Source organism: Candidatus Hydrogenedentota bacterium (genome assembly GCA_035416745.1).
In the GTDB taxonomy this organism is placed as follows: Bacteria; Hydrogenedentota; Hydrogenedentia; order Hydrogenedentales; family SLHB01; genus UBA2224.
Genome location: DAOLNV010000020.1, coordinates 13,940 through 71,134 on the forward strand (window position 1 = coordinate 13,940; position 57,195 = coordinate 71,134).

Annotated in this window: 56 protein-coding genes; 41 read left to right on the top strand and 15 right to left on the bottom strand. The window is 59.5% G+C overall.

Features of this window, described 5'->3' with window-relative positions:
• Window positions 1–196: 196 nt before the first annotated feature.
• The 3 genes from PLJ71_08680 (at window position 197) to PLJ71_08690 (ending at window position 2,620) form a co-directional block, all read left to right on the top strand.
• Window positions 197–781, top strand: coding sequence for a superoxide dismutase (locus PLJ71_08680; GenBank protein HQM48750.1), 585 nt, complete (start codon window positions 197–199; stop codon window positions 779–781).
• A gap of 213 nt (window positions 782–994) precedes the next feature.
• Entirely contained in the window at window positions 995–1,756 is a 762-nt protein-coding gene (locus PLJ71_08685; GenBank protein HQM48751.1) for a class I SAM-dependent methyltransferase, read from the top strand.
• Between the two features lie 69 nt (window positions 1,757–1,825).
• Entirely contained in the window at window positions 1,826–2,620 is a 795-nt protein-coding gene (locus PLJ71_08690) for a methyltransferase domain-containing protein (protein ID HQM48752.1), read from the top strand.
• A 200-nt stretch (window positions 2,621–2,820) separates the two neighbouring features.
• Here the strand turns inward: PLJ71_08690 and PLJ71_08695 are convergent, their stop codons facing one another.
• The gene (locus tag PLJ71_08695; GenBank protein ID HQM48753.1) at window positions 2,821–3,606 is read right to left on the bottom strand and encodes a DUF1080 domain-containing protein; all 786 of its coding nucleotides are present in this window, start codon (window positions 3,604–3,606) and stop codon (window positions 2,821–2,823) included.
• Window positions 3,607–4,131: 525 nt separating this feature from the next.
• Here PLJ71_08695 and dtd point away from each other — a divergent pair.
• The 5 genes from dtd to msrB all read left to right on the top strand — a co-directional run bounded on the left by dtd (window position 4,132) and on the right by msrB (window position 7,896).
• Window positions 4,132–4,581, top strand: coding sequence for a D-aminoacyl-tRNA deacylase (dtd, locus tag PLJ71_08700; protein HQM48754.1), 450 nt, complete (start codon window positions 4,132–4,134; stop codon window positions 4,579–4,581).
• A 25-nt stretch (window positions 4,582–4,606) separates the two neighbouring features.
• Window positions 4,607–5,551 (top strand): methionyl-tRNA formyltransferase, encoded by a 945-nt coding sequence (locus PLJ71_08705; protein HQM48755.1) that lies wholly within the window; start codon window positions 4,607–4,609, stop codon window positions 5,549–5,551.
• A 1-nt stretch (window position 5,552) separates the two neighbouring features.
• Window positions 5,553–6,611, top strand: a complete 1,059-nt coding sequence (locus tag PLJ71_08710) for a glycosyltransferase (GenBank protein ID HQM48756.1) — start codon at window positions 5,553–5,555, stop codon at window positions 6,609–6,611.
• Between the two features lie 32 nt (window positions 6,612–6,643).
• Window positions 6,644–7,246, top strand: coding sequence for a GNAT family N-acetyltransferase (locus tag PLJ71_08715; GenBank protein HQM48757.1), 603 nt, complete (start codon window positions 6,644–6,646; stop codon window positions 7,244–7,246).
• Between the two features lie 230 nt (window positions 7,247–7,476).
• On the top strand, window positions 7,477–7,896 hold the full coding sequence (gene msrB, locus PLJ71_08720; GenBank protein HQM48758.1) for a peptide-methionine (R)-S-oxide reductase MsrB: 420 nt from the start codon (window positions 7,477–7,479) through the stop codon (window positions 7,894–7,896).
• A gap of 17 nt (window positions 7,897–7,913) precedes the next feature.
• On the opposite strand, the gene PLJ71_08725 is transcribed toward msrB, so the two are convergent.
• Window positions 7,914–8,468 carry a uroporphyrinogen decarboxylase family protein gene (locus tag PLJ71_08725; GenBank protein HQM48759.1) on the bottom strand — a complete coding sequence of 185 codons (555 nt, stop codon included), beginning with the start codon at window positions 8,466–8,468 and terminating at the stop codon, window positions 7,914–7,916.
• 171 nt (window positions 8,469–8,639) lie between these two features.
• On the opposite strand from PLJ71_08725, the gene PLJ71_08730 reads away from it, so the two are divergent.
• From PLJ71_08730 to PLJ71_08770, 9 genes are all read left to right on the top strand, one after another.
• Window positions 8,640–10,055 carry a hypothetical protein gene (locus PLJ71_08730; protein HQM48760.1) on the top strand — a complete coding sequence of 472 codons (1,416 nt, stop codon included), beginning with the start codon at window positions 8,640–8,642 and terminating at the stop codon, window positions 10,053–10,055.
• A 205-nt stretch (window positions 10,056–10,260) separates the two neighbouring features.
• Window positions 10,261–11,094 carry a polysaccharide deacetylase family protein gene (locus PLJ71_08735; GenBank protein HQM48761.1) on the top strand — a complete coding sequence of 278 codons (834 nt, stop codon included), beginning with the start codon at window positions 10,261–10,263 and terminating at the stop codon, window positions 11,092–11,094.
• Between the two features lie 281 nt (window positions 11,095–11,375).
• Window positions 11,376–12,365, top strand: coding sequence for a flagellar motor switch protein FliM (gene fliM / locus PLJ71_08740; protein HQM48762.1), 990 nt, complete (start codon window positions 11,376–11,378; stop codon window positions 12,363–12,365).
• A gap of 15 nt (window positions 12,366–12,380) precedes the next feature.
• Complete coding sequence (fliN, locus tag PLJ71_08745) at window positions 12,381–13,295, top strand: flagellar motor switch protein FliN (protein ID HQM48763.1); 915 nt, start codon at window positions 12,381–12,383, stop codon at window positions 13,293–13,295.
• On the top strand, window positions 13,292–14,110 hold the full coding sequence (locus PLJ71_08750; protein ID HQM48764.1) for a FliA/WhiG family RNA polymerase sigma factor: 819 nt from the start codon (window positions 13,292–13,294) through the stop codon (window positions 14,108–14,110). Before fliN ends, PLJ71_08750 begins: the two co-directional genes overlap by 4 nt.
• Window positions 14,088–14,390 (top strand): hypothetical protein, encoded by a 303-nt coding sequence (locus PLJ71_08755; GenBank protein HQM48765.1) that lies wholly within the window; start codon window positions 14,088–14,090, stop codon window positions 14,388–14,390. The genes PLJ71_08750 and PLJ71_08755 overlap by 23 nt, the downstream gene beginning before the upstream one ends.
• 97 nt (window positions 14,391–14,487) lie before the next feature.
• Complete coding sequence (locus PLJ71_08760; protein ID HQM48766.1) at window positions 14,488–15,360, top strand: hypothetical protein; 873 nt, start codon at window positions 14,488–14,490, stop codon at window positions 15,358–15,360.
• Between the two features lies 1 nt (window position 15,361).
• Window positions 15,362–16,570, top strand: a complete 1,209-nt coding sequence (locus PLJ71_08765; protein ID HQM48767.1) for a hypothetical protein — start codon at window positions 15,362–15,364, stop codon at window positions 16,568–16,570.
• Window positions 16,571–16,572: 2 nt separating this feature from the next.
• Window positions 16,573–16,851 carry an EscU/YscU/HrcU family type III secretion system export apparatus switch protein gene (locus PLJ71_08770; protein ID HQM48768.1) on the top strand — a complete coding sequence of 93 codons (279 nt, stop codon included), beginning with the start codon at window positions 16,573–16,575 and terminating at the stop codon, window positions 16,849–16,851.
• 36 nt (window positions 16,852–16,887) lie between these two features.
• Here the strand turns inward: PLJ71_08770 and PLJ71_08775 are convergent, their stop codons facing one another.
• The 5 genes from PLJ71_08775 to PLJ71_08795 form a co-directional block, all read right to left on the bottom strand.
• Window positions 16,888–17,406 carry a hypothetical protein gene (locus tag PLJ71_08775; protein ID HQM48769.1) on the bottom strand — a complete coding sequence of 173 codons (519 nt, stop codon included), beginning with the start codon at window positions 17,404–17,406 and terminating at the stop codon, window positions 16,888–16,890.
• Window positions 17,407–17,626: 220 nt separating this feature from the next.
• On the bottom strand, window positions 17,627–19,441 hold the full coding sequence (locus PLJ71_08780) for a hypothetical protein (protein HQM48770.1): 1,815 nt from the start codon (window positions 19,439–19,441) through the stop codon (window positions 17,627–17,629).
• A gap of 376 nt (window positions 19,442–19,817) precedes the next feature.
• Window positions 19,818–21,506 carry a tetratricopeptide repeat protein gene (locus tag PLJ71_08785; GenBank protein HQM48771.1) on the bottom strand — a complete coding sequence of 563 codons (1,689 nt, stop codon included), beginning with the start codon at window positions 21,504–21,506 and terminating at the stop codon, window positions 19,818–19,820.
• Between the two features lie 124 nt (window positions 21,507–21,630).
• Window positions 21,631–22,359 (bottom strand): hypothetical protein, encoded by a 729-nt coding sequence (locus PLJ71_08790; GenBank protein HQM48772.1) that lies wholly within the window; start codon window positions 22,357–22,359, stop codon window positions 21,631–21,633.
• 117 nt (window positions 22,360–22,476) lie between these two features.
• Window positions 22,477–23,268, bottom strand: a complete 792-nt coding sequence (locus PLJ71_08795) for a hypothetical protein (GenBank protein ID HQM48773.1) — start codon at window positions 23,266–23,268, stop codon at window positions 22,477–22,479.
• 122 nt (window positions 23,269–23,390) lie between these two features.
• Between PLJ71_08795 and PLJ71_08800 the strand changes: the two genes are divergently transcribed.
• Entirely contained in the window at window positions 23,391–24,146 is a 756-nt protein-coding gene (locus PLJ71_08800; protein HQM48774.1) for a class I SAM-dependent methyltransferase, read from the top strand.
• A gap of 175 nt (window positions 24,147–24,321) precedes the next feature.
• A complete protein-coding gene (locus tag PLJ71_08805) occupies window positions 24,322–24,768 on the top strand; it encodes a nucleotidyltransferase (protein HQM48775.1) in 447 nt (148 codons plus the stop codon).
• A 94-nt stretch (window positions 24,769–24,862) separates the two neighbouring features.
• Here PLJ71_08805 and PLJ71_08810 read toward each other — a convergent pair whose 3' ends face one another.
• Window positions 24,863–24,991 carry a hypothetical protein gene (locus tag PLJ71_08810; protein ID HQM48776.1) on the bottom strand — a complete coding sequence of 43 codons (129 nt, stop codon included), beginning with the start codon at window positions 24,989–24,991 and terminating at the stop codon, window positions 24,863–24,865.
• A 514-nt stretch (window positions 24,992–25,505) separates the two neighbouring features.
• Between PLJ71_08810 and PLJ71_08815 the strand changes: the two genes are divergently transcribed.
• From PLJ71_08815 to PLJ71_08875, 13 genes are all read left to right on the top strand, one after another.
• Window positions 25,506–26,798 carry a hypothetical protein gene (locus PLJ71_08815; GenBank protein ID HQM48777.1) on the top strand — a complete coding sequence of 431 codons (1,293 nt, stop codon included), beginning with the start codon at window positions 25,506–25,508 and terminating at the stop codon, window positions 26,796–26,798.
• Window positions 26,799–26,821: 23 nt separating this feature from the next.
• Window positions 26,822–28,378 (top strand): glycoside hydrolase family 28 protein, encoded by a 1,557-nt coding sequence (locus PLJ71_08820; GenBank protein HQM48778.1) that lies wholly within the window; start codon window positions 26,822–26,824, stop codon window positions 28,376–28,378.
• A gap of 195 nt (window positions 28,379–28,573) precedes the next feature.
• A complete protein-coding gene (locus PLJ71_08825) occupies window positions 28,574–28,897 on the top strand; it encodes a metalloregulator ArsR/SmtB family transcription factor (protein HQM48779.1) in 324 nt (107 codons plus the stop codon).
• 77 nt (window positions 28,898–28,974) lie between these two features.
• Window positions 28,975–30,282 carry a permease gene (locus tag PLJ71_08830; protein HQM48780.1) on the top strand — a complete coding sequence of 436 codons (1,308 nt, stop codon included), beginning with the start codon at window positions 28,975–28,977 and terminating at the stop codon, window positions 30,280–30,282.
• Between the two features lie 25 nt (window positions 30,283–30,307).
• Entirely contained in the window at window positions 30,308–30,541 is a 234-nt protein-coding gene (locus tag PLJ71_08835; GenBank protein ID HQM48781.1) for a thioredoxin family protein, read from the top strand.
• A gap of 26 nt (window positions 30,542–30,567) precedes the next feature.
• A complete protein-coding gene (locus tag PLJ71_08840) occupies window positions 30,568–30,957 on the top strand; it encodes a putative zinc-binding protein (GenBank protein ID HQM48782.1) in 390 nt (129 codons plus the stop codon).
• Between the two features lie 30 nt (window positions 30,958–30,987).
• The gene (locus tag PLJ71_08845) at window positions 30,988–31,677 is read left to right on the top strand and encodes a flavodoxin family protein (GenBank protein HQM48783.1); all 690 of its coding nucleotides are present in this window, start codon (window positions 30,988–30,990) and stop codon (window positions 31,675–31,677) included.
• Window positions 31,678–31,740: 63 nt separating this feature from the next.
• Window positions 31,741–33,072 carry an organomercurial lyase gene (merB, locus tag PLJ71_08850; protein ID HQM48784.1) on the top strand — a complete coding sequence of 444 codons (1,332 nt, stop codon included), beginning with the start codon at window positions 31,741–31,743 and terminating at the stop codon, window positions 33,070–33,072.
• A 26-nt stretch (window positions 33,073–33,098) separates the two neighbouring features.
• Window positions 33,099–33,800, top strand: a complete 702-nt coding sequence (locus PLJ71_08855; GenBank protein ID HQM48785.1) for a cytochrome c biogenesis protein CcdA — start codon at window positions 33,099–33,101, stop codon at window positions 33,798–33,800.
• 114 nt (window positions 33,801–33,914) lie between these two features.
• Window positions 33,915–34,760, top strand: a complete 846-nt coding sequence (gene arsM, locus PLJ71_08860) for an arsenite methyltransferase (GenBank protein ID HQM48786.1) — start codon at window positions 33,915–33,917, stop codon at window positions 34,758–34,760.
• Between the two features lie 25 nt (window positions 34,761–34,785).
• Window positions 34,786–35,859: an ACR3 family arsenite efflux transporter gene (arsB, locus tag PLJ71_08865; GenBank protein HQM48787.1), complete on the top strand. Its 1,074-nt coding sequence runs from the start codon at window positions 34,786–34,788 to the stop codon at window positions 35,857–35,859.
• Window positions 35,860–36,050: 191 nt separating this feature from the next.
• On the top strand, window positions 36,051–38,321 hold the full coding sequence (locus PLJ71_08870; GenBank protein HQM48788.1) for an alpha-glucuronidase family glycosyl hydrolase: 2,271 nt from the start codon (window positions 36,051–36,053) through the stop codon (window positions 38,319–38,321).
• Between the two features lie 166 nt (window positions 38,322–38,487).
• On the top strand, window positions 38,488–39,402 hold the full coding sequence (locus PLJ71_08875) for a CHAD domain-containing protein (protein HQM48789.1): 915 nt from the start codon (window positions 38,488–38,490) through the stop codon (window positions 39,400–39,402).
• A gap of 38 nt (window positions 39,403–39,440) precedes the next feature.
• Here PLJ71_08875 and glgP read toward each other — a convergent pair whose 3' ends face one another.
• Window positions 39,441–41,588: an alpha-glucan family phosphorylase gene (gene glgP, locus PLJ71_08880; protein ID HQM48790.1), complete on the bottom strand. Its 2,148-nt coding sequence runs from the start codon at window positions 41,586–41,588 to the stop codon at window positions 39,441–39,443.
• Between glgP and PLJ71_08885 the strand changes: the two genes are divergently transcribed.
• Both PLJ71_08885 and PLJ71_08890 read left to right on the top strand, forming a co-directional pair.
• Window positions 41,587–41,877 carry a hypothetical protein gene (locus tag PLJ71_08885; GenBank protein ID HQM48791.1) on the top strand — a complete coding sequence of 97 codons (291 nt, stop codon included), beginning with the start codon at window positions 41,587–41,589 and terminating at the stop codon, window positions 41,875–41,877. The two genes, glgP and PLJ71_08885, sit on opposite strands and share 2 nt — an antisense overlap.
• Before the next feature lie 75 nt (window positions 41,878–41,952).
• Window positions 41,953–43,221, top strand: a complete 1,269-nt coding sequence (locus PLJ71_08890; protein HQM48792.1) for an MgtC/SapB family protein — start codon at window positions 41,953–41,955, stop codon at window positions 43,219–43,221.
• Between the two features lie 9 nt (window positions 43,222–43,230).
• On the opposite strand, the gene PLJ71_08895 is transcribed toward PLJ71_08890, so the two are convergent.
• The 5 genes from PLJ71_08895 to PLJ71_08915 all read right to left on the bottom strand — a co-directional run bounded on the left by PLJ71_08895 (window position 43,231) and on the right by PLJ71_08915 (window position 46,816).
• Complete coding sequence (locus tag PLJ71_08895) at window positions 43,231–44,376, bottom strand: site-2 protease family protein (GenBank protein ID HQM48793.1); 1,146 nt, start codon at window positions 44,374–44,376, stop codon at window positions 43,231–43,233.
• A 184-nt stretch (window positions 44,377–44,560) separates the two neighbouring features.
• Complete coding sequence (locus PLJ71_08900) at window positions 44,561–44,986, bottom strand: OsmC family protein (GenBank protein HQM48794.1); 426 nt, start codon at window positions 44,984–44,986, stop codon at window positions 44,561–44,563.
• Window positions 44,987–45,371: 385 nt separating this feature from the next.
• Window positions 45,372–45,974, bottom strand: a complete 603-nt coding sequence (locus PLJ71_08905) for a hypothetical protein (protein HQM48795.1) — start codon at window positions 45,972–45,974, stop codon at window positions 45,372–45,374.
• A 12-nt stretch (window positions 45,975–45,986) separates the two neighbouring features.
• Window positions 45,987–46,250, bottom strand: coding sequence for a hypothetical protein (locus tag PLJ71_08910; protein HQM48796.1), 264 nt, complete (start codon window positions 46,248–46,250; stop codon window positions 45,987–45,989).
• Between the two features lie 5 nt (window positions 46,251–46,255).
• Window positions 46,256–46,816, bottom strand: coding sequence for an RNA polymerase sigma factor (locus PLJ71_08915; GenBank protein ID HQM48797.1), 561 nt, complete (start codon window positions 46,814–46,816; stop codon window positions 46,256–46,258).
• Between the two features lie 310 nt (window positions 46,817–47,126).
• Here PLJ71_08915 and PLJ71_08920 point away from each other — a divergent pair, with 310 nt between their 5' ends.
• The 7 genes from PLJ71_08920 to PLJ71_08950 all read left to right on the top strand — a co-directional run bounded on the left by PLJ71_08920 (window position 47,127) and on the right by PLJ71_08950 (window position 55,537).
• Window positions 47,127–48,929 carry a TolC family protein gene (locus tag PLJ71_08920; GenBank protein HQM48798.1) on the top strand — a complete coding sequence of 601 codons (1,803 nt, stop codon included), beginning with the start codon at window positions 47,127–47,129 and terminating at the stop codon, window positions 48,927–48,929.
• Window positions 48,926–50,281, top strand: a complete 1,356-nt coding sequence (locus PLJ71_08925) for an efflux RND transporter periplasmic adaptor subunit (GenBank protein HQM48799.1) — start codon at window positions 48,926–48,928, stop codon at window positions 50,279–50,281. Before PLJ71_08920 ends, PLJ71_08925 begins: the two co-directional genes overlap by 4 nt.
• Window positions 50,282–50,289: 8 nt before the next feature.
• Window positions 50,290–50,982 (top strand): ABC transporter ATP-binding protein, encoded by a 693-nt coding sequence (locus PLJ71_08930; GenBank protein ID HQM48800.1) that lies wholly within the window; start codon window positions 50,290–50,292, stop codon window positions 50,980–50,982.
• Between the two features lie 2 nt (window positions 50,983–50,984).
• Complete coding sequence (locus tag PLJ71_08935) at window positions 50,985–52,196, top strand: ABC transporter permease (protein ID HQM48801.1); 1,212 nt, start codon at window positions 50,985–50,987, stop codon at window positions 52,194–52,196.
• Window positions 52,197–52,430: 234 nt separating this feature from the next.
• The gene (gene gdhA / locus PLJ71_08940) at window positions 52,431–53,771 is read left to right on the top strand and encodes an NADP-specific glutamate dehydrogenase (GenBank protein HQM48802.1); all 1,341 of its coding nucleotides are present in this window, start codon (window positions 52,431–52,433) and stop codon (window positions 53,769–53,771) included.
• A gap of 184 nt (window positions 53,772–53,955) precedes the next feature.
• Window positions 53,956–55,329, top strand: a complete 1,374-nt coding sequence (locus tag PLJ71_08945) for a glycoside hydrolase family 32 protein (GenBank protein ID HQM48803.1) — start codon at window positions 53,956–53,958, stop codon at window positions 55,327–55,329.
• Window positions 55,330–55,372: 43 nt separating this feature from the next.
• On the top strand, window positions 55,373–55,537 hold the full coding sequence (locus PLJ71_08950) for a hypothetical protein (GenBank protein HQM48804.1): 165 nt from the start codon (window positions 55,373–55,375) through the stop codon (window positions 55,535–55,537).
• 228 nt (window positions 55,538–55,765) lie between these two features.
• Here PLJ71_08950 and PLJ71_08955 read toward each other — a convergent pair whose 3' ends face one another.
• Window positions 55,766–56,980: a M14 family zinc carboxypeptidase gene (locus PLJ71_08955; GenBank protein ID HQM48805.1), complete on the bottom strand. Its 1,215-nt coding sequence runs from the start codon at window positions 56,978–56,980 to the stop codon at window positions 55,766–55,768.
• Between the last annotated feature and the right edge of the window lie 215 nt (window positions 56,981–57,195).

The window sequence follows — 57,195 nt, forward strand, 5'->3', positions numbered from 1 at the left end:
TGAACAGGGTTGCGAGGCCTGCCCATCGCCGTCTTCTCCTTGACTCCTTCTTTGGAGTACTCTAATGTTGGTTTGCAGAGACTTTTCTGGGCTGAGGCGCACAGGCTCCGCGATTTCCGGGGTTTGGTGCGCCGCGAGCGTGGCGCAGCAGTTTGCGACAACTTCCGGGCGGCGCCCGGTGCAAAAGGAGACAATCATGGCATTTACTCTTCCTTCGCTTCCGTTCGACAAGAGCGCGCTGGAACCGATCATCAGCGCAGAGACCCTCGAATACCACTACGGCAAGCATCACCAGGCCTACGTGAACAACCTGAACGGGCTTGCGGAAGGCAAGCCCGAGGCGAACATGGCTCTCGAGGACATCATCATGAAAGCCGAGGGCGGGGTGTTCAACAATGCGGCCCAAGTGTGGAACCACACGTTCTACTGGAACTGCTTGAAACCCGGCGGAGGGGGGAAACCTTCCGGCAAGGTGGCAAAGGCTATCGACCGGGATTTCGGGTCGTTCGACGCGTTCAAGGAAGAATTCAGCGGGGCGGCGGGCAAGTTGTTCGGATCGGGCTGGGCGTGGCTGGTGATGGACGGCGGCAAGCTCAAGATCGTGCAGACCTCCAATGCGGACCTGCCCATGAAGCACAAGCAGACCGCCCTGTTGACGATCGATGTATGGGAGCACGCCTACTACATCGACTACCGCAATGCGCGGCCCAAGTATATCGCAGCGGTCATCGATAACCTTCTCAACTGGGATTTTGCCGAGCAGAATATGGCCCAATCCTGATTGCGGGCGCTGAAAACGGGGCCATTGCCAAGCGAGTCCGCAAAAGACGGAAGAGCGTGTGGCGTGGCCCCGTTCTTTCCCACGGCACGGACGGGAGCGGCGTTCGGGACAGACCACGCGGTTCTGTTTCGCAAAACGTTGGGCTAGTTCTTGTTTTCGCTTTTCGGCGGAGGGAAGGCCGGGGTCGCCTGGAGGTGAGAGAAGGGGGCCGCCATGGAACTGGGACGTATCGAAGAGTATTACTTTGACGGCCGGCGGTACGACGCGGAGAACGGCGATTACGCGCTGGACATCCCGTTCTATGTCGAGCGTGCGAAGCGTTCCGGCGGACCCGTGCTCGAGATCGGATGCGGTACGGGTCGCGTGACGTTGCCCATTGCGCGCGAGGGGCTCGAGATCGTCGGGCTGGATATTGCGCCGGCTATGCTCGCGCGCCTTGGTGACAAGGCAGCAAAAGAGGGCCTCGAGATTCCCCTCGTCGAGGCCGATTGCCGGCATTTTTCGCTCGATCGCCTGTTCGAGCTGATTATCTGTCCGTTCAGCGCCATGCAACACATGCATGATCGCGCGTCGCTCGAGGCGTTTCTGGACCGTGTGCGCGCTCATCTGACGCCGGGAGCTCCGTTCATTTTTGATGTGTTCAACCCGAACGTGGAAGTTCTTGCGCGGGGGGCGGGCGAGCGCTTCCCCGTTTTCACGTACACCGAAGAAGAGTCCGGCCAGGAAATCTTCGTCGAGGAAGCGACTGATTACGACGATGCGGCGCAGGTATCCCACATCACCTGGTATTGTACGGGCGGCGGCAGTGACGAGGTCCGCGAGGAGGAAATCCATCTGCGGTGTTTCTACCCCCAGGAATTGGACATGCTTCTTTACTATAACCGGTTTGAGATTCTGGTGAAACTGGGCACATTCTCCGGAGAGCCGTTCGCATCCGGACTGGGCAGGCAGATTGTCGTGTGCCGTCCGGTCTGATGCGCCCCGGAATGCGCATACCGCGTTAGAAACGGGGGGGATGAATGTCCTCTAAACGAAGGAGCAGCCATGGATCTTTCTGCAAACGAACTGAAGCCGTTGCTTAAGAACGAGCGTTTTCCTCATTCGGAAGCCTACGACCCGGTCTGGGTATTGGAAAACGAAATGGGTCCCAGCGCCTTGTGGCTGGCGGAGTGGCTCAGCGAGGAGATGACCCTCGAACCCGGGATGCGCGTTCTCGATATGGGATGTGGCAAGGCCCTCTCTTCCGTATTCCTGGCGCGCGAATTCGGCGTGCAGGTCTGGGCAAACGACCTTTGGATACCCGCGGCCGAGAACTGGCAGCGCATACGCGAAGCCGGCGTGGACGACAAAGTCTATCCCATCCACGCGGAAGCGCATGCCCTGCCCTATGCCGAAGACTTCTTCGACGCCATTGTCTCAATCGATGCGTACCATTACTTCGGCACGGATGACGTCTATCTCAGCTATTTCTCGAAATTTCTCCGGTCGGGCGGCCAATTGGGCATCGTGGTTCCGGCGCTGATGAAAGAGTTCAAAAATGGTTTACCTGATTACCTCACGCGCGAGCAGTCCAATGGCAGGCGTTGGTGGAGTCCCGCGGAGTGTTGTTCTTTTCACACTTGCGCCTGGTGGGAGAAACACTGGAAACAGACCGAGCTCGTCGATATCGAGTTGGCCGACACATTGCTGGAGGGCTGGCGCGATTGGCTGCAGTTCGAGGAGGCCAAGAGCGCCGCGGGCATCAACCGCTGGCCCGAAGAAGCGGAAGTCCTGCGCGCCGACGAAGGCCGGTATTTCGGTTTCGTGCGGCTCGTGGCGCGAAAGCGCGAATCCTCCTGAGCATCGCGTTGCAGCGTCAGCTGCGTCGTACGCACGGACTCTTTTGGACGGGGGGAGGAAGTGGGCCCTGTGAGAAGAACATCCGACCGGGTCGTACACTGAAAAACGGGCACCGAAGGGGTCGAACATGCCCGTTCCCCCAGATCCGGAACGGCCCGCTGTCGTCACGCCGGCCGGAAGGAACAGGGCCCGCACTCCCCTCATTCCTGTTTTTGGCGATTGCCGGATTCCGCTTCTTCAGGCGCGGCGGGCCGAATCTTGATGTTGCGGTACTCGATGGCGCCGCCGTAGTCCTGCAACGCAATATGGCCTTTCGGCGCCCGTCCCCAGTTGCCTTGCCCGTAGGCGGTCATGAAAAACCTGCTGGTCTTCACGTGGGCCCGCCAGGTCTCGCTGTCGACCTCGTATTGGAGCAGTTTCTCGCCATTGAGCCAGTGTTCCACGTGCGCGCCCCGCGCAACGATGCGCGTCTGGTTCCACTGACCCAGCGGGCGGGTCGCGTCCCTTGACGGCGCGAATACCGCGTAGCAGGCGCCCGCGGACGCCAGAGGATTCAGCCCGTCCATGTGCCCGGCGTTGTCCAGGACCTGAAACTCCGCGCCGGATTCCCAGACGTTGTCGCAATCCTCGGTAGCGCGGTACATTATCCCGCTGTTGCCCCCCGGAGTCATCTTCCACTCCAGCGACAGCTCGAAGTCGCCGTATTGATTGACGGTGACAATATCGCCCGTAGACTCGCCCTCGCCATGGCGCGACAGAAGCGAACCGTTCTCAACCTTCCAACTGTCGGGCATCGCCGCTGCCTTGAAACCGCGCCATCCCGCCGTGCTATGGCCGTCAAAGAGCAGAATCCACCCCGCATGTTTCTCCTCGGCGGTCAGCGTGTTCGGCTCGTTCGTGGACGCAGTCCCCACTGTACTAAGCGATATCAGGACCCAGGCGCCCAGAAAGACTCGAAACTTTTCCCCACGAAGCTGCTCTATCATCTGGTTTCTCCGCCTCGAGGCGTTGCGCCGCCCCGGCAGTATCCAAAACAGACAACTCGCGAAGAAGAATACCACGAGCGGCGCAGAGCAAGGGATGAGGCACGCTGGCGCGAAGCAGGGGAGTCCGAGGAGCTCTGAAGCGTGCGGTTCTTTGGGAAGCCCGTCAGGGGCGCCAGGGAGCCGCTGTAATCCTCAGTTCACGCGGAGCGGCCCATGCGGGCGAAGGCCGCACTAAAGCGCCTGCACGACAGCGCGCCGATTCTCTTCTCACAAACAGATAGGCATCAACGATGTGTCCTTTTGGTTTCCGGGGCCGTCCGGGTCCTTCCGCTGTGCTCATCTGCCGTACGCACTAGAATAAAGTTCATAGTTATGTCAATTAATTCCTTTTGTTTCGCATCGTCTCTCGGGTCAAACCCGAAACCGCTCCTTTGACGCACCTTCAGCTCCCTGCTAGACTTGCCACGAATCGGGCCAATCGCCGCTCACCCGGTTCTTGTTGGACAACCGGAAAGGAGCCAATCGTTGCGCGCGGTCATTCAACGCGTCTCCGAGGCATTGGTCACGGTCGATGGCCGCGTGACCGGCCAAATCGGCAAAGGGCTTCTTCTGCTGCTTGGCGTGGGCCATGAAGACACGGAGGACGACGCCCGCCTGATGGCCGAAAAGGTCGTGGGCTTGCGCTGTTTTGCTGACGCCGAAAGCAAGTTCAACCTTTCGGTGGTCGAGGTTGGCGGCGCGATTCTCGCCATTTCCCAGTTCACCTTGTTCGGCGACTGCCGCAAGGGCCGGAGGCCCTCGTTTTCCGATGCGGCGCGCCCTGAACCCGCGACCGTACTATACGAAGGGGTGGTCCAACGCCTGCGCGAGAAAGGCCTCACCGTTGAGACCGGGGAATTCGGCGCCCACATGAGCGTCCATCTTGTCAACGACGGCCCGGTAACGCTTCTCATCGATACCAAGAAACTGTTTTGACGGAAGCCATGCTGGAGGGACCCACGTGCGCATCGCCCTGGCAGGAACCGGACCGTTAGGGGCCGCGCTCCTGAGCGCGCTGCTCGATTCGACCCACGAAGTCACGGCCTTGTTGCGCAACGGGCGGGCCGCCACCGCGTTCCAGCGCTTGGTATTGCCTCGTCTTGCCTCGGCATTCGCGCCGGAATCGAGTCTGTTAGGCATGGCGCGCCGCGCGAAGATCCCGTCGTTCTACATAGACGCGATGGACGAGCCCGAACTCGCCCCTTTGCGCCCGCTCGGGCTCGAACTCATCCTTGTCGGCGGATTCAGCGTCATCTTCAAGAAACCCTTGCTGGAACTCCCCGCGATAGGCTGCGTGAACTGCCATTCATCGCTCTTGCCGAAACATCGGGGTCCTAATCCATTCACGGCCGTGCTTCTCGCGGGCGACGCGCATTCCGGCGTGACGTTTCACGTCATGACCGAGGGCATTGATTCGGGCGATATCCTGTTCCAGCAGCCCTTTCCCATCGACGACACCGATACCGGCGGCTCGGTCTACAACAAGGCGTGCGCCACGGCAGGAGCGCTCGTTCTCGACGTGCTGGATGCCATTGAACGCGACGGACTGCGCGGCACGCCCCAGGACGAAAGCCAGGCCACCTACGACAAGCGGCTGCGCAAGGAAGAACTGTATCTTGACTGGACGCGGCCCGCCCGGGAACTCGACCGTCTCGTGCGCGCTTGCATGCCGTTCTCGCTGGCGCGCTTCCCCCATCGCGGACGGACGGTCTATGTCTCGCGCACAAGCTGGGACAATGAGCCCTCCATAGCGCCGCCCGGAACCATTACGCGCGCGGCGCACCCCGTACGGATCGCAACAGGACATGGCCATTTGGTCATCGAGCTCGCCCATACGGCAAACGTATTCGCAGGATTATGGCCAAACCTCTACAAGCGCCCGCGCGCCGGGGAAAGGCTCGCGTGACGTGGCCATCAGACCCATCTCTATCATCGTTCCCGCGTTCAACCAGCTCGAATACTGCCGGCAGTGCATCCAATCGATTCATCTGCACACCGCGCGGCCGTATCGTCTGATCCTCGTTGACAACGGCTCTACCGACGGCGTCTCCGAGTTTTTCGATGGTGTCCCCGGCGCAATGGTGGTCCATTCCAATACCAACCTCGGATTTGCCGGCGGCGTCAATCTGGGACTTGCCCGCGCGGAAGGCGACGTGGTGCTGCTCAACAGCGACACCATCGTTCCAATGGGATGGCTGGCCGTTCTCCGGCGGGCGTTGCTTCGTGACGGCGATATCGGCATGACCGGCCCGATGAGCAACTGCGTTTCGGGTCCGCAACACATTCCAGGACTCGAATTCACCTCTCTCGACGACATCAACGCCTTCGCTGCCACATGCGCGACTCAGAACGCGGGTCAGTACCAGGACGTGGACCGTCTCGTGGGGTTCTGCCTGCTCATCCGGGAGGAGGCCCTCAAGAAGGTAGGTTTGTTTGACGAATCGTTCGGGAGCGGCAATTTCGAAGACGACGATTACTGCCTGCGGGCGCGCCAGGCCGGATACCGGTTGCGCATCGCCCGCGACGCCTTTGTCTTTCACTACGGCAGCCGCACTTTTCTCGGAATGGGCATCGCCGGAGAGCGTTGGAATGAACTGATGACAACCAACCGGCGGAACTTCGTCCGAAAATGGGCTATTGAGCCGCCCGAACGCAGTGACGCGGTGCAACAATCCCAGCGATTGAATGCCCGCGCCCGCGAGGCACTCGAAACCGGTGATTTCGCTGAGGCGCTGGCGTTGCTGCGGCAGGCTATCGAGGTTTGCCCCTGGTGGGAGGTGAACTTCAACGATTTAGGCGTTATGCTGTGGCGGTTGGACCGGCATGAGGACGCGTACGGCCAGTTCGTGCGGGCGGTCCGGCTCAATGCCGCCTTCAACGACGCCAGAGAAAACCTGCGACAGGCCGCCGAATCGCTCGGCAAAATGGGCGAGGCGCGCGCGGTCCTCGGAGAAGCGGACCGTTAACGCGCGTTCTCAGCGGGGAGATACTAGAGGGCATGGAAATCGAAATCCGCGAGTATCGTCCGGAAGACGAGGCGCAGTGGATGCGCGCGCACGCCATTATCATGAGCATCTCGCATGCGTGGAACTACACTATTCAACAACGGCCCGTATACGAACGCCCCTCGACTTGTCTGGTGGCGGTTGCGGGCGAAACCATCGTTGGCCTTACCGATATCGAATACGACACGGAGCCCGGCGAGATCTGCTACCAGAAAGACAGCCTCGGCGGCTATGTCCTCGAGTTCGGACGCCTCCCCGAGTACGCCGGCAACCGGATCGGCACGAAGCTCATCGGCGCGTCCATCGAGGAGTCCAAGAAGAAGGGGATTCACCGCCTCGAATACTGGACCCAGGACCGCAACGCGGCCCGCTATTACGCCCGTATCGGCATGAACGAGATCGGCAGGCATTACCGATTCCGGATGAAGCCGACCGCGGAAATCGAGGACATTCTCGGGAAGAAGTACATCGGCATTGAGTATATCTACGCTTGCTGCCTCGTGGAAGAATGGCCTCTCGTGAAACAGAAGTACGAAATCATCGAGAAACACCCGCTCGAACCGCACCTGTGCATCGGCTACGAGATACGTTTTTGACAGGCCCGTAGAGGAATCTGCGGCGCATAGTCGCTTTCTTGGAATAGGCGCCCGCCCCATGCCGGTTATCTATTGGAAGGCTGTATGTTGAACAGCCGGGAGAACATCCCGTGAGAACGCATCTTGTTATGGTCATGTTGCCGTTGCTGGCGCTCGCCTGCGGGGCGGCCAGAGAGGCACAGCCGCCTGGCGAGACGGCCCATGAATCTGATATCACTGGAGAACAATCCATGAACTCCACTCCTGAAAGCCCCGAGAAGGTCGAGAGATCCGATGACGAATGGCGCGAACAGTTGACGCCGGAGCAATTCTGCGTGGTCCGCCAGAAGGGCACCGAACGAGCGTTTACCGGCGAGTACTGGGACAACAAGAAGGAAGGCGTCTACAGATGCGTGGGTTGCGGCATGCCGCTATTCAGTTCCGACGCCAAATTCGACTCGGGAACAGGCTGGCCGAGCTTCTTCAAGCCCATCGAGGAAACGAACATCGCTGAAGAGAGCGATACGAGCCTCGGCATGACCCGCACCGAGGTCCTGTGCGCCAGGTGCGACGCCCATCTCGGGCATGTGTTCGAGGACGGGCCAAAGCCCACCGGTCTGCGCTATTGCATCAATTCCGCGGCGTTGAAATTTGAGGAAGAGAAGAAATAGCGCTGTCTTATGCCGGCTCAGTAAGCGCCGTACTTCTCGACCCAGTCCATGATGCGCCGGTAACGGTCGAAGGTCACCTCCGGCGGAACCGAATGGTCGGAATGATAGATATAGCCGTACCCCTCTTTCGCGGCGGCTATCTTGTCGCGAATCTCCTCCTCGCATTCTTTCTCGGAAGCGCTCATCTTCCGAACGTCAATGTTGCCGAAAAAAGTCAGGCGGGCGCCAAGCCTTGGTTTCAGGTTGCGCACATCGAAACCCGCCGAGGCTTGTAGCGGCTGAATGACCTCGAGGCCGCATTCGATGAGGTCTTCCAGATAAGCTTCACAATTGCCGCAGGAATGCATCCAGAAGGAGATGTTATTCGCAAGCAGACAATTGCCCATGCGTATCGAAGCATCCATAAACAGGTCGACGATGTCCCAACCGAAATACTCGCCCGGGTCGGTGTTCCGCGGCATGCCCTGTGATTGCCATTCGGCGAGAGTGTCTTCCCAGAGCGCGTCGCACCGCGGAATCCGGTCGATGGGCTGCCGGTTGATGGCGTTACGTACACGGGTCAGTCCATCCATGACAGTGGTTATCCTTTTCTTCAACAATGGCGGAAGAAATGCCGGAAGGGTCCAAACTGTTTATAATTGGCGTATTATACCGCACGAGAATATAGTAGAGTCCGGGTGTTCCGCGGTGAAGGCCGCTCAGGTTGGCAGGGATATACTTGTATGGCGGAGTGGGGACTTGGAATGATGAAACGACGCACTTTTCTGGGCGCAGCAGCCGCTTCGTTTGTGGTTGCGGGAACGGCGGGGGCGCAGGTGTCGCAGAAATCGGGTGGAGGGTCGGATGTCATGAATGCCGGATTTGCACGCGTGGATATTACGCCGCCTGTCGGAACCACCATGATGGGGTTCGGAGGCCGCGACATGGAACACGGCTGCACAGGTACCCATGACCCCATATTCACGCGCGCCCTGTATCTCGAACATGGGGGAGAGGCCGTCCTGATCATGGGTTATGATCTGTGTTTTCTGGGCCGGGAGGACGCCGACCGGTTCAAGGGCGCTATCGGACGGGTCATGGAAATCGCGCCCCAACAGATCTTCCTCAACACCTCGCACAACCATGTGGGACCCAAGGCCGGCACGTGGTACTCGGCGGGGTACGAGTCCCCTGACCGCGACTACCTCAACCAGCTCGAGCGGGCCACGGTAAACGCCGCCGCCGCCGCGCGCGGGAACGCCCGGCCCGCGGCCATGCGCGCCGGCGTCACAACCTCCAGGCTTCCGGTACACCGGCGCCGGCGAATGCCAGACGGTTCCATCGAGAACCGGCCCAATCCTGCCGGACGCGCCTATGACAAGCTTCCCATCGTATTCTTGGAGGATGCCTCGGGCCAGCCCATATGCCTGCTGTTCTCGATAGCGTGCCATCCTTCGATGATGAGCGGGTGGGAGATCTCGGCCGAGTATCCGGGCGCCGCCATGGACAAACTGGACGCGCATTTTGGCAAGACCTGCAGCCTGTTTCTCCAGGGCGTGGGTGGCGATGCCAAACCTTTGGTGATCGGCCGCGGCACCGACGCTTGGATTCCCGGAACCTGGGAGCTGATGGACGAAGCGGGCGCCATCGTGGCAGGCGAAGTCATCGCGGCTCTCGAAAAGGGGCTCGAACCCGTCACGCCAAGGCTAGCCTCGGCTTCCGAAGAAATGCGCTGGGCCCTCGAGCCCGCCCCCGGAAAGGAGTTCTTCGAGGCGATCATCGCCAAGACACCCGATGACAACAAGGCCAAGGACGTGCAGTTCATGTGGGCGCGCAAGACGCTCGAGGACATCGAAAAAGGGCGGCCTCTGCCGACGGAGGTGCCGCTGTCATTGCACGGCATCGGCTTGGGCGAGGGGCTGCGGATCGCCGGCATCGAGGGCGAGGCTTTGCACGGTTGGGGTTATTTCATCGAGGACTTCTACAAGAGTGGTCTCACCATTCCGCTCGGATATACCGATGGCCAGGGCATGTACTTGCCAACCACTGAACAGCTTCCCGAGGGCGGATACGAGGTCGTTAGTTTCTGGGAGTATGGCTATCCTTCGCGTTTGGCCCCCGGCATGGAAGATGCCGTAACAAAGGCCCTCGCCGCTCTCCGGGAACGGGGCATCGTGTGACGCGTCGGCGAAACATGTCATTGAAGCGGCTTCGGAGTCAGCGCATAGCGGGGCCGGTTTTCCAATCCGCCATGTGTCATCTTCGGCGACCATGCCGGCCGGGGCGTCTTGTGGGTGTTTGTCATGAAGGCATGGTTTTTTACGGCATATTCTGTGCACGCCCGCGGTTACCTTTGGAGAATGCTGGTCGCGGAGGAACGTGCACTTGAGCGCGGGTAATCCGGTCAAGAACGTCCTTAAGCGTGGCGTCAAGTATTGCGCGGCGACCGTGGGGAACTTCGTGCCCGCCCGTCGCGGATGCTCTCGCATCCTCGCCTATCACAGCATCGGCTACCGAGAGCATGAGACGAACGTCACGCCCGAGGGTTTCCGCGCCCAGATGGCGTGGCTGGCAAAGAATCACTCAGTCATCAGTCTCGCTGAGGCAGCCGAGGGAACCGAAGGCGTAGCCGTAACATTCGACGTTGGCTTCCGCGACAATTGGACGAATGCCGCGCCTGTGCTTCAGCGTTTTTCCATCCCTGCAACCGTCTTTATCCTGGCGGGCGGAATGGGCAAAATGCTTCCAGACGACAGAGACCCTCTGACAAGCGTGCTGCTCACGTGGGATGAAGTGAAGCGGCTGCAAGAGGCGGGTATCGAGATAGGCGCCCATTCCCTTACGGGCACCCGCTTGGCGGAGCTTTCCGAAAGCGGCCAGCGTCGCGAGATCGGCAAATGCGCGCGACTCATTCAAAAGCAATTGGGGGACCCGCCACGGGCGTTCTCATATCCCTACGGTTCGGTCCTCGACTACAACGAGATGTCCAAGATTCTTATTGCGGAGTTCGGATTCAAGATCGGCGTGACGAACCGGTACGGCGTCAACTACCCTGACTGTGACCCTCTCGAATTGCGGCGCATTTGCATCGACTCAACAGACACGTTGGAGCGTTTTGCGGACAAGGTGACGGGGCGGCTGGACGCTCTTATGGTGATCGATACGAAGGCTGGGGCTTACGCGCGGCGCCTGCTCAACCGCGTATTGCGAACCGGTTGAACGGTGAGGCTGTGTGGTAGAGAATTGCCGCAGGTGGCGGCTCGAGCGCTGGCTCTCTGCCCCGAAACGGGGAAGAATCTATTTACGAAGTCATGAATTTTACGCTATCTGCACGACACCCAGAGGTTCGTTTCTTCCCCATGCAGTTCTTGGCGCCGGCTTGTATCCATTTAGAAATAAATGTCTTATGGAAGTATCCCTTCCTTGCGCACCCGGTTGGGCTATGCTATACTCCATTCTGATGTATTAGCTGCAACAACTATCCTTACAGGGGCTTCCGGATGGCTGATATTCTAAGCCAGGAAGAAGTAGATCTTCTGCTTAGCGCTGTAGCTGAGGGGGATGTGGAGGTGCCTTCCGAGGAGGAACGGCCTGTCCCGGATGTCCGCGACACCACCGTCTACGACTTCCGGCGTCCCGAACGCGTCTCGAAGGAACAACTGAAAGGTCTGCAAAGCCTTTTCGAGAACTTCGCCCGTGAACTCAGCATCATGATACCCCCGTTCTTGCGCACAGTCGTTCGGGTCGATTTGGTTTCGATCGATCAGCTGACCTACGACGAGTTTATCCTCTCCGTTTCCCGGCCCACGGCCCTATCGGTCGTCAACATGAATCCGCTTGAGGGGAATTGCGTCATCGAACTGAGTCCTCCGCTTGTGTTTCCCATTGTTGACCGGATATTGGGTGGGAAGGGGCTGCCCCTCTCGGAACCGCGGGAGCTTACGGAGATCGAAAACCGCATTGTGCATCGAATCGTGCTTATGATTCTCGACAGCCTGACGCGTTCGTGGGAACAGCTTGTTGAATTCAAGCTTAGTGTCGAAACGCAAGAGAGCGATCCCCTGCTTGTCCAGATTGTGGCGGGCAGCGAAATGACGATTCTTGCGGGGTATGAAGTGCATATTGGTGAAGCGGTCGGGACCATGAATATGTGCATACCGCTTTTGGTGCTGAACCCGGTTTTTGACCAGATTACGCAACAGACGCGCTTTATCCGGCGGCTGAATCCGGCAGTTGCTGCGCAGACCCGGGCCCAGATCACGCGGATTGTGCGAAAGGCGCTGGCCCCCGTGGACTCGATTCTCGGCCGGGCGCGTATGAATCTGGATGATGTGATGCGACTGCGTGTTGGAGACGTTGTACAGTTGGATTCCCGTGTCGAGGAACCTATCGACGTGGAAGTTGGTGGCAATGTGCGGTTCAAGGCCCACCCGGGGCGCCGCAGCGAACAAAGCGCCGTGCAAATCAGCGCCGTGATTCGTGAAGACTAGCGAGGGAATCGAGTGATGAATGCTGCCGCCGCGATACTGTTTGCGGAAGGGTTCGTGAGGGGGTTTTGCGATGTAATCGGCGCCATGCTCTCATCCAAGCCGTCGTTTCGGGCGAATCCCCCCGAAAGCGCTACTCTTGGGGCCGTGCAGGACGCCCTTTCCGAAACGCCCTTGGCTATAGAGTGCGCTGTTGTCGGCGGGGGGGCAATTGTGGTGCTTATTGCGGTCGAGGATGCGCGCCGGATGGTGTCTGCCGTGATGGGCGAAGAGCCTCGAAAAGGGGCCGGCCTGCCCGATGACGAAGCGGGTGCGATGAAAGAAATTTTCGACCCCTGCATGGGAGGAGGGGCCGGCCATTTCAAAGAGAAGTATGGCGCGGCGATCGAACTGGATCCGGCGGAAGTTCGTTTGGCGGCCGCGGAACAGGCCGCCGCAATACTGCAGGTGTTGGGAAGCGGGGCAACGGTGACGCGCTTCAGCTACGATGTGCCCGAGACCGTGGAAGGCGGCGCGGCGGCGGTGCTGTTTTCCCAAACGCTCGAGAGGGCTATCCCGCCTCAAGCGTTGGGTGCTGACGGAGCGGAACGCGAGGTACTGGGCATCGTGCAAGAACGTTTTGGGATGCCGGACGCCGCCGAAGGGGTTTCTTCCGGCGCATCTCGCGATCTTCCCGGCAATCTCAATATGATTCTCGATATTGCCCTTACGGTCACCGTGCGGCTGGGGCGCATCGAAATGCCGTTGGGGAGGGTGCTGGAACTGGGGCCGGGTTCCATCATCCAAGTGGGCCACTCCGTCGATGAGCCCGTGGAACTGCTGGTAAACAACAAGCTGATCGCCCGCGGCGATGTCGTTGTCGTGGAAGAAAAATTCGGATTGCGCATCACGGAGATTGTGAGTCCAACCGAACGCATCGAAAGCCTGCGGTGAACGCCCAAAACCACGAGAGGCAGCTCTGGGAACGGTGGAAGAGACATCGCGACGAGGACGCGCGGCAGGAACTCATTGTTCGTCATATGCGTGTCGTGCGGTATATCGCGGGGCGCATGGCCATTCATGTTCCGTCTAGCGTTGATATCGGCGACCTTATCGGATGGGGGGCCTTGGGGTTGCTCGATGCGGTCGAGAAATTTGACTACACTCAGGACATCAAGTTCTCGACCTATGCGTCCATTCGGGTACGCGGCGCAATCATAGACCAGATCCGCTCGCTCGATTGGGCGCCGCGCTCGCTTCGAATGATGGCGCGCAAGATTGGCGCCGCAAAAGAGAAATTGCGGCACGAACGAGGCCGCGAACCCTCTCATGACGATGTTGGGGAGGAGTTGGGCATCGACGCGGAGCAGGTGGAGGACGTACAGATGCAACTCCAGACCGCTCATATACTTTCGCTGGACGATTACCTGCCGGTCGAGGAAGGCTCCGATACGCGGAAAGTCGATGTCACTTCCGATGATGACATGCCCACGCCCGAGTCGGTGGCGTTGACCCGTGAGCGCCAACAGCTCCTGGTTGACGCCATCCTGGCACTCCCGGAACAAATGCAAAAAGTGTTAAACTTATACTACTATGAGGAGTTGACGCTAAAAGAGATAGGCGTCGTCATGGAAGTGTCGGAATCGCGGGTGTGCCAAATCCACAGTGCGGCCATGAAGAAGCTGCGCAAGATCGTACGGCAGCAGGAGGTGGAGGATGCCTCAACCAGTCGATCTACAAACCGAGATGGCTCGGATCGCAGCGGCTGAACGGATTCAGCAGATTACCGATCGAATGTCGCTGGCTGCCCAACAGCGGGTTTCTGAGTCTGCCCAAGAGGAGCGTGTACGCGATGAAACCCAGGTTCGGCACAGCAACGAATCCGAACACAAGGGTATCGAGCGCGACGGGCGCAGGCGCAACCCGTTTTCAGGACGCCGCCAGCGCCGTTCGAAAGAGCTGGACCCAGAAGGCTCGTTGTCAGACGGCGCCTCCGAGCAGAAGCGCATGCCGGAGGAGGGCGGTCAACATCTCGATCTGAAAGTGTGAGAGTGCCCGGCGGCATGGATTGCATGGACGACTCTGGTGTCTCCGAGAGCGATACGGACGGGGATAATGGTGCTTACGACGGCAGGGCGGGCGCAAGATGCTTAGACTAGTCAACAGCGCGTCCTACGGGGCGGCGGTTTTGCTTGCGTTTCTGGCGGCGGCGCTTTTCGTAACGTTGGTCGTGGCCTACGCGTTGCGCTTCCGCGGGCGTCGAACGAATCTCTCGAAGACGCGCGCACCTCAAAACGACATCATTAACACGATGATCATGTTTCAGACTATGCGCGATATCCTCGAACAGCAGAAGGATGTTGCGCGTCAACTCAACGTCAGTCTCGGTAAGAAGGTCAAGTACATCAAGACCGTTGTCGAGACGGCGGCCGCTGACCTGCGGGAGATGCGCGAGACGGCGCGCCGCGTCGCCGTCGAACTTGCCGAAACCAAAGCGGAACTGGCCGCCGTTCAGGCCCGGTTGGGGCAGAGGGGAGGCACGCCATCCGGAGAGGACGCCGGACGAGCAGATATCGGGGCGATGCCGTTGTCTTCCGCCGAGGAACACCAGGTATCCGCGCACGAACAGACCCTCGAGGCCAGTAGCCGTCCCGTGTTAGAAGAGCCGCCCGACACCGGGCTGGATCATTGGGTAGGATTGGATTTCGGAGAAGTTCCTGAGGAACCGGAGAGTGAGCCCGCGGAAACGCCGCCTGAGACTCCTGAACATGCTGAGGCCGCGCGCAATGCGTTTCGTGCGCTGTTGAACCTCGATACGGCGCCGGGCGAACCCAAAACCGTTTCCGCGGACTCCGAAAAGAACAACGGCAAAGGGCGCTCGAGCGCGGCGCCCTTGAAAAAGCGCGTCTACGAATACAACGACGCGGGTATGAGCGTGTCTGAAATCGCTCGTGAGCTGGGTCTTGGCAAAGGCGAGGTGCGGCTCATTCTGAATCTGCGCAAAGACCGGGGTGAGTGAGATGGCAGGTCCCGGGGGGGGCGTCCAGCCTTTTGTGGTGCCTTTGGCATCGTTGACAAGCTTTCCCGGCGGGTTGCGTGCAGGGCAGACGTTTCAAGCCTTGGTCCAGGGGCAGGCTGGAAATCTTTCGGTCGTGGTGGGGGGCACGCGCGTGCCTGTCGGCGACATTCCCCAGCTCACGCCTGGCCAGGTTGTGAACGGAGAAATCGTGCGCGCGGCGGCGGGGCTTCAGATCCGCCTGAGTCCCCAACCGGTCACGACACCGCAAGATGCGGCGGCGGCGGCTTCGCTGCCCCAGGTGCTTGCGCGCGTCCTGGAGAGCCTTTCAGCTTTGGGCGCCGCGGAAGACGCCGCTCGCGTCGTGCATCCCTCGATGCCTGCAAATGAGGCGGCGGTCAGGAGCGTGCTTTCTCTGTTTCTGTCCGATGCACGGACCGGCGCCGAGCTGGAACTGCTCGAAGGTCTCCTGAGTGGCGCCGCCCAAACTGGGGCCCTCACGCAGCAGCTTGCGGACCGGTTCGGACTTCTCGTGTCCACTTTCGTTCTTGCAGGCGAGCGTGATTGGCGCGCAGTGCTGGAGCAGTGGCGGCGCGGCGGACGGACGCTCGAAGGCCGGCTGGCTCTCGCCGCGCAATCAGGCCGTCTTGACGAGATTCTCGCCGAAGCCAGCGATGATTTGCGAGGCCTCCTCATGCGGGTACGCCACGATGCGGCGATTGCCCGTTATCTGCGTGGGCAGGGGCGTCTCAGGGATTTTCAGGAGACTGCGGACCGGGTACTGGACAGACTGGCGGGGGCCGCCCTGCAAAATCTGAGGAGCCTCGAGCAGCCCTATTTTTTCGTGGAAGTGCCCTTTCTCGAAGACACCGGGCTCGAGCGTTTGCAGCTGCATTTCATGAGCGGGCGGGGGGCCGCGGGCAAGCGGTTTGATCCCCGCAATGCCATGGTTGCCATTGACGTGTCTTTGTCGCAGCTGGGCGACCTGTGGATCGTCCTGCGAATTGCCGCGGGTGAGTGCTCGTGTGTGGTACGCGCAGCCAGCGCCGAGTCCCTGGATGTTTTACGAGGCGAGAAAGCCGGTTTGGTTGAATCCCTCGCCGCGGCGGGGTATCCCGGCGCGCAGGTGCGGTTCGGGCTCTGGGAAGGAGACCGTTTGCGCGAATTAGGCCAGTTCATGCGGCAATATGCCGGTGTTGACGTGAGGGCGTGACCATGAAACGGCCGGGTGACAAGCGGCGCAGAGCGGCCGCAATCCGATACGATGCCGAACAACACGCCGCGCCGCGTGTCGTAGCGAAGGGCGCGGGGCTGCTCGCCGAGCGCATTATTGAAATCGCCCGGGAAAGCGGCGTGTATATACACGAAGATCCCGATTTGGCGGCGGTATTGTCGCGCCTTGATGTTGACACCGAGATACCGGAAGAACTCTATCGAGCGGTCGCCGAGATTCTCGCGTTCGTGTACCGGCTGAATCGGCGCATGGCAAAATAAGAGCCCCGTACCCTCTTGATTGGTCAGGGAATACGTTTACGCGGCCGAGCCACTTCCACCATTTGCGCGCGCCGCGTCCAGCGCGGCCTGCAGTCTCTCGGGCTCTTGCGAACCGATTATGTAACGCTGGTCATGTGTCTCGATCAGCACGCCGCGGTTTCCACGGCAATTGAGGAACCGGCACGATTGCCGTTCGAAGCGCCCGAAACGAATCCCCCACCCTCCGGCATCGCGAAGCGGCCGGTAGTCCACCACTCGCGAATGGTTGATCTCATGCACTGCAATATGCTTGCGATATATGGGAAAGAAGCGGCCGAACTGCACAGTGAGCCGGTTTCCGGCGATTGTTGTGCGCATGCTCAGGATGTTCAACACGAGCAAAGCCCCGGCTGCCGCCAGGAGCGGTATCCAGCATGCCTCGACAATGCCCAGGTCCTCCTCCCAGGCCGTGAAGGCAACGACGGCCGCGACAATTGTCCCGGCTATCGCAATCAATACTGCCGCATAGGCAAACCAGTGAAATCCTTGTTTTTCCTCGAAGTGCGAAGGGTCCATGAGATGCTACTCCCTTGCGTGGGAACAGACTCCCCACATGCCTATCTTCTACTACACTCGATTCCATTCGAAATTCGCGGTGTGCGCCGATGACTCGACTTCTCTTTGCGCCGGCCCGCCTGCTTTGTCTTTGGACGGTCTCGGGAGCGGCCTTCTCGAAAGAAGAAAGCGGCCGCGCCACCTGTGGCGGGGCCGCAGCCGTTGACATATCTGCGAGACACTACTCGAGAGAGTCAAAAACACCCTGGAATTCGGTCTTCACCTGCAACTGTTCCTGCCGTTCCGCGAGCATGAGGACCTTCTCTTCGTAGTCCTTGGTGCGCGACGCGATAATGGTTTCTTCTATGCTCTTCTGAACCTCTTGCGGCAACATGTCGCGGTATTCATAGACGGGCGGCCCGGCCAGTACCATGTTTTCGTAGGTCCCGATATGGGTGCCGTCCAAGGTCCGGTAAAACACGCTCCAGTTGCCGTTCATGACGCACTCGGCCCATTGCATCTCGGTGACGCCGAAGCGGTCTTTCACAGGGATACGCGCGAAGAAATACGTGCGGGTGCGGGCGATTTCGAGTTCATTCAGGAACAACGACGTGAATTGTTCGAGCGCTTCCGGAGTAACCCACTGAATATTCTTCAGATTCTCCTGAAGTTCCTTCAGCTTGGCCGTGCGCTCTTCCACGGAGAATTTCGCCGGAACCAGCGGCATTCCCTCTCGGAGAATGACCGTCAATCGCTCGGTGGCGTGTGTCAAGGCTTCCTTGGTCGTCACACGGCGCGCGTTCGATTCTTCGAGAGTTCCCACCAGTCCTTCCAGGCGGTCGACTTCGGCCCGCAGCCCGTTGTCGCGAGCTCGCACGATGGAGATCTGGTTGAGCAGTTCCTGATAATCCTCATCGGCCTCGGCATAGGCGTCGAGCTTGTCTTTCAGGTTGCTTTCAACAGTCGCGAGTTGTTCTTTGGCGGCGGTGAGAGCCTGTCCTGCTTGTTGAGCCTGCTCTTGAGCAGTCTTCACCTCAGCGTCCAAGTTTTTCTTCTGGTCCGTGAGACGGTTGATCTCGGCCACCAGTTCGTTTGGATCCTTGATCCCGCCAATCTCAGCTAACTGGTTCTCGATTTCCGCGAGCCGGTTGGCTTTTGGCCGCAAGCTGTTGAGCTCGTTCTTGGCCGCATCCATTTCCTGTTGCAGCGGATTGGTGCTCATTCCCAGCATCGGCTGGAGGGTGGGCCATAAGAAATATCCGGCTGCCAGGCCTACAACACCGGCCACCAGCGCGAGAATCACCGCCACCATGAGACTAATGCCGCCTTTGCGGACCACTTGGGGTGCTGGAGCCGGTTCGGGCATCGGCATTTGCGGGCCAAACTGCCCTGGCTGCGCAGGCATGCCGATCGGTTCCGGCGATTCGGTATGGAAGTCAGGTGCGGGTGTCGGCGACCCGAAACCGGAGCCCGCTCCGGGGGTAAATGCTCCCTCGTCGAAACCCAGCTCTTCTTCGTCGGCGCCGAACATGGGCGTTTCCATGGCTTGCGTGGGGGCGCCGGTGTCCGGAATGCCGTGCGGGGTTTCTGGCGAGCCGAAAGCGCTGTCAAACAGCGGGGTCTCCATATCGGTGTCCGGTCCGGGGCCGAGCTCCGGCGTCTCGGGCGTGAAATCGCTGTCGGCGGCGAGATCCTGGAACGCCGTCTCGGGTTGTGGCGTATCCAAGGCGCTGTCGGACGCCGAGGTGGGCGTGTCAAACGCGCTCGGAGACTCGAAGTCCGGAGGTCCCGCCTGGCCTCTTCCCGAAGGCACGGGTGTCTCGACGGGAATGTCGCTGATAGGGGGCAGACCGCTGGGCGTTCCCTTATCCAGATCGCCCCCCGAATCGGTCCCGTCTAGTGGTGGCAGGTTTGTGTCGGACGTGTCCGCGGTGGATTCGAAATCGCTTAACGGAGGAAGATTTCCCAGGCCGCTGTCACTTTCGAACCTGCCTTTGCCGGCGCCTTCTTCCTCTTGAGGAACGCCCTTGCCATTCTTCGGCTTGTCATCAGCCATTGGAAAAACCTCCGTTCGACCAGTTATCCGGTCAGGAACACAAAATCCTTCAGTTTTGCCATTCTATCACGGAGTAACACAGGTGTCAACAAATCCCCTTAATCTTTCGTTAGTCGATGTCCCCCAAAACCTTGGAGGGTAATGGAGATTACGGCATGCCCGTGGTCTTTGCAAGGGCCGCCGGGGGTGGACCCGAAATAAGAAATTCAAGTATTTCTCGATTTCGGCCGTCCCAGTAAAGTACCACCCCCCTTTTTTGCCGTTCTGTCCCCTCCCCAGCGGGGTCCCCCTTTTGCTCATGAAGGAGATTCTAAACCTTGGGCTGCTCTGGCGCAAATGCTTATGCTGCGTTTCACTTGGCTTGGCAGTCTGTGCTTCAAATACCACGAGAAAGCATCCTATCGGCCTCGGTCTTCAGTTCGGGAATAAGTACGATGGCTTTCTTGAAGAACTGTTCGGCTTGTTCGAATTGGCCCAACCGCAAACTGCACCGTCCCATTCCGAAGGCGGCCATTCCCACCAAGCCCTTCCTTTCTCCCTCGGGGCTTACAGAGAGCACACGTGCATAGTGCTCCATGGCCTGATCGGGCCGTATTTCCATTAGAATGTCGCCCAGCGATAAATGCGCATCGAGTTCGTCGTCCCAGAAGATGCTTTTGTCCAGGCCCTCGGCGTCCTTCTTCTCTTGGTAGAGCTGAATGACGCGTTCGAAATGTCTACGTGCGCCGGCGGGGTTGTCTAACAGGTCCTGGTACGTTGCGGCCAGATTGTAGTGAACGCGGATGGATGTGGGATTGTCTTTAAGCGTGGCAACATATAGCGTTTCATTGGTTCGCCAGTCGCTATTGCGTTCGACTGTCAGGGCAATCAGGACCAGGCAGCAGAGGTAGACAGCGGTGTAGCAGACATAGGGCATCGGTTTTGCCGAAAACGTCAACCCGGCGATCTCAAGCAACATCCAGAGCGCGCCCGCCAAGGGAACGTAAAGCCAATGCTCAGCCATCGGCGCGTTGAGCGGGATGATGCCCGAGATCGGAAACCATGTGATCAGAAACCAGGCGCCGGCCGCGGCGATGCGCGAATGACCCCTGACAACCGCCCCTATCGATACGGCCACAATTGCCAGGAGGATCAGGAGTCCCACGAGTCCCAACCAAGCTGGCGCGCCCGCAAGCGAACGTTCCATATGCAAGCCGGTGGGGACAAAAATGAGCTTTGTGTACATCGCCACCGCTTGGCCGGTTTCAAGCAGGCGGGCCGTGAGCCCCGCTGCTGGCGCCGCCGAATCGCTGCCGAAATTCAGAACCGTTGTGCGCAAAAACGCATAAACGATCAAAATAGCGGTCATGATGCCAATCGGCGGCAGACGGCCGATGCGGTCGCTTTTGGCCGGTTTCGTCCCATCGGCGCGCGGCGCCCAGACCAACAGCGGGAGGTATAGGAACGGCAGCACCAGGGCGGATTCTTTGCTCAGAACGGCCGCCACGAAGAACAATCCGCTCAGTATCATCCCCGCGACGCGTTTGCGGGGGCTGCCTTCCCAGAGCCCAAACCATAGTGCCGCGAACATGAAGAACGCCGCCATCGAATCGCCACGGCCGCTGATGTACGCGACCGCCTCCGTATGCAGGGGATGCACCACCCACAATAGCGGCACGGCCAGGAAGACAGACCGCGGCGCGCGCATTCGGCACAGAAGCGCCAACAGCCAGAGGGCGGCTCCCACGTGGAGAATGGTGCTGGTAAGATGAAAGGGAAATACAGCGGGTTGCGGTACGCCCGCTTCGGTCTTTCCGTCGAAAGCCCACGCGTAATCGGCCATAAACGAAACGGCGAGGAGCGGCCGGTAGAAATTGCCCTGTCCTCTGCCGAAGGCATGCAAGTCTTCACGAAAAAGTTGCCCGATTTTGGCGGGGTCCTGGACGTGCTTGTGGAGGAGTATTGATGAGGCATCGTCCCATACGAATTCGTTGGAAAAGGTATTCGTATAGGCGATAAACCCCGTGAGAACAATCGCTGCCGCTGTAAACCAACGGAATTGCAGTTCGTTTGCGGTTGCTTTCATAACGAGTTACCGTGTTTACGGCGCCGGTGGTTGTGTGGGGGAGACTATACCAGATCTGGTGTGGCGCTGTCGCCCCCGCAAGGGTTTCCGCAGCTGAGCGCTTTGGAAGGACTGGGGGCTGGATTCAAGAATTGGGGTTAGCATTCAAGATCGCGGCCCTGTTTCCGGGGCCGTACACCGCAAACTTGTCTTTGGTCTTGAGATACTCCAAGACCATCCCCCGCTTCTTCCCGATGATCCTGTGGAACTTGAGGCCCAGAAATTCTTCTCCCTCCATGACTTTAGGCCGTTCCGTCTTGCCCGTCGCCGGGATATAGACCTCCAGCAGCGCGTAGATCTCATCCTTTCCGTAACTAGGCTTCTCGAACTCGAACCAGCCGACAATCTTGACTATCGGGCGCTCCAACTGGATTTGGGCCCATTCGCGAAAGCGGGGCAGCTTGGTGTTGTCGGGTTCGATGACCTCGATCAGATCGCACAAGAGCAGAACCAGGTCTGTGTGCATGTTTTCGCGTGCGGCTTCGAGGCGGTCCTCGAGCCCGTTCGCCGTCAGCATCAAGCCTTTACGGTCCCACTCCGTTCCGCTGTGATTGTGTTGGGCGGTCTTCAGGTGCGTGATAAGCTGTTCCTTCAACTCGGGCGTTATGCCCGCTTCGAAGCTGGCGACGTCGTCAAGCGGCTTCAGCCCTTCCTGGATCTCGGCCGCGATCTCTTCGGGGAGCGGCTGGTTCGGCGGTGGAAGTTCTGGAAGAGGCGGAGGGACGACGCCGGACTTGTCCTGTCCGGAACACCCACTAATTGCTGCCAAACACAGGACGAGTCCCGTCAGCAGATGTATACTTTGACGCCTCATACTGCTAACCTCTGAGCGGGTACCCGTACGTTCGCCAGTCGCCATCGCTAGTCTTGGGAAAGCCCATGCAACGTGCAGCATGGGCTTTCAAGATACTTGTTTGGTTATAGTTCGCTCTTACGGCCCAGGGACTATGAACCGCTCATTCAGTTTCAGGTACTCCAGCTCCACGGCGCGATTATTGCCAAGAACGTTGACAAACCGCAAGCCGTAGAACTCGTCGCCCTTTCGCGCCCGTACACTTTCCATAGTGCCGGTTTCGGGCAAGGTTACCTGGAAAAACCACGTGGTCTCGCCGTCCATGGTGGTACTACCAGTGATTTTGACTTCTGGCCGGTTGAGCTGATCCTTCGCGAGCTGCCGGTATCGTGACAGCATGGTGCTCTCCGGTTCGAGAACCTCCAGCAGGTCGCACGCCATGAACACTACGTTATACATCTTGCGGTTGTTTGGGCCCTGCTCATAGCCTTTTGTAATGTCGCGCTCGAACATGTTTGCGACGCGTTTCAGGCCCTTTTGTCCGTAGTCCGTCCCGCTGTGCTTGTTCTTGGCGTTGAGCAGGTCGGTCTTGATGCTGTCCTTCACCTGCTGCTCGGTGGCCATTTGCTGCAGCGGCTCCAGTTCTTCTTCGTCGTCTTCACTGCGTCTGTTCCGCCTCAGTTGGGGCTGCTGTTGCTGCTGTTGTTGCTGAGCAGCCGCGGCGTCGCCGCTTACGAGGCTGTAAAGAATCTTGTATTTCGGCTCGAATGTTGCTCTGATCTCGGCCTCGATTTCCTCAGGCGTAGGCGGAGGAGGCGGAGGAGGCGGAGGAGCAGGAGGCGGTGGCGGCGGGGGCTCTTCGGCTTTGCAGCCCGAGAACACGATCAAGCATACTCCCGCCAGAAGCGTCAGAAGAAGCAATCGTTTCATGCTCTATTCTCCACAGACGTACCATGCAGACTTGCAGTAAACAGATTATACTTGACAGCATCAGAAAGTACAAACTGGCCAATCACTTGTGAGCGAGCACGCTGCAGGAGGAACGTTAACGCATGTCTTCTGAAGAGACGAGGCCTTTCGAGCGCGTCGCGCGGTACTACGAGGTTCTCGCCAATGCCCGGAAACGCTTGGAACGGGAGAGCCCGCTCCTGAGCGAGGTTTTTGAGCGTGCCCCGGGCGAGCGAGTGCTGGACCTCGCGTGCGGGACGGGGCTGCATGCATTTTGGTTCGCTCAGCAGGGCGCGAGTGTTACCGCCACCGATTTGAGCGAAGGAATGATCGCCTATGCGCGAAGCCACCGGGCTCATGAACGCGTTGACTACCGGGCCGGCGATATGCGCACGCCGCCCGCCGGCACGTGGGATCTCGCCATCTGCATGGGCAATTCCCTTTCCCTGCTCATCGCGGAGGCCGACCTCCGCCGGGTATTCTCGCGTGTGGGAGAGCGGCTGTCGCGGAGCGGACTGTTCCTTTTCCAGGTGCTGAATTATGGCCGTCCCGATGCGCGCCAGCCCCGGCACCGAGTCGAGGACGCTTTGCTCCCCGAAGGAAAGCTGGTCGCCGTCAAGAACCTTGTTCCCGTCGGGAACTACACACTGCTCGCACTGAACTTCTTTGTGGAGGAAGAACAGGGACGGTTCCAGTCCGCCGTGGACACGGCCGTCTTGAGACATTGGTCACAAGACGAGTTGATAGCGCTTGCACGGGAAAGCGCGCTGGAGACGGAGGGCCTTTACGGAGGGTTCCGCGGCGAACCGTTCGAGACGTCGGTCTCGCCGGACCTCATCGTCCTGCTAAGAAAGGTCTGAGAGGGCTGGGGACGCAGGATTCTCGAGCATTCGTGGTAGACTAAAGATATGGAGAAAACTGTACGTGTATTCCGAACGCATGGCGAAGCCGAGAGGGCAGATCGCGAGTATATTCGCTCCCTGACGCCGCAGCAGCGGCTGGATCTGTTGGTTGAACTGGTTGAAAGGGGCAACCATGGCGCTACATCCCGACTTGCGCGCGTTTATCGAGTTGTTAAACTCCCACGGCGTTGACTATGTGGTTGTTGGCGCGCACGCCATGGCCTATCACGGCTGCCCGCGCTACACGGGGGATATCGACCTCTTTCTGCGGGTTTCTGACGAGAACGCGCAGCGCATGGAACGGGTCATATGTGCTTTCGGGTTCAAAGACACGGGACTCAGCGCCCGGGACTTCAGCGAGGAACACCAGATCATCCAGCTCGGCTTTCCGCCGAACCGCATCGACCTGCTAACGACATTGACCGGGGTTCCGTTCGATGACGCGTGGTCTGGGGCCGTCAGCGCACGATTGGAGGGGCTCCCCGTCAGGATACTGAGCCGGGAACATCTGATTGTGAACAAGAAGGCGCTCGGCAGAGCCAAGGACTTGGCCGACCTCGAGTGGCTCGGGGGCGAATAGCAAGGGGGACATCTGGCCTCCCCTCCGGCAAACAAGAACGGCCGCAGGAGAAATCCCGCGGCCGCCGTGGAAATCTTGGATCACGCGTTGATTATCAACCGTAAGGGTCGTTGGTGCCTGACAGCAGGTCCATCATGGCCACCCAGGAAGCACAGATTGGGAATTCGCCGGGGTACCGGATGAATTCCACGTGGCCATCCATATACAGGCAGTTGCCGCCCACGCGACGGCACATCCGTCAAGTTTGTGGCTGCGTTTCGGGGATGGCGGATACAACAGAAGGCTGGCGCTCGGGCACACCGCGTAAGTAGGGAAAAGCGGCGCGCGCCACATCAGACTCGCGCCGATTGCACGCACCGTATCAGATGAGACCGATGTGCCTTCCCGCGCCTTTCGTGTGACTGCGCCGCTCTTCAACTCCCGTACATCCACCCACGCAGCCCGATACCTCCTGCATGGGCCTTCATCCACTTACATTTTACGGTGAACCGTCGAGTTTGTCCACTCATTTCGGGTAGATTCAGGGATTTCTCTCGCGGCAAGCGGTTTATTCGCGGAATTCTAGTTAGGATACGAGGGGGGAGGTAGTTTAACATGAGGGACAGTAATGGGTTGAGTGGCGTTCCCGGCTCATTTTGCTGCCGCGCCGACCTTGTTTTCGGCTGTGCGTTCCAGTACAACAATTGCGGAACGTCTTCCAACAAACACGCAGGCTGCGTGCCCATAGGGGAATTCCCATGACAGCGTTTCTTGTGCCCTTCGCAATCGTGGTGGCTTCGGCGGCTGCCGTTAATGGCCCGACCGTCATTGTCGACGTGGACGTGAACGACGAGGTGTATGGCCGGCCGCAACCGATGACCGAAGCCGATGTGGACTCCCTGGTGGGGCGCCTGCAGGATGGCGGGTGCGAGGTTCTCCTTATTCGCACGGGGTATCTTGGCGTGTTGCCGTACCGCACGGAACTGAGCTACCCCATGCAATTTGATGAGGATCACGCCCGTCTCCATCAGTCTCCGGTGCTCGGCGACGTGGAGGGCTACATTGCGAACCGCAAGGAGGTCATCGAGCGGTACCGGGCCTTTCTTGAGGCGTGCAATCCGCCCGAAGCCTTCATCAACGCTGCTCACAAACGCGGCATGAAGGCCATTGTCTGGATTGATATGTACGACAACTTCTATCCCGGGTACCGGTCGAAATTTCTCGAAGATAACCCTCACTGCGTGTGGACTGCCCGCGACGGCAAGCTGCGGTTCCCGGGCCTGATCAGCTATGCCTTCCCCGAAGCGCGCGCGTTCTGCGTGTCCCAGGCGAAAGAGTTGTTGGCTCTCGGGGCCGATGGCATTCATTGTTCGACCAGCGCCCATTGCCGCCACATGCCCAATTCGCACAAGACCGATTTCTACGGTTACGAACAGCCCGTGGCGGACGCATTCAAAGCCCGCTACGGCGTCGATATCCGCGCCGCCGGCGATTTCGACAAGGAGTCCTGGCACGACATCAAAGGCGAGTTTGTCGTTCAGCTCTACCGGGAGCTCGCTGAGGTCTGCCACGCGCAAGGCAAGGAACTCTGGATTGGCCTCCAACTTGGCCGCTACACTCAGTTCACGGTTGACCCGCATTTTGGCACCTACGATGTCGTGCGATACTCGAATCATTGGAGAACCTTGGTAGACGAGGGTATCGCGGACGCGTTCATACTCGGCGACTACGAGATCGCGGCGAATCCCGAGGCCTCTTATTGGTCGCTCAAAACGGATATCCAGCGCGCCGAGGGCCAGGACCTGTTTCAATGGGCGGCTGCCCACTACCGCGAATATTGCGCCGGCAAGACGAAGTTATACTTGTTTTCGGAATGGCTTCCGGGAGAGGCTGATGCGCTGGAACAACGCATGAGCGAGTGGGCCGGGCGCGTGCTTCAAAACGGGTTCGACGGCATCGACGTGCACGAAGCATGGAATTTCGAAGGGCCTGCCGAAAAGATGAGCGTGCTGAAACGGTTTTCCAATACCCTCAAGGGACGAACCGAGTAGGACCAAGACTGGGGAGGTCTGGCATGGCTACTGCAACGTTATTCCGCGAGAACAGGACCATTATTTCGGGCTCAGGCACATGCCTGTTCATGCTCGTATCACTTCTGTCTGCCGCGGCCCCGTCCGGCGGGGCGGTTTACGATGTGCGCGAGTATGGTGCGACCGGCGACGGCGCGACGCTCGACACGGCAGCCCTGCAGAAGGCCATCGACTCATGCCACGAAAATGGCGGGGGCGCGGTGTATTTCGCTCCCGGACGTTATCTTTGCGGGACGCTGTTCCTGAAGAGCCACGTGCGGTTATACGTGGATGCGGGCGCGGTGCTCTTGGGCAGCACCAATCTGGAGGACTACCCCGAGACGGTCCAGGGATTCCGGTCGTTTACCGACAGGTACAGCACCCGCAGCCTCATCTACGCCGAAAAGGCCGAGAATACTGGCATGGAAGGTCCCGGCGCGATCGACGGGCAGGGCGGGGCGTTCGACGGAGAGTACAAGGTCCGGCCTTACCTGATCCGCATCGTCTCGTGCAAAAGCGTCCGCATGAACGGAGTCACCCTCCGGGACAGTCCCATGTGGACCGTCCACTTCCTCGATTGCGACGGGGTGGCTGTTGACGGGGTTACGATCCGCACGCGGGTGAACAAGAACAACGACGGCCTCGATATCGACTGCAGCGAGAACGTGCGGATCAGCAACTGCGACATCTGGAGCGGCGACGATGCCATCGTACTCAAGAGCACCGCGTTTCGTCCCACGAAAAACGTCGCCATCACGAATTGCCTCCTCAGCAGCAACTGCAACGCACTCAAGATGGGCACGGAATCCAACGGGGGGTTCCAGCAGATTGCCATCAGCAACTGCGTGGTCTACGACAACGGCCTCGCAGGCGTGGCTCTGGAGATTGTCGACGGGGGGACGATGGACGGCGTGGTCGTGTCCAATCTGGCTATGAAGAACGTAGGGTGCCCGCTGTTCATCCGGCTGGGCAATCGCGCACGCCCTCCCGTGGACGGTATGGACGCGCCTGGCGTGGGCGTTTTGCGCAACGTGACCGTCAGCGGTATCGAGGCGTCGGGCGCAGGTCCAGTGGGCTGCTCCATCACCGGTATTCCTGGCCACTTCGTGGAGAATGTTACGCTCAGCAACCTGCGCTTTTCATTCGCCGGCGGCGAACACGCCCGCGAGGATATCTACGCTGTTCCTGAAAATGAAGACAAGTACCCCGAGCACTCGATGTTCGGGAAACTGCCCGCTTACGGTTTCTTCGTGCGCCATGTGCGCAACTTACGCATGGACAACGTCGAGGTGGCCTGGGAGCAGCCCGACGGCCGGCCCGCCATGGTCTGCGACGACGTCGAGGGATTCGACATCGATGGTTTTGACGGCATGGCATCGCCCGAGCAGAAAATGCTTATCGGGTTCCGAAATGTCCGCAACGCTTTTATCCGCGGGTGCATACCCGGCGAAAACGTGAGCACCTTTTTGCGGGTTGACGGTTCCGGAAGTCGAAACGTCGTTCTCGAGGCCAACGCCATCCCGGAAGGTGTGACGCCCATGGAGGGCGCCTCCGAAGACTAGGTCCGGGAACTGGTGCGCATGGTGTTCCATGTTCCCCGAAGTGGCGGGGCAGTCGGGAGAGCAGCGGCGTCAGGTAGGTTCACTTTTCACGGCGGGATACTCGAGGCGTGTAGCGTAGTTGCGTCCTCTGCGGCGGGAAGCGCTTGACAAGCCCTTTCTTATTTGGCAGAATTGCCAACTAATCAGGAGGCTGTCATGGACGCGAAAACGCAGGCACGGTATGAGGCTCGGGCGAAGGTCATCAAGGCCATGGCCCATCCCACCCGGCTGTTTATGGTTGATCAACTCGCGAAGGGCGAGAAATGCGTCTGCGAATTGACGGAGATGGTCGGCGCTGACATCTCGACCGTGTCGAAGCATCTCTCGCTGCTCAAGAACGCGGGCATTGTACAGGACGAAAAGCGTGGCTTGATGGTGTTCTACGCCCTGCGGACACCCTGCGTGCTGAAAGTGTTCGCGTGCATTGAGGGAGTCATGAGAGAGAAGGCGGCGGAGGCGTTGGCGGCCATCGAGTCGTAGTGTCACGGTGACGGGGACCGAAGGGTCCCCCTTTTGTTGCCCGCCTACTTGGTTATTTGGTGAGAAGGGACAAAGTTATGACCGATTGGAAGCAGGAATGGAAGCCGTTGGCCGTGCTGGTTGTCGGGTTTCTGGTGTGCTTTTTCCTGCCGGTGGGCTGGGCGCGGTTCGACAACGCGGTGATGGAGGGGCTGCACCTGGTGAAGTGGTACGCACGCGAGCACGTGCTGCTGTGCCTTATCCCGGCGTTTCTGATCGCGGGGGCCATCGCGGTATTCGTCAACCAGGCGTCGGTCATGAAATACCTGGGTGCCAGCGCGCCGAAGGTCCTGGCATATGGCGTCGCTTCGGTTTCGGGCACGATCCTCGCCGTGTGCTCGTGCACGGTGCTGCCGCTGTTCGCGGGCATTTACCGGATGGGCGCGGGGCTGGGTCCGGCAACGGCATTCTTGTACTCGGGTCCGGCCATTAATGTTTTGGCTATCGTGCTTACGGCCCGCGTGCTCGGACTCGAGCTGGGGGTCGCCCGCGCGGTCGGGGCTGTCGCGTTCAGCGTGATCATCGGACTTGCGATGCACCTGATCTTCCGGAAGGAGGAGTTGGCGAAGGCGAAGGCGGCCGCCGCCATGCCTGTTCCGGAAACCAGCCGCCCCCTCTGGCAGAACGGCGTCTATTTCGCTTCGCTGGCGGGGGTGCTGGTGTTTGCGAACTGGGGCGCGCCGGACACGCCTGGCGGGTTCTGGTACGCGGTCTACGCCAATAAGTGGCTGTTGACGGGCCTTTCGGCGGCCGTTCTGGCGGCTGCCCTGGCGCTGTGGTTCGGCGTGCGCTGGTGGAAGCTGACGGTTCTCGCGGCCATCGTGATTCCGGCGGCGTTCTTCGCTCCCGGCGGCCCGCTGGCGCCCTTCTCGCTCGGCTTATTCGGGCTGGTGATTATCGCGCACACGGAATCGGCGGAAATGCAGTCCTGGCTTGAGCAGACCTGGACTTTTGCGAAGCAGATTCTGCCTCTGTTGCTGGCGGGGGTGCTGGTGGCCGGGCTGTTATTGGGACGGCCCGGTGAGGAGGGTCTGATCCCCTCCGCCTATGTCTCGCGCCTGGTCGGCGGCAACTCGCTGTGGTCAAACCTGTTCGCCGCCGTGATTGGCGCGTTCATGTACTTCGCGACCCTGACCGAGGTGCCGATTCTCCAGGGATTGATCGGAAGCGGGATGGGCAAGGGTCCGGCTCTCGCTTTGTTGTTGGCGGGTCCGGCCCTCAGTTTGCCCAGCATGCTCGTGCTCCGCAGCGTGTTGGGGACGAAAAAGACCGTTGTATATGTGTTGCTCGTCATCGTGATGGCGACCGTGACGGGGATGCTCTTCGGCGCAATTATGGGCGCTTGACGCCCTGGATAGAAAGGAAGAAGTCATGAAGAGACTGCAGATACTGGGGCCGGGATGTTTCAAATGCCAGAAGTTGGCCGAGGCCGCTGAAGCCGCTGCTCGCGAGCTGGGCGTTGAATATGAATTGGAGAAAGTGAAGGAGATTGACAAGATTATGGCGTTCGGGGTGATGATGACGCCGGCGCTGGTTGTCGATGGGGAGGTGAAAGTTTCGGGCAAGGTGCCGACGGTCGAGGAAATCAAGAAGATGCTGCAATAGAGGGGAGCGCCTTGGAGGGTTTGAGTATGGCCGAGCAGAATACATGCAGTTGCGGGAAAGTCCAGTACAACATGGCCTTTGCGTGTTCCGGCGCCGCCGATGTCGGGGCGATCGCCGATCAGGCCGCCCGCGCGTTGGCGCGCGAGAAAACGGCGTTCATGTGTTGCACTGCCGCCATCGCGGCGGAGATTCCGGACATCCTGGAAAAGGCAGCGCTTGCCAACCGGCTGGTCGTTATTGACGGTTGCGACAAGGCCTGTGCCAAGCAGATTATGGATAAGGGCGGATTCAACGATCTCGCTCACGTCGAACTCGGGTCCCTGGGTATGGAAAAAGGCAAAACGCCTCCCACCGAGGAAAACGTGGGCAAGGCGTTGGCTGCCGCGCGTGAAGCGCTCACTGGAAATTCCGGTTGAGACCGTCAACTTGGGAAGGAGGGCACTGGCATGTCTGGAGAAATTGGCCGCAGAGCGTTGATGGGAGCCGCGGGTGCGGCCGTGGTTGCGGGCACGTTGGGCAAGGGAGCGTTTGCACAAGAGTCACCCTCGGTCAAGAAAGTCATTGCGGTAAGCACCAGTTTGCGGGCAGGAAAGACGACCGCCGCCGGGCTGACCCTGTGCCTGGAGGCGGCCAAGGAGCAAGATCCCTCGCTCGAGACCGAATTGATCGAGTTGTCTGGGTTGAACATCCCGCCTCAAGTGGCTGGAGGGCTGCCTTTGAAGGAAGGCGAGACCGACGATTTTCCCGCCATCGCTGAGAAACTGTGCGACCCCGCCGTCGTCGGCATCCTTGTCGGTTCGCCCGTCTACTTCAACAACATGAGCGCGTTGTGCAAGGCCTTCATCGACCGGTGCATCGCGTTTCGCAAGAACGGGTTCGAGTTGCGCAACAAGGTCTTCGGAGCGCTGGCCGTCGGCGGCGCGCGCAACGGCGGACAGGAACTCACCGTCAGTTCAATCCATGCTGGGTTCCTGGGCCAGGACCTGATTGTCGTCGGGGACGGGAAACCCTCGGGCCGCATTGGCGCGACCCTCTGGAACCAGAATGATTCGATCGCCGGGGACGAGTTTGGAGTGGGCACCGCGAGAGGCCTCGGCCGCCGCGTCGCCGAACTCGCTGGATTGATAAATCGTTGACGGACAGGAGCACAACGGCGTACACGACGAGCGCGCTTCGCCGCCGAATAGGGAGGTTCTTTGATGAAGTCCATGCACAAGATCCTTATTGTCGTTTTGTTGGGCGCCGCGATTGCCGGCGCGTTGGTGTTGAAGGCGCGTGATACCGCTCCGAATGACGCTGACGGCCCTGAGAAGGGCGCTTCTGGCCCCGTGAACGCGCAAGCGCCGGGAGAGACTGTTGAAGCGGCGTCTCCAAAGCCGGCGGCCGCACCTGCGAAGAGCCTTCCCAGACTGGTTGATTTGGGCGCGAAAGAGTGTATTCCCTGCAAGATGATGGCCCCCATACTCGAGGAGTTGAAGAAAGAATATGCGGGGAAAATGGAGGTCCTGTTCATCGACGTCCGCGAGAATCCTGAGGCGGGCGAGGAATACGGGATTCAACTCATCCCGACGCAGATTCTATTTGACGCCTCGGGAAAGGAACTATTCCGTCACGTTGGTTTCTTTGCGAAGGATGACATTCTCGCCGCGTGGAAAGAACTGGGCTTTGATTTCGGAGCCGTGTCTGAGGAAACGCCCGCATTCAGCCGTTGGGCCCCGACGCAGACGGATGACAGGCCGCGTGAGACCATCTGCTATCTTTGCGACGGGGACATCCATGAAAAGACCAGGACGGTCATGAAAACACCCGCCGGAGATGTCGCGTTCTGTTCGCCCCACTGCTACATCATCACTTTCGCGAGCCTCACCGACGCGAACAAGTCGCATCAAAATGCGGCGGTGACGGATTGGGCCGCGGGCGAGCTGATTCCCGTGACCGAAGCTCTCTATCTCTATGGCATAGAGCCAAATGGCCGGCCAACGGTGAAGGCGTTCGTGGACAATAGCGCCGCAGAGGCAGAACAAACCCAATCCGGGGGCAGTGTTTTGGCGTGGGACCAGTTGGAAACGAAAGAAACGGCTACCCGGTGCGGGTTCTGTGACCGGCCGGTCTACCCGGAGGACGCCTCTATCGTCCGCGTAGATGGCATGCAGACGTGGGGATGTTGCGTGATGTGTGCATTGGGTGTGGCGGCACGCACGGGCAAGGATATCGAAGTGGAGGCTAAAGACGCGCTCACCGGAGAGCCCGTGACAGTCAAGACCTTCGAGGGCCATGTCGCGGAACTCGAACCAGCTACGGCCGTTGCCTGGGCCGGCGCCAAAAAAGACGCCGAAGGAAAGGTTGTGTCCACAGGCTGCTTCAAGCAAGCCTTCTTCAGGAGCGAGCCGAATCTGCGGAAATGGGTCGATGAACATGCCACCGCGACCGGGCACCAAGTAACTATCGAGCAAGCCCTTTCTGCAAAGATGAAGATGACTCCTGAACAAATCACCAAAGCGTGCAAGATCGGTGAGTGCGTGCCCAAGTAAGAGGTGGAAGCAGCGGGATCCGAATCGTGATGCAGGGATTATTCACAGCGTTGACGCACAGTGTCGAGGGAAGCGCGGCGATCGCTATTGGCGCATCCATTCTCTGGGGCATTCTCAGCATTCTCCTTAGCCCCTGCCATCTCGCCAGCATCCCATTGATCGTGGGGTTCATCGACAGCCAGGGCCGGACTTCCGCCCTGCGGGCGTTCCTCATATCGCTGCTTTTTTCGGTAGGCATTCTAATCACCATTGGCCTGATAGGCGTTATTACGGCCGCGGCCGGGCGGATGATGGGCGATGTGGGCCGGTATGGGAATTACTTCGTCGCGGCCATCTTCTTTCTGGTGGGACTTCACCTGCTCGACGTGATCCCCATGCCTTGGTCTGGACCGGGCAGTATCAACATGAAGCGGCGCGGCCCTGTTGCAGCTTTTGTCCTCGGGCTGGTGTTCGGCATCGCGCTCGGACCCTGCACCTTCGCCTATATGGCCCCCATGCTCGGCGTGACGTTCAAACTGGCCGCAACCAACCTTGCCTATGGAGTGCTGCTCCTGCTGGCGTACGGCGTGGGCCATTGTTCCGTCATCGTTTTCGCGGGCACGTTTACCGAAGTCATACAGAAATACCTCAACTGGAACGAGAAGTCGCGTGGGACGGTGATGTTGAAACGATGTTGTGGTGCCCTCGTACTGATAGCCGGGCTATATATGGTCTATAACGCTTCGTAAGCGAAGCATGGATTTGCACCCGTGTGTAGCCCCGCGGGAAAGCTAGCGCATGTGTAATTATACCGGAGTTCTTGTAGAACAGTTGTCCGAGGCTTTAGGAGAGGAAACGACGTGATGAGCAATGAAGAAAGAATCCGTGAGAGGGTTAGAACAGGCTACGCTTCTATCGCTAGAGGGGACGGCTCGTGCTGTGGGCCGGCGCAGACCTGTTGTGGCGGCGGGGGCGGCGAGGCCGCCCAGCTGGCTCAGGCTATTGGCTACGACGCTGAAGAGCTGGCGGAACTGCCGGAGGGCGCTAATATGGGCCTTTCCTGCGGGAATCCTATCGCTTTGGCCACGTTGAAACCCGGCGAAACCGTCGTCGACCTTGGCAGCGGCGGCGGGTTCGACGTATTCATGGCAGGACGTAAGCTGGGTCCCGAGGGACGCGCCATCGGCGTCGACATGACCGCCGAGATGGTGGCGAAGGCGCGCCGAAATGCTGAAGAATACCGCGCACGCACGGGCCTCGATAACATCGAGTTCAGGCTTGGCGAGATCGAGCACCTGCCGCTGGCCGACAACTCCGCGGACGTGGTGATCTCGAATTGTGTCATCAACCTGTCGCCGGACAAGGGCCAGGTCTGGCGCGAAATCGCTCGCGTGCTGAAACCCGGCGGCCGCGCGGCCGTATCCGATTTGGCGTTGCTGAAACCTCTGCCTCAAGAGATGCGCGAGATGGTTGAAGCGCTCGTGGGCTGCATCGCGGGCGCGGTTCTGGTGAAGGAAACTGAGCGGATGGCGAAAGAAGCGGGGCTTGTGGAAATCGAGCTTGTGGAAAAGCGGGGGTATGTTGAGAAGATGACGGATTGGAATGACCCTCTGTACCGGAAGATTATAGAGAACCTGCCTGCAGGGACGCGTATGAATGAATTTGTTACCAGCCTGTACGTGACGGGAAAAAAGCCATCGGCACAGTGAGAATACGCAAAAAGAGGGCGAACACATGGAACACGGCGTGGCCAAGAAACTTTCGTTTCTGGACAGGTACTTGACGCTTTGGATCTTCCTGGGTATGGCCATTGGCGTCACGACAGGCTATCTGGTTCCCGGGGTTGAGGCGCTTATCCATCGCTTTCAAGTTGGCACAACGAACATTCCCATTGCCATCGGTCTCATTCTCATGATGTACCCGCCGCTCGCCAAGGTGCGCTATGAGGACCTTGGCGATGTCTTCCGGAACTATCGCGTATTGGGATTGAGCCTTGTCCAGAACTGGATAGTAGGCCCAATCCTGATGTTCGTGCTCGCCACTGTCTTTCTGCGCGACAAGCCGGAATACATGGTTGGACTCATCATGATCGGGCTCGCACGCTGTATCGCGATGGTCATCGTTTGGAACGAGCTTGCCAAAGGTGACACCGAGTACTGCGCCGGGCTTGTGGCCTTCAACAGCGTGTTTCAGGTCTTGTTCTTCAGTGTGTACGCGTGGGTATTCATTACGATTTTGCCGCCGAAGTTCGGACTTCAGGGCGTGGCGGTCGACGTTACGATTGGCCAAATCGCCAAGACCGTGTTTATCTACCTCGGCATTCCGTTCCTTGCGGGGATATTGACGCGGCTTGTTCTCGTCAATGCCAAGGGGAAGGAATGGTACCACGGCAAATTCATCCCGAAGATCAGTCCGATCACGCTCATTGCCCTGTTATTCACCATCGTCATCATGTTCAGCCTGAAGGGCAACCTGATCGTGCAAATTCCTCTGGACGTGGTCCGAATCGCCATCCCATTACTGATTTACTTCATTGTCATGTTTCTGGCAAGTTTCTTCATGAGTAAGAAGGTGGGCGCAAACTATCCCCAAAGCGCAACGTTAGCCTTCACAGCCGCCAGCAATAACTTCGAGCTAGCCATCGCCGTTGCTGTTGCCGTCTTTGGCATAAATTCCGGCGCGGCCTTTGCGGCGGTTATCGGGCCGCTGGTAGAAGTGCCGGTTCTTATCGGGCTGGTTAATGTTGCCCTTTATTTTCGGCGCAGCTATTTCACGGAAGCCACCGCACCACCCGCTGGGCCGGACTGAAAGACCCTTCACGGGCTATCAAGAGACAGTGAGTCAGCGGACGAGATGGCCATTGACGAAACCAGAAGAGGCGGATAGGATAGCCGCGTGAAGAGCCTCTAATACGTTCAGGTCGCTCCGAAAAGAAAGCCCTGGGGTGGTACTATGAGCCCGCTTCGGCACGTGATTCCGCGGGGGGAGGGGGAATGGCCGTGAATCGCGTTCGGCAGCTTATCGGTGCGTGTGTTGTCATGCTGAGCCTTGCTTCCCCGACAATACCGTCCGCGGCCGCTCAGGTCGAGGTGGTCGTGTCCGGGGAGTGCGCTCCGCTCGAGAAGTTCGCCGCGGAGGAACTCCAGCGTTGCCTGGGGCGTTTGTTCAGTATGTCTCCGGCCGTCGTTGCGGCGCCCAGTGAGAATGGGGATTTCCTGTTCTTTGTTGGCACGAGGGAGCATGCGGGCGGATTCCCGGGGGCGGCCTTGCCCGTGCCTCTGACCGGACAAGGGTTCTTGTTGCGCCGCACGCCATGGAAACAGGGAACGCCGTCTATGACCATCGTCGGCGGGAGTCCCGTGGCGGTTCTGTGGGGGGTCTACGAGTTGGGCGAGCGGTACGGCGTGCGCTACCTGCTTGACGGCGACGTCTACCCTGAGCCGCGCGAGGAAATCTATCTGCCGGAGATCGACCAGGTGTTCGAGCCGGTGTTCCGCGTGCGAATGTGGAAAACCATGGGCGACTTCGCGTTCGGTATGGAAGGCTGGAGTATGGCCCAATACCGCCCGTTCATCGATCAACTGGCCAAGCTCAAATTCAACCGGATCAGGGTGAGCAGCGGTCCTTCACAGCCTTTCCTCGGCTTGAAAGTCGAGGGCGTGACCCAACAGACAGCCACCCTCTGGTACGGCGCCCGCTTCCCCATCACCGAAGACATGCCGGGCCGCGCGCTCTTTGGAAACGAGACCGAGTTCTGGAACCCTGATTTGCCGTTGCCCGAAGCCGGTGCCGAAGCGCTGATCGCCGCGGGAGAGAAACACTGCCACGAGCTCATTGCCTATGCCCATAGCCGCGGCATTGAATCCAGTTTCGTGGGTTCCATTACGGACTTTCCGAAGGAATTCGCGGCAGTCCTGCCTGAAACGGAAGTCGTTCAGCAACTGGGTCAACTCACCGTAAGCCCCGGTCCTTCCGTAAGACCCGACAACCCGGACCTGCTGCGTGTGGCGGGCTCCGTGCTCCGGACGCTTTTGAGTACTTACAACGAAGTGGATTCGTACGGCTTCCCAGCCGGTACGGAATGGCCGAGCTGGATCGACCTCTACACCTGGGCGTGGCAGGAGCTCGATGCGCGCTACCGCATCGGTGAAGTTACCACGCTCGACGCCGTTCTGGAAGACGCCTCCCGCCGCGTCAATTTCACCGGGGGGCCCGACCGGGCAGTCAGGCAGGTCAAGGGCGACCTCGCGGGGTTGTGTTTCCTGGATCGTCTGAGGACGGACGTCGTGCCCGTATCCGCGAAACCCGGCGCGCGGTTCGTGTATTACGAGGTTGCCGAGGAGCTTTTCCCCATTCTTCCCCGGGTGATGCCCGGCGATACCGAGCTCCTGATCGTTCTCGACTATACGCCGACCCGTGTGTTGCGCCGGCGTGAAGCTTTCGACAGAATCCCGGCCGGCGAAGTCCCCACGATCCTCGCGCTGACGCTTCAAGACGACGGTGTCGGGGTGCCACCGCAATTGACGACCGGTTCGCTCCACGAGCTCGTTCGCGAAATGCGTGATCACGGGCTGGCCGGTTTCTGTACCCGGCAATGGATGATCAGCGACCTCGATCCGGCTGTTGCCTACCTGACAAAGGCTGCCTGGGACCCGGCAACGACGCCCGACTCGGCGTACAGGGACTTTATTCGCGCGGTATGCAGCGAAGAAGCCGTCGAGCCCATGCTTCAGGCTTTCAGCAGAATCGAGGCAGCCACCGCCGCCCTGGAGGATCACGGGCTGGGCATCGGGTTCCCCGTGCCCACCATGATCATGCGGCACTGGTCCGCGGGACCGTTCCCCGAAGAACTCGCCAAGGACCGGGAGGACTACCGGGCGGCCTTGGAGTTAGTGCGGCAGGCGCCGCGTTCGGAGCGGAAAGAGGCCCAGTCCTACGTCGACTACTGGAATGGCCGGCTCGAATTTGCCGTGGGCTTTTTCGATACGATCGAAACGGTTATGAAAGCGGCTACGGCCGAAGCTGCGGCCAGGGAAGCGCAACAACAGACCGATTCGCAGAAGTACAAGGCACAGCTTGCCGAAGCAGCGGATTATGCGGAGGCGGCCCGCACGGTCGCTTTTAAGGCCATCGATACCCTGGCAAAAGTCGCCAGAAACCAGTCAGACCGCGGCGCGGTGGCAACCATGGCCGAATACATCTACCGCCCCCTGAAAAACAAAGCGCAAGAATTGCGGACCCAGTACGACGGGGCGCCGAAGCCACAATGAGCCCCGCGAAGCCCCATGACCGGCGCGTGATACGGCCATGCTTCCACGGGTTGGACTCCGTCACGCGGCAGGTGTAAGAATGGGGGGGCGAGAGCGGTCTGGGCTGCACCTGCGGGCCGGAAGAGGTGAGGCTCGTTTCCCTGTCGCAAAACGCGAGGAGGTGTGGATGGCGTACTGTCTGGAGCCGAACGAGAATCCCGCGGACGGTTTGAAGCGTATCGCGCTGGAGCAACTCGACCAGGCGCTCGAGAACGCCAGTAATCCGGCCATGGACCGAGACGAAGCGATTCACGATGTGCGGAAGCGAATGAAGAAGCTTCGTGCAGTTCTGCGCATGGCCCGTGATGAGCTTGGAGAGAAGGTCTACAAGAGCGAGAACGCCTGTTACCGCGAAGCCGCGAAACGTCTCGCGGGGCTGCGTGAGGTGGCCGTACAAGTGGCTACGGTAGAAAACCTCAAGTCTTATTTCTCCGGCCAAACCGGCGTGGATGCGTTTGATCCTTTGCTCGCCAACCTTCAGGAGCAAGTGGACGCCGTTCACGGGGATGACCCGGAGCGGAAGAGCGCCCTGGCTGACGTGGCTGACTTGTTGCGCGCGGCACGCGGCCGGGCGAAAGACTGGCCAATCAAGGCGCGCAATTTTTCCGCTATGGCCAAGGGGGTTCGCGGGGTGTATCGCAGGGGACGCAAGGGGCTTCGCACGGTCACGAAGGCCGCAAGCGATAACAACTTCCACGAATGGCGCAAGAGCGCAAAGTACTTGTGGTATCACGCGCGTATTCTCGAGGCTTCATGGCCCGCAATGATGAGTGCGCTTGTGGCGGAGCTGGACATTCTCGGCGACGCGTTGGGCGCGGATCACGACTTGGCCGATTTGCGGGCAACGCTTTCCGGGAATCCTGAGCTGTCTGGAGGCGCGCCAGAACTCCAAACGGTGATGGGTTTTGTTTCACTCCGCCAGGATGAACTCCGCAGTGCTGCGCTGGCTCTGGGGAAGCGTATTTACGCTGAAAAACCGGCGGCTTTCGCGGACCGTCTGGAGGTCTATTGGTATATAGCGCGTGCTTCTACTCCAGGGTGATGGGGAACCGTTCGCGCAGGCCCGAGTCTCTTTGCGGGTTACATCCGCGCGTCCTTAGCGCCAGGGAATGTAGAAGTCGTGGCGCCCGATGCCGGGATGTAGCAGCTCTGCATGTAGTCAATCACCATCCGTGCGGCGCTGAATCGCCACGGGAGAGTCCGGAGTGCGTGTTTTTGCCGGGCAATCCATTCATTGGGAATGCCATCGCTGTCGCGGGCGTAAAACAGGGGGGCCACTTCGTTTTCAAGGCATGAGAACAGGGCTTCGCGGTCGTGTTCGTCCTGGCGGTCGGGGTCGCTGTATTCTTCGCCCGCGCCGATGGCAAATCCGTTAAACCCGTCGTAGGCCTCGGCCCACCAGCCATCGAGCACCGAGAGATTGAGCCCGCCATTCAATACCACCTTCTGACCGCTGGTACCGCACGCTTCGCGGGGCCGTCTGGGATTGTTGAGCCAAACGTCTACGCCTTGGACAAGGTGGCGGTTCACATTGATGTCGTGGTCTTCGATGTACACGATTTTGCCCTTGAACTGGGGCATTTGCGTTACGTCGTAGACGTGCTTGATCAGCCCCTTCCCGTTTTCGTCGTTGGGGTGCGCTTTCCCTGCGAGAATGAATTGCACGGGCCGTTCCTTGTGGTTCACGAGCCGTTCAAGCCGCTGGAGATCGCCGAAGATCAACGTTGCCCGCTTATAAGCGGCGAAACGGCGGGCAAAACCAATCGTGAGAACATTGTGGTCTAGACACTTCTTGGGGTCCAGTTCGGCGGCAGCTTGTCCGGCGCGCCGTGATGTCTGGTGGCAGAGGCAGCGGCGGACGTAATCGACCAGGTTGTTTTTCAAGATCTGATGTTGTTCCCAGAATTCAACGTTGTCGATACTCTCGATGTTGGCCCAGATGTCAATCTGATGTGCGCGTTCGGCCCAGTCTTCGCCGTGATAGCGGCTGTAGAGCCGCGCCATGGGCATGGCCAGCCACGTGGTTGTGTGCACACCGTTTGTGATGTGATAGATGGGAATCTCCTCAGGTGTGCGTGACGGCCAAAGCTCTTGCCACATCCGGCGGCTTACCCGCTCGTGAATGGCGGAGACCGCATTGCGGAATCGCGCCATTTTCAGCCCCAGTACCGTCATGCAGAACGGTTCGTTGTCGTCTTGGGGATTGACTCTTCCAAGCGCGAGCAGGTCCTTCTCTGACATTCTCAAGCGTTTGCGCTCTGGATTCACTATGCTCAGGAAGAGGTCGGCTGGAAATCGATCATGCCCCGCTTCTACGGGGGTATGAGTGGTGAAGACCGTCCGGTTGGCGACCCGGTCCTTGACCTCGTCAAACGAGCGGAGCTCATGTTCGATTATCTGCCGCGCAGCCTCGAGGGTGGCGAACGCGCTGTGGCCTTCATTCATGTGGATCACGCTCGGGCGGATCCCGAGAGCTTCGAGCGCCCGCATTCCCCCGATGCCCAGGATGAGTTCTTGCCGGAGGCGTGTGTACGCGTCGCCGCCATACAACTGGCCGGTGAGGCCGCGGTCTTCCTCCGAATTCTCTTCGACGTTGGTATCCAGCAACAGCAGCGTGCATCGGCCGACTTCGGCGCGCCAGACTCGTGCCCAGGTCTTTCGGTTGCCATTTTCGACCGCTACCCGCAACGGCTGGTTCTGTGCGCTTCTGGCCACGTCGAGTGGCAGATTCTCGACCTCGGCCTCAAGATAATCCTCGCGCTGCCACCCCTCGTTGTCGAGCCGCTGCTTGAAGTAACCATAAGCGTAATACAAGCCAATGCCCACGAGTGGAATTCCGAGGTCGGAGGCTGCCTGCAAGTGATCTCCAGCAAGTACGCCCATGCCGCCGGAATAGATGGGCAGCGATTCGTGGAGGCCGAATTCGGCGGAGAAATAGGCTATCGGATTCAGTTTGGTGGGACCGACGGCCCGGGCGCCCCACGTAGCGCGTTCGCCAAGATAGGTGTTCAGCTGGTGAAATGCGTGGGTGATGCGGGTGTCAATGGCGAGTTCGGTTTCGCGTTCCTGAAGCGTCTCATCGGGCAACCGCTTCAGAAACGCGACTGGATTGTGATTCACTTCGCGCCATAACGCCGGGTCGATGTCCCGGAATATGGCGATGATCTCGGGGTGCCATGTCCAATAAAGGTTTCTTGCCAATTCCCGTAAGCGCAGGGAGATTTTCATGGCTCACCGTATTTCTGGTTCGCACGCGGTGGGCAACACGCGCGCTCTTCACCTGGTCACCTTATGCTCTTTGGAGCATGCGGCAATTGCCGCGGCCGCGCATGGAAACGATGCGGAAGTTCCTGCAAGCCATTCGATGGATGCAAACCCAATACAATCACCCTACACCGTGCCCGTTGCGAACGTCAATATGCCCTCGGCCTTGTTTCAGGGGGCGCGGTCGGGTAAGGTGGGGAACGGGCGCCTGACGTATATGATGGGCCTGTTGTTGTTTCTCGACCACGGGTGACACTGTTGCGCGGCCGGTTTTCCGCGGCTGCTTCCTCGAGGCAGGAAGCGGCGAAATGCTCGCAAGGGGTTTGGCGTGAAGGAATTTCAATACTTGGGCCTGGCGCTGGGTCTGGGGATGATTGTCGGCATGCAGCGCGAGTGGGCGTCAAAATACGCTGGCATCCGGACGTTTCCGCTAATCACGCTGATGGGCACGCTGAGCGCGATGGCCGCCAGCCGGTTCGACGGATGGGTTGTCGCCGCGGCAACGGTTGCCTTGGCGATGCTTATCATCTTTGAAAACTATCTTCGAACCCTGAACGGGAAATCGGAGATGGGCCTTACTACGGACGCCGCGGCGTTTGTGATGTTCTTCGTTGGTGTCATCCTCGCCCTGGACTACATGGCGCCCGCGACGGCCGTGGCCGGCACGGTGGCGCTCGTGCTTCACTGGAAGAAGCCTCTGCACGGGTTTGTGAAACGCATCGGTGAAGAGGACGTTCAGGCGATCATGCGTCTGATCCTCATCGCGCTCGTGATCCTGCCCGTTCTTCCCAATCGGGCCATTGGCCCGTTGGAAGTCATCAATCCCTTCAAGATATGGCTGATGGTCGTTCTCATTGTGGGCATCAGCCTCGGCGCCTACATGGCGTACAAGCTCCTTGGCGCGCGTGTGGGCGTTTTCCTGGGTGGTATTCTCGGCGGCCTCATTTCGAGCACCGCCGCGACCGTGAGCTATGCCCGGAACACCCGGCAGTATCCGTCCGCGGCGCCAGCGGCGGCGCTCGTTATTTTCATGGCCTCGACAGTGGTTTTCGGGAGAGTCATCTTCGAGATTGCCGTTGTCGCTCCCGGAATCCTGGCGGCTACGGCGCCGCCCCTCGTCATCATGATGGCGATGATGGCGGCGGTTAACGGGATTGCCTATCTGTGGACCCGCCCCAACGGTCAGAACCTTTCCCAGGAGAGACCGCCATCAGATATGAAAGCCGCCATTGTGTTTGGATTGCTTTACGGGGTCGTGGCGTTTGCCGTTGCGGCCGGCAAGAACCATTTTGGAACGCGGGGTCTGTATGCCGTTGCGGCATTGTCCGGCCTGACGGAAATGGATGCGATCACCCTCTCTACGGCGCAGCTGGTGGAAAAGGGCGAACTTGCCTCCGATATCGGATGGCGTTTGATCATGGTTGGGGCCATGGCGAACCTCGTGTTCAAGGGAATCGCCGTGGCGGTGCTGAGCAACCGGCGCCTTGCGCTGCGCACGGCGCTGTTCTTTGGCATCGCGCTGGTGATCGGCGCCGTGATCCTTTACGCTTGGCCTTCTCCCGGTGGCGCGGGCGCCGTTGTCTGGCTGACCGGGTAAGCGCCCTTGTCACTCGGGCAGTTCTTCGCCTTCTTCGAGATGCATTTTGAGCGACAGGAAGCTCAGGATGTCTTTCAAGGTGATAATGCCGACCAACTTGTCTCCCTCGACGACGAGCAATCGGCTGTTGCCGCTCTTGCTCATTATTGAGAGTACTTTCATGGGGTCTTCGTCCGGCGCGATGCTGTTCGTCCCGGCGCAGCTCTCCATGATCTCGCCCACGGGCGTCCGGCCCCATTCATCGCGGTCGACGCTGCGGATTCCCCGCGTCGAGACGCATCCCAGAATTCGGTCATTTTCGACGACGGGAAACATCTTGAAGTGGTACTTGTACACATACTCGTCTACGAGTTCTTGAAGCGAGATGTAGCGAGGGACGGTAACGACTTCGGTGCGCATGAAACGGCGAAGGTTCTCGCCTTCAAGCGCGCGGCGGACAAGCAAGTGCCGGTAGGATGATTGGGATGCAGAGCGCATGAACATTCCGATGAGGATCCACCAGAATCCGCCGACGACGTTGCCTGAAAACAGCGAGAAGACGCCAAGGGCGATCAGGGCAATGCCGAAACCGCCGCCCACGCGGGATGCGAAACGCGTAGCCCAGCGCAGATTCCCCCGCCACGCCCACAGCAGCGCACGGAAGACGCGTCCTCCGTCGAGCGGAAACGCCGGCAGCAGGTTGAATGCTGCCAGAATGCCGTTGAGCCAGGCGAGATACGCCAGCACGCCTTGGAGGGGACTGATGCCTTTGCCTGGCGCAAACAGCAGCGCGGCGCCAAACAATGCCAAAGAGAGCGCGATGCTCGTGGCGGGTCCTGCTACAGCCATCAGCAATTCGGCTTTGGCGCTGGCCGGCTCGTCTTCCATATCCGCTACGCCGCCGAATACGAAGAGGGTTATGCTCTTGATCTGCAGCCCGAAATGCCGGGCAACGAGCGAGTGTCCCAATTCGTGCAGAATGATGGACATGAATAAGCCTGCCGCGCCCACCACGGCCATGATCCAGTAGGTTTGAGCCGGCAGGCCCTCGAAGTAATGGGGGAATACTCCCGAGGCCAGGGTCCATGTAACAAGAAGCGCAAGAAGCAGCCAGGTGGCGTCTGCTTCGACCGAAAAACCGAACAGTCGAAATAACTTGAACTTTTGCGTGAACATCTCTTCAGTCTCCGCAGCTTCTCCCCGGGCAACCCTGCCGGGGCGGGCGCCTTTGCCAAGTATCCATTAGTATACAGGGTTTGCGGTGTTGAGAAACCGCCGCGCTCGTAAGACTACCGCCCCCGCCCGTCATGAGCCGTGCCGGGGCGGCGGACTTGCATCGATGGAGAAGCCCCAGGACTGTCTAGAGCAGGGTGGCTTCGAGGTCTATCCGGGCGCCCGCGAGGGCCCTGGAAACTGGGCAGCCCTCTTTTGCTTTGTGGGCGATTTCCGTGAACTGGGACGCGTCGATCTCTGGAATACTGGCCTTCATATCCAACTGGATGTGCGTGATGGCAAACCCGGAATCTGTTTTCTCGATGGTGACTTTTGCGGTCGTGTCGATGCGCTTGGGCGTGAACCCTTCCTCACCGAGGAGTGCCGAGAAAGCCATCGAGAAACACCCGGCATGGGCGGCTGCTATCAGCTCTTCCGGATTGGTGCCGGCCTGCTCCTGAAAGCGGCTTCCGAAGGAATAAGCGCCCTCGAAAACGCCGCTACCCAGTTTCATGGCCCCTTTGCCCTTTTGGAGACTTCCTTCCCAATAAGCTTCTGCTTTTCTTACAGGCATCCCAGTTTCTCCTTTCCATTCTCGTTCTCGTGCCGGGCGCGAACGGACGCCGGCAAGAGCCGCGACAGTATCATTCCCTTTTGTAATGTTCGACGTATCTCCGCAATAGGAACACGTCCGTTCGCCCCGATAATTTCTCATAGGAAACCGGTTATTTCTGTGTAAGCCTAAATGTTGGAAGCACTTGCGACAGATTCTAGGCCGCGGGACGTTGCTGGCGCGGATTGGGGATTGGCCGAATTTCTTTATGGTGTCATTCCATTACTTGTTGTGGACGACCGTCCCGTCGTGCGCCATGGGCATGCCGGCCTCATCGAGAGCGCGAGAGGCCTTGAAGGAAACAAGTAGGGTGCGCGCGCCACGGAGGCAGGACTCTCAATGGCGCTCAGGGGGGACCGTAACCGATTAGTTCGGGGTCGGTTTCCGCGTTGCGGATCTCCGCTTCATCGAGGGCGCCGTCCTTATTGACATCGGTTTTCGCGAACCAGTCCGGGTTCATGTCGGGGAATCCTGTACGGAGTTCGGCCTCATCCACAAGCCCGTCGTTATTCATATCCGCTATCCAAATCATTTGTCGAATGGGGAAGGAGCGGCGCCGTGATGCTTCGAACTTCTCACGCCAAATCGCTGCCTGCTCCGGCGTCAATTGCGCCGCGATGTCCTCACGCAATTGATCGAACAGCGTCTGGATGCGCGGCATCGTCTCACGGCGGTAAGCCATGAACTCTGCATGATGTTTCCGTAGAATTGTGCGGACGGCATCTTCTTTTTCGGGAGGAAGCTTCAGTTCATCGCGCAGATACTCCATGACGGAAACGGGGTCCATTCTCAGGCCGCGGGGCAACCGAAAACCGGCTGAGTGGAAGTAGATGGCGGTGGCGGCGCCGCCAGCGGCGAGGCCGCTTATGAATGCCAGAGTGATCATTATGAACGCGTGCCACCAATAGGCCTTCATTCCACCGGCTCTCCGTGCTTCCTTTTCGAGCATGCCAAGGGCTTCCTACAGGGTAAGCGTTTGCGCCAGGGCGAATAGCGGGGCCAGCGGGTCCGCTGCCTCGGTGGCAAGGTTAATCGCAACGGTGCACATTATTACCGAGGCCGTCACATAGACCGCCGTAAAAACGAGGAGCGGCGCGTCGGAAAACCGCGGCGGGGCTGTGGTCCGTATGCGTTTGAGCACGGCCTCTCTGACATCTCCCTGCGCCGGGTGTTCTTGTCGCGCGCGGCGGGCGATCTCTTCGACGGTTTTGAATGGGACGTTCATGGCGGTCACCTTTTCACCCCGAGGGAGTCAAGTTCCTTCTTTACCCGCGTTCGAGCACGGTGCATGCGTACTCGCGTCAAGGTGTGGCTCCATCCAAGCCGTTTGGCTATTTCGAGGGTATCCAGATCCTCGAAATAATGCAACGTGAGGGCAAGACGGTCCTTTGCCGGAAGACGTTCGAGCAATTGATACAAACACTCCGCTGCCTCGGAAGGGGATGCATTCCGCGGGCTCTCCAACACAGCTTCGAGATTGGGCGTCAACGGTTCCAAATGCTCCCGGTCGCGTTTGCGCTGTTGCCAGTGCCGGTAACCCACTCGGGCTGCAATGCGATGCAACCAATGCTCGAACGGCCCGCGTTCCGCGTACCCCGGCAGGCTTCCGAACATCTCGACAAAAACGTCTTGCACCAGTTCATCCACTGTCTGACGGTCTCGTGAAAACCGCCACATCCATCGAAATACCTCCGCCTGATGCCGTTCGACGAGGCGCATATAGGCCTCTTCGCTGCCGTCAAGCGCAGCGCGGATATCGTCGCGGTCCGTGTCTATCGAAGGCTCCGGCACGCGGGAAACTCCCCTCGGGCAGTTAGCGGCTCCGAACTGGAAACCGGACGCACACTCGGAAGTTACCCATTGCAAACTGCGCTCATTATGAATTGTGTGCGGCACGGCCCAAGTTGTTACAGAAAACGGCTGTCGTCACTAGCGGATACGGACTACACGCATCTTGTCTCCGAAGCGTAACAAACCGGACGCTTAGCTTCACTATACAAGAAACGTTATTGCTATATGCGTACCGCAGGATGTCATTCCGCCGCCAGAATCATCCAGCCCATTCGCAGAATTAGTCAAGAGGCATGCCAGGAGGAAGAGAATGTGCAAGGAAGCAGCACGGTCGGGTCAGCAGAGAGCCATCCATGTGGACCGGTTCTTGACCCGGCCAATCAACGCCGGGCTGTTTTCTCTCGCGTTTGTCTGTGGATGTATCACCTATAATCCTCAATGGACTCCAGAAAACACGCGGCCCCCGGATGTCATTCCCGAATCCCTCGCGAATGTGCCAAAGACGGAAGAGCGGGAACCCGTTCTTCCTGAAACGGCCCCATCCACTGAGCCGGTTCAAGACGAAGGCGCACAGAACGCGCCCTGCTTGACGCTCGATGCCGCGTTGCGTACAGCCTTCAGCCGGAATCGCGAGCTCGAGGTGCGAGAGTACTCCCCCGAGATTATCCGGCAGGCGATCGCGGAGGCTCGCGCGGCTTTCGATCCTACGCTTACCGCGTCAGGGGAATACAGCGACCAGGACCGCCCGTCCCTGGCTTCCGATACCGGCACCCTCAGCGGGGCCGGTTCAGGAATTGACTCGAGCGACAATGCCATTATTCAGCAACTGGCCGACCTGAAAGAGTTTCTGCAAACGGCAGAGACTATTCGGGAGATGATTTATGGGCCTGACGTGGAGGTGCAGACGACGGAGGGGCTTGGTTCTTCCGTGCAACTCGAACAGCCGCTCCCCACGGGCACGACACTGTCGCTTACGGGAGACTACCAGCGCACCGCGCTGATCGGCTCTGAGAAGGATTATACGGGCACCTGGAACATCGCGCTCACCCAGGCGCTGCTTCGCGGTTTTGGACCCGATGTGAACCTGGTGGGATTACGCAAGGCGCGTAACAACGCCGCTATTGGAGATTCGGCGTTTCGCGATTATGCTCTGACCCTTGCCGAGAACGTCGAGAATGGCTATTGGAACCTCGCATTGGCCCAGGAAACGCTCCGGATCCAGCAGTTTTCACTTGAGCTTGCCGAGAAACAGCTCGACCTTAATAAGGCCTACATCGATGTCGGAAAGCTGCCCAAGAGCGATCGCATCTCCGCCGAGGCCGAAGTCGCTGCGCAAAAAGCCGCCCTGATCAGTGCGCAATCCGACTTGTATAACAGCGCCATCGAATTGTGGCAGCTCATGAATCCTGACGGACAGACGCCCGCGGATATACGCCTGACCCCATTGCCGATTCCCGAAATCGAGGAAGTCCAATGGTCATTCGAAACCTCGCTGGCCCTGGCTATGCAGTTCAGGCCGGACCTTGCTCAAGCGAGGCTCGACATGGAAAACGGTTCCCTTGACGTGATCGAGACGAAGAACGGGTTGCTTCCCCGTCTGGATGCCTTTGTCTCTTATGGCACTTACAGCACGGGAACAAGCCCGGGTGCATGGAACGACTATCTGGACGAGGACACTTTCGACCAGGTATCGGTGGGACTGAACTTTGACATGACCCTCGGCAATCGCGGGGAAAAGGCGCGCCACCGCAGCGCTCTTTACCGGGAAGATCAGGCCGCTGCCGCCGTGCGTAACCTCGAACAGGCCGTGGAAACGGATATTCGTAAGGCACTGGTGGAACTCCAACGGCAGCACGAACAGATTATCGCGTCACAACACGAAATGGCCATGCGGGAAGAAGAACTCGCCGTGGAAACCGAGCAATTCCGCTTGGGCCGCTCCACGAACCTGAACGTAATGCAGGTGCGCCGCGATTTCATTCAGGCCAAGGTAGACGAAGCCGCCGCGCGGGTTCACTATTTGCAGGCTGTCACGGCACTCTATGCCCGGGAAGGCACTTTGTTGACACGCCGCGGGGTCGCTCTGGACCTTGAAGAGGAGTACGAGTCATGAAAAAGTGGTTGATAGTCGCGGTGCTGGCGTTGGCAATTGCCGGCGGCGTGTTCGCGATGAAGATGCGGTCGAACGCCGCGGCGGCCTCGGCAAGCGATGTTCCCGAATATACGCAGGCCGCCGTGACCCGAGGCCCGATCCGCGAAGAGGTTTCCTGTTCGGGCTTCGCCGAATCGAATCGCGATATCGAGATCAAATGCAAGGCGAACGGCACGATTGTTGAATTGCCCTATGACATCAGCGACCGGGTGGAAAAAGGCGCTCTGCTGCTCAAGCTGGATCCGGTGGATGAGGAACGCAACGTGAGGCAGGCCGAGGTGCAGCTGGCGACGGCCGAGGCAAAACTGGCGCAAGCCCGTCAGACGCTTGCCGTCGCGGAAATGGACATCGAGAACTCCCGGCAGGAATCGCAGGCGGCGCTCGTGGCCGCCCAGGCTTCGGAGAAAGACCTGCGCGAGAAGGCGAAGCGGATGGCTGTGCTCCTTGAAAAGGAGTATGCCAGTCCCGAAGAAGTTGTGAGCGCCGAGGCCTCCGCGGTAAAGGCTGAAAGCGAGACGCGCCGGGCCCGCGTCGGGCTGGACAAGATCGCTACCGACGAAGCCCGCCTCGAGTTAACCCGCCAGGACATCCGGCTGGCCGATGCGGATGTGGAGAGATACACCATTGCGCTTGAGGAAGCGCGCCAGCGGCTGAGCGAAACACAGGTTTACGCGCCAATTTCGGGAGTCATCTCCGACCGTCTGGTTCAAATCGGGCAGATCATCGCCTCGCCCACAATGAATGTCAGCGGCGGTACGGCTCTGCTTACGCTTTCCGACCTCTCTCAGATCTTTGTGTCGGCATCGGTGGATGAGAGTGATATTGGCAAAGTGGAAGCGGGCCAGGATGCGATTATCATGGTGGACTCCTTCCCGGACGAGCGCCTTCACGGCAAGGTGGTGCGCGTAGCCACCAAGGGCGAGAATGTGTCCAACGTCGTCACATTCGACGTCAAGATCGAGGTTCTCGACGAAGCCAAGAGCAAATTGCTTCCAGAAATGACGGCCGATGTCGAGATTCTGGTTGCCGAGAGTAAAGACGCTTTGCTGGTACCCGCCGAAGCCGTGCGGGGGCGCGGGGGGGAGAAGACGGTCTTGACTCCCGCTCCGACGCCGGGCGCTCCGCCGATTCCCGTGACCGTAAAGATCGGGTTGAGCAATGACAGCCATGTGGAGATTGCGTCGGGCCTGAAAGAAGGGGACGCAATCCTGATTGCCTCAGACACGGCCGGGACGTCATGGCAACGCCAACAGGATTCCGGCGGTCCGCCTCCAATGATGGGCATTGGCCGGGCTTTGAGCGGCAGACGGTAGGAGGGCGCGTGGAAAACGTAATCGAAACAACGGGCTTGGTGAAGACCTTTACACTGGGTGAGACCATCGTGCGCGCTCTTGACGGAGTAACACTATCGATGAGACGCGGGGAGAAGGTGGCGATTACAGGCCCCTCAGGCAGTGGGAAATCCACCCTGATGAACATCTTGGGCTGCCTGGGACAGGCGGATTCCGGGGATTATGTGCTGGCGGGCGAGGCAGTCGCTCGATTGTCTGGCAACCGGCTGGCCGAAATCCGCAACCGTTATATCGGTTTTGTGTTCCAGACCTTCAACCTTCTGCCGCGTATGAGCGCGCTCGAAAACGTGGAACTTCCTTTATTGTACGGTGGCGCGCGCGATGCGCGTGCCAAGGCCCAAAACGCACTCGAGACCGTCGGTCTGGGTGATCGCGTGTACCACGAATCCAACCAGCTTTCCGGCGGGCAACGGCAACGCGTCGCTATTGCCCGCGCGATCGCCACCGACCCCGCGATTCTCCTTGCGGACGAGCCGACGGGCAACTTGGACACGCGCACGGGCCAGGAAATCATGGCGCTCTTTGATGCCCTGCATGCCGAAGGGCGCACGGTCATCATGGTTACGCACGATGCGGGTATTGCGGCTCATTGTCAACGACAGATTCACCTCCGCGACGGCCGGATTGCCGACGCAGCGTCCGGCGCGGCGGCAGAGAACTGAGAATGTTGTTCATAACTACGCTGAAAGTCGCGCTGCGCAGTCTGCTTGCAAACAAGCTGCGCTCCATCCTGTCTATGCTTGGTATCATCATCGGCGTAGGGGCGGTGATAGCCATGCTTGCTGTAGGCAGGGGCGCGCAGAAGCAAGTGCTTTCTCAGGTGACCGCACTGGGGTCCAATCTGATCATGGTAATGCCGGGTCAATTCAGGATGGGCGGTGTGCGCAGTGGTCCGGTTCAGACGCTTCTTCTGGACGACGCCAAATCGATCATGGACGAGGTGTCCGATGTGGTTCTCGCATCTCCGGTGGCCCGCGGGTCGGTGCAGTTCAAGTATTTTGGAGAGAACAAGCAAGCCTCCATCATGGGCGTTGCCACGACCTATCCGGGCATCCGGAATTTCAAACTGGCTGGCGGGCGTATGTTCACCGAAAGTGAAATCGACCGGCGTGCGAAGGTTGCCGTGCTTGGCGCCGACCTCACCACCGACCTCTACGGCGAAGATGCCGACCCCGTGAACACGGAAGTCCGCCTGAACGGTGTGGTCTTCACGGTGGTCGGCGTGCTCGAGCGGAAAGGCGCCCAAGGCCCCTTCAGTTTTGACGACCAGGCTCTGATCCCCTATACGACGGCTATGAACCGGATCCTTGGAACAGATTACATCAACGAGATCGATTTGCAGATTGGCGAGGATTCGGACCAGGAAGCCGTACAAACCAAGGTCGAGAACCTGTTGCGGCGGCGTCACAAACTGCGCAACGACCAGGACAACGATTTTCACGTCGCCAACATGGCCGAAATGGTGGAGGCTGCCCAGTCGGTGACGGGGATATTTACCTTGTTGCTCAGTGCGGTTGCGGCGATCTCGCTCGTGGTTGGCGGTATCGGGATCATGAACATCATGCTCGTGACGGTTACGGAACGCACGCGCGAGATTGGCATACGCAAGGCTATCGGCGCGAAAGACCGGGATATTCTTGTCCAATTTCTGCTCGAGGCGATTGTGATGAGCACCTTGGGCGGATTCATCGGCATCTTTGTTGGGGTGAGCGGCGCAAAGGTGGGCACCCTCGTAAGCGGGTTCCCTACCGTCGTCAGCACGGTCAGTATTGTGTTGGCATTGACGTTTTCCGTAAGCGTGGGCATCTTTTTCGGCTTCTATCCCGCGCGCCGCGCCGCGGCGATGGACCCGATTGAGGCGCTCAGCTACGAGTAACACGGAACACCTGGGGATATTGTGTGTGCGGGGCGGCTGGCGTATGGCGAAAGATGGGGTCCGCCGCCCCAACAACCTGCGGTAAAAAAAACTTGAAAAGTGCGTTTGGCAACCTTAGAATCCCGCGACTTGCGCGGGGCCTTATCCCCGAATTCTGGGCTACGGAGCCGCTCGGACGGGTGTCTGCAAGGTCGCATCATCGTAACGGAGAATCACGTTCAGGAGGAGGGTCTCGTGTCTTACGTAACCGATGTTCTCGAACTTGTGAAGAAGCGCAATCCTGGAGAGCCTGAGTTTCATCAGGCCGTACAGGAAGTTCTCGAGTCGCTTGACCCGGTGCTCACCCGCCATCCGGAATACCAGGAGAACCGGATTCTGGAACGCTTGACGGAACCGGAGCGGGTGATTATGTTTCGTGTGCCGTGGCTGGATGACCGGAACAACGTGCAGATACACCGTGGTTTCCGCATTGAATTCAACAGCGCCATTGGCCCGTACAAAGGCGGTCTGCGCTTCCATCCCACCGTGTATCTGGGCATTCTGAAATTCCTCGCATTCGAGCAAGTCTTCAAGAATTCGCTGACCACGCTCCCGATGGGCGGCGGAAAAGGCGGCTCGGACTTCGATCCCAAGGGCAAGTCGGACCAGGAGGTGATGCGTTTTTGCCAGTCGTTCATGACGGAGCTGCAACGCCACATTGGCCCCGATACCGATGTGCCGGCGGGCGATATTGGTGTTGGCGGGCGCGAGATCGGGTACCTTTTCGGCCAGTACAAGCGTCTCCGGAACGAATTCACGGGAGTTCTGACCGGGAAAGGCCTGAATTGGGGCGGCTCGCTCATTCGGCCGGAGGCCACGGGATACGGCGCGGTCTATTTTGCGCAAAATATGCTCGCAACGACGGGCGAAGACTTGAGCGGCAAGGCATGCACGGTGTCGGGGTCGGGCAACGTTGCCCAGTATACAGTCGAGAAACTCAATCAGCTCGGCGCGAAACCAGTATCGTTAAGTGACTCGAATGGCACCATTTACGACCCCGCTGGGATCTCGGCCGAGAAGTTGGCGTTCGTGATGGAGTTGAAGAATATCCGGCGCGGGCGCATCAAGGACTATACCGACAAGTTCCGCGGGGCGGAGTACCGCGACGGTGTGCGGCCCTGGGACATCAAATGCGATTGCGCGTTCCCGAGTGCGACCCAGAACGAGATCGATGGGAACGATGCCAGGACTTTGGTCAAGAACGGCTGCAAGGTGGTATCGGAGGGGGCAAACATGCCCACGAACCTCGAAGGGACCAAGGTTTTTCTTGAGAAGGGCGTCCTGTTTGGTCCGGGCAAGGCGGCAAATGCGGGCGGCGTGGCGGTTTCTGGACTCGAGATGGCGCAAAACTCTCAGCATACGCGCTGGACGCGAGAAGAAGTTGACGCGCGGCTGCAGGAGATCATGCATGCCGTTCACGACCAGGCTTACCAAGCCGCGGAGGAATACGGCTTCGCGGGGAACTACGTTGTGGGCGCGAACATCGCCGGGTTCGTCAAGGTTGCGGATGCAATGCTCGACCAAGGTGTTGTATAGGATGTTTCGTAAGGCGGGTCGAACCGCCTCAGAGTCAGATGCATTGACGGGCACGAGGGCACCATGAGTTCTCGTGCCCGCGCTTTTCGTTGTTGCGCATCGGGCCCGCTGGCGTGTTTGAGCGGAAACTTAGCTGAATGTGGTAGGCTGGGTTCCTGGAAACGCCGCTTAGCGGGAGATGCCCATGCGCGAAGATTCCCACCGGACACGGTATCACTTCCAGCCGTTGAAGCACTGGATGAACGATCCCAACGGACTTATCCAGTGGCAGGGTGAATACCATCTCTTTTACCAGCACAATCCCGGCGGAGCACTGTGGGGCAACATGCATTGGGGCCATGCGGTCAGCAAGGACCTGTATCATTGGGAACACTTGCCGCTTGCCCTGGCGCCCACTCCCGGAGGTTGCGATGCGATGGGGGTCTTCTCGGGTTGCGCCGTAGACAACAATGGCGAGCCGGTCCTGATGTATACGGGCATCGCCCCCGAGGTCCAGTGCATTGCCAACGGGGACGCGGCCATGCGCAGCTTCGAGAAATTCGCCGGGAACCCGGTAATCGCGCATCCGCCTGAAGGCATGGATGTCACGGGATTTCGAGATCCGTGCGTATGGCGCGAGGAAGACGGCTGGCGCTGCGTCATCGGGTCAGGGATCGCCCGGGAGGGCGGGGCTGCGCTTCTGTACCGGTCGCCCGACCTTCGTGAGTGGGAGTACCTGCATCCTCTGCTGACCGGAAAAGAAGACAAGAGCGGCGCAATGTGGGAATGCCCGAGTTTCTTTCCTCTGGGGGGCAAACATGTTCTGCTCGTCTCGGCGCTGGGCACGGTGCTCTATTTCGTTGGGGCGTATTTGGACGGGCGCCTCGCCGTGGAGCACGCCGGCCGGCTGGATCATGGTCCGGCATATTACGCGGCGCAAACGTTTCAGGATGCGGGAGGGCGGCGGATCGCGTTCGCGTGGCTGCGGGAAAGCCGCAGCGACGCCGCCCAGGAAGCGGCGGGCTGGTCGGGCGTGCAATCGCTTCCGCGCGTGTTGACCCTGGGTTCTGACGGCGTGGTGCTGGCGGAACCTGCCCGCGAGCTGGAGCCGCTCCGCAAAAACGGCGAGCACCGGGAAGGGGTGTTGCTCAAAGTCGGCGACGAGCTTGCGTTGGATGTTGTCACCGGCCGCCAGTTTGAGTTGCACGCCAGGATCGAGGCACGTGAGCGGGGCCGCGCGGGATTTGTGGTGTGCGCCTCGCCCGAGCGGGCCGAGCGAACGCTGGTCTATTACGATTGTGCTGCAAAGGAGCTGTGCATTGACACGCGCGGCTCGAGCCTGAGCGGCGAAGTTGCCACAGGCCTGTACCGGGCGCCGCTTGGAATGTGTCCGGGAGAAACCGTGGACCTGCGAGTCTTCGTGGACGGGTCAGTCGTCGAGGCGTTCTCGGGCGGTCGCGCGTGGGTGACGGCGCGCACCTACCCCGAACGTGAGAACAGTGTGGGCGTATGGGCGTATGCGGAAGAAGCTGAGGGCCGGATGAAAACGCTCGATGCGTGGCCGCTGACGGTGAGCTGAATGGGCTCGATTCGGTCCTGATGCTGCTTCCACGCGGGCAGGCTTGCCTGTTCCGCCCCGCCGGGATGTGCCCGAAGGCACCCTCAAGCTTCGTGTGCGCGCCCGGCTGGCGGAATCGGGTGAATGGACCGAGGCGATCGTCGAAAAGGAACTGCCCATCTCGCAGACAGCCATCCTCATTTGCGATATGTGGGACATGCACTGGTGAGGCGGCGCGGCAGAGCGCGTCGATGCCCTGGCGAAGAAAATGGGGCCCGTGGTACAGGCCGCGCGCGGAAAGAGCTTGCAGACTATTCATGCCCCTTCCGATACGCTGGATTTCTATGCGGATGCGCCGCAGCGCCGCCGGTACAGCCTCCGCTACTGGCGCCCCTCGCTTACACGCGAAGGCTTTCTGGCAGGGCTGCCGCAGGGTCTGGCTCGAACCGCGCCTAAGCTACTCGCGCGTGCCTCTGTAGTAGTCCGCGAGGGCCTTCATGAGTACTTGGCCGGACTCGACGTTTTCCTCCTTGGTGTAGAGGGCGCCGCCGCCTTCGCAGAGGATAGTGGTGATGCCGAACTGCATGTGCGTGCCCTCGGTCCATTGGTTCGCGTTTTCTTCCTTCAGCGGCCATTCCTCGAGGGTGCGAACGACGTCGTTGGCGTCATATTTGTCAAGAAGGTCACGGAACTTGGTCCAGGAGCCGAGCTTGTCTTCGGTCATTTCGGGTCCCGCGATGATACGGGGATCGGTCTTGCCGCCCCAGGTGTGAATGCTCCATGCCGTGACAGGGGGAGTGTTCGAAGCCATAAGGACTTCGAGGTCGCTCTGCACGATGCAGGCCTCGTGGGCCTGCTTCTCGTTATCGGCGCCGGTATGGCGGTAGGTGCGGTTCATGTCGTATCCCTCGGCGTTGACGCGGTACCACCCCTTTGACGGGGCGTCGGGGCTCATCATGGGCACGAAATGGCAGATGGTGCGCTGGCGGAAAGCCGCGGCGGCATCGCTGAGCATCCAGTCGATCATACCGGCCATGCGCCACTGCGAGTTATGTTCTCCGGGATGCTGGTTGGCGAAGTAATGTACCCAGCGTTTTTCGCGGGGCACGCTGCTCGCGGGGTCAGTGATTTCCAGACGGAAAAGATCGCGCCCCTCGATGGATTTGCCAAGTATATGGACTTTTACGAAGGGGCTCTTCCCCCAGTTTGCGACGAGTTCGGAGAGTTTTTCGTACGACATGGGCACCTGGTGGCCCACATACACGACGTCCTGTTCGAATACGGGGAAGATGAGTGTGTCGCGCTGCTTGTCAACCTTAGGGCCGTTCTGCCAGTGGACGGGATGCCATGTCTCGTTGTCGTACGAATACGAAAAGGCATATTCATTGAAGTAGTAGTCGGGCCCGCCGTCGAACACGACATCGAGACGGAGATTATTGCCCTTTGCGTTGCGCAGGATGGTGAACTGCGGGCGGTTGTTCCAGTCAGGGTGGCCGGGCGCGGCACCAAGGGAGACTTTGAAGTGGTTTTCCGCCACCCGTTCGATGGTGGCTCCCTGTGAGCCCAGGGGCCCCTCGAACGTGAAGTCCTCGACCGAAAGCGTTGCCGCGTGGGCCGCTCCCGCTTTCATCGTGGCTGCTACGAGGATGCCTGCGCAAATGACGCGTGTCATCTTGAAACCTTTCCGTAAGATGTTGCGGTATGGCTGCGAAAATGGGCCGCAAGAGCCCTCGAGTCCCTTCCTATACGCGTTTTGGCGAAGCCAGTCAAGGAGACCCGGAACGGCTTAAGGTATTCAGAGGGTGCAGGGGAGTGACTCCGGCGAGTGTCAATGGACGAGAGGAAAGAGGCGAGGGTGGCGCGCTCATTGGCATGGCGTTTGTTGTG

Excerpts from the sequence above, each read along its gene's own strand:
- PLJ71_08680 (HQM48750.1), top strand. The coding sequence starts at position 197 with ATGGCATTTACTCTTCCTTCGCTTCCGTTCGACAAGAGCGCGCTGGAA.
- PLJ71_08685 (HQM48751.1), top strand. The coding sequence starts at position 995 with ATGGAACTGGGACGTATCGAAGAGTATTACTTTGACGGCCGGCGGTAC.
- PLJ71_08690 (HQM48752.1), top strand. The coding sequence starts at position 1,826 with ATGGATCTTTCTGCAAACGAACTGAAGCCGTTGCTTAAGAACGAGCGT.
- PLJ71_08695 (HQM48753.1), bottom strand. The coding sequence starts at position 3,606 with ATGATAGAGCAGCTTCGTGGGGAAAAGTTTCGAGTCTTTCTGGGCGCC.
- PLJ71_08715 (HQM48757.1), top strand. The coding sequence starts at position 6,644 with ATGGAAATCGAAATCCGCGAGTATCGTCCGGAAGACGAGGCGCAGTGG.
- msrB (HQM48758.1), top strand. The coding sequence starts at position 7,477 with ATGAACTCCACTCCTGAAAGCCCCGAGAAGGTCGAGAGATCCGATGAC.
- PLJ71_08725 (HQM48759.1), bottom strand. The coding sequence starts at position 8,468 with ATGGATGGACTGACCCGTGTACGTAACGCCATCAACCGGCAGCCCATC.
- PLJ71_08730 (HQM48760.1), top strand. The coding sequence starts at position 8,640 with ATGATGAAACGACGCACTTTTCTGGGCGCAGCAGCCGCTTCGTTTGTG.
- fliM (HQM48762.1), top strand. The coding sequence starts at position 11,376 with ATGGCTGATATTCTAAGCCAGGAAGAAGTAGATCTTCTGCTTAGCGCT.
- fliN (HQM48763.1), top strand. The coding sequence starts at position 12,381 with ATGAATGCTGCCGCCGCGATACTGTTTGCGGAAGGGTTCGTGAGGGGG.
- PLJ71_08755 (HQM48765.1), top strand. The coding sequence starts at position 14,088 with ATGGCTCGGATCGCAGCGGCTGAACGGATTCAGCAGATTACCGATCGA.
- PLJ71_08760 (HQM48766.1), top strand. The coding sequence starts at position 14,488 with ATGCTTAGACTAGTCAACAGCGCGTCCTACGGGGCGGCGGTTTTGCTT.
- PLJ71_08765 (HQM48767.1), top strand. The coding sequence starts at position 15,362 with ATGGCAGGTCCCGGGGGGGGCGTCCAGCCTTTTGTGGTGCCTTTGGCA.
- PLJ71_08770 (HQM48768.1), top strand. The coding sequence starts at position 16,573 with ATGAAACGGCCGGGTGACAAGCGGCGCAGAGCGGCCGCAATCCGATAC.
- PLJ71_08775 (HQM48769.1), bottom strand. The coding sequence starts at position 17,406 with ATGGACCCTTCGCACTTCGAGGAAAAACAAGGATTTCACTGGTTTGCC.
- PLJ71_08780 (HQM48770.1), bottom strand. The coding sequence starts at position 19,441 with ATGGCTGATGACAAGCCGAAGAATGGCAAGGGCGTTCCTCAAGAGGAA.
- PLJ71_08785 (HQM48771.1), bottom strand. The coding sequence starts at position 21,506 with ATGAAAGCAACCGCAAACGAACTGCAATTCCGTTGGTTTACAGCGGCA.
- PLJ71_08790 (HQM48772.1), bottom strand. The coding sequence starts at position 22,359 with ATGAGGCGTCAAAGTATACATCTGCTGACGGGACTCGTCCTGTGTTTG.
- PLJ71_08795 (HQM48773.1), bottom strand. The coding sequence starts at position 23,268 with ATGAAACGATTGCTTCTTCTGACGCTTCTGGCGGGAGTATGCTTGATC.
- PLJ71_08800 (HQM48774.1), top strand. The coding sequence starts at position 23,391 with ATGTCTTCTGAAGAGACGAGGCCTTTCGAGCGCGTCGCGCGGTACTAC.
- PLJ71_08805 (HQM48775.1), top strand. The coding sequence starts at position 24,322 with ATGGCGCTACATCCCGACTTGCGCGCGTTTATCGAGTTGTTAAACTCC.
- PLJ71_08815 (HQM48777.1), top strand. The coding sequence starts at position 25,506 with ATGACAGCGTTTCTTGTGCCCTTCGCAATCGTGGTGGCTTCGGCGGCT.
- PLJ71_08820 (HQM48778.1), top strand. The coding sequence starts at position 26,822 with ATGGCTACTGCAACGTTATTCCGCGAGAACAGGACCATTATTTCGGGC.
- PLJ71_08825 (HQM48779.1), top strand. The coding sequence starts at position 28,574 with ATGGACGCGAAAACGCAGGCACGGTATGAGGCTCGGGCGAAGGTCATC.
- PLJ71_08830 (HQM48780.1), top strand. The coding sequence starts at position 28,975 with ATGACCGATTGGAAGCAGGAATGGAAGCCGTTGGCCGTGCTGGTTGTC.
- PLJ71_08835 (HQM48781.1), top strand. The coding sequence starts at position 30,308 with ATGAAGAGACTGCAGATACTGGGGCCGGGATGTTTCAAATGCCAGAAG.
- PLJ71_08840 (HQM48782.1), top strand. The coding sequence starts at position 30,568 with ATGGCCGAGCAGAATACATGCAGTTGCGGGAAAGTCCAGTACAACATG.
- PLJ71_08845 (HQM48783.1), top strand. The coding sequence starts at position 30,988 with ATGTCTGGAGAAATTGGCCGCAGAGCGTTGATGGGAGCCGCGGGTGCG.
- merB (HQM48784.1), top strand. The coding sequence starts at position 31,741 with ATGAAGTCCATGCACAAGATCCTTATTGTCGTTTTGTTGGGCGCCGCG.
- arsM (HQM48786.1), top strand. The coding sequence starts at position 33,915 with ATGAGCAATGAAGAAAGAATCCGTGAGAGGGTTAGAACAGGCTACGCT.
- arsB (HQM48787.1), top strand. The coding sequence starts at position 34,786 with ATGGAACACGGCGTGGCCAAGAAACTTTCGTTTCTGGACAGGTACTTG.
- PLJ71_08875 (HQM48789.1), top strand. The coding sequence starts at position 38,488 with ATGGCGTACTGTCTGGAGCCGAACGAGAATCCCGCGGACGGTTTGAAG.
- PLJ71_08885 (HQM48791.1), top strand. The coding sequence starts at position 41,587 with ATGGCTCACCGTATTTCTGGTTCGCACGCGGTGGGCAACACGCGCGCT.
- glgP (HQM48790.1), bottom strand. The coding sequence starts at position 41,588 with ATGAAAATCTCCCTGCGCTTACGGGAATTGGCAAGAAACCTTTATTGG.
- PLJ71_08895 (HQM48793.1), bottom strand. The coding sequence starts at position 44,376 with ATGTTCACGCAAAAGTTCAAGTTATTTCGACTGTTCGGTTTTTCGGTC.
- PLJ71_08900 (HQM48794.1), bottom strand. The coding sequence starts at position 44,986 with ATGCCTGTAAGAAAAGCAGAAGCTTATTGGGAAGGAAGTCTCCAAAAG.
- PLJ71_08905 (HQM48795.1), bottom strand. The coding sequence starts at position 45,974 with ATGCTCGAAAAGGAAGCACGGAGAGCCGGTGGAATGAAGGCCTATTGG.
- PLJ71_08910 (HQM48796.1), bottom strand. The coding sequence starts at position 46,250 with ATGAACGTCCCATTCAAAACCGTCGAAGAGATCGCCCGCCGCGCGCGA.
- PLJ71_08920 (HQM48798.1), top strand. The coding sequence starts at position 47,127 with ATGTGCAAGGAAGCAGCACGGTCGGGTCAGCAGAGAGCCATCCATGTG.
- PLJ71_08925 (HQM48799.1), top strand. The coding sequence starts at position 48,926 with ATGAAAAAGTGGTTGATAGTCGCGGTGCTGGCGTTGGCAATTGCCGGC.
- PLJ71_08935 (HQM48801.1), top strand. The coding sequence starts at position 50,985 with ATGTTGTTCATAACTACGCTGAAAGTCGCGCTGCGCAGTCTGCTTGCA.
- PLJ71_08945 (HQM48803.1), top strand. The coding sequence starts at position 53,956 with ATGCGCGAAGATTCCCACCGGACACGGTATCACTTCCAGCCGTTGAAG.
- PLJ71_08955 (HQM48805.1), bottom strand. The coding sequence starts at position 56,980 with ATGACACGCGTCATTTGCGCAGGCATCCTCGTAGCAGCCACGATGAAA.